The organism is Bradyrhizobium sp. WSM4874 (assembly GCF_055811835.1).
Genome location: NZ_JBVVPR010000052.1, coordinates 1 through 48,922, shown reverse-complemented (window position 1 = coordinate 48,922; position 48,922 = coordinate 1). Strand labels below are relative to the sequence as shown.

Annotated in this window: 51 protein-coding genes; 17 read left to right on the top strand and 34 right to left on the bottom strand. The window is 63.6% G+C overall.

The genetic code is table 11. The features are described from left to right. Positions 1-602: 602 nt before the first annotated feature. The 10 genes from AC0L3P_RS34220 to sdhC form a co-directional block, all read right to left on the bottom strand. On the bottom strand, positions 603-845 hold the full coding sequence (locus tag AC0L3P_RS34220; RefSeq protein WP_007604217.1) for a hypothetical protein: 243 nt from the start codon (positions 843-845) through the stop codon (positions 603-605). Beyond that, the gene (locus tag AC0L3P_RS34215; protein WP_473308664.1) at positions 845-1,330 is read right to left on the bottom strand and encodes a pyridoxamine 5'-phosphate oxidase family protein; all 486 of its coding nucleotides are present in this window, start codon (positions 1,328-1,330) and stop codon (positions 845-847) included. Before AC0L3P_RS34215 ends, AC0L3P_RS34220 begins: the two co-directional genes overlap by 1 nt. A 72-nt stretch (positions 1,331-1,402) precedes the next feature. Next, complete coding sequence (locus AC0L3P_RS34210) at positions 1,403-1,789, bottom strand: VOC family protein (RefSeq protein ID WP_354064770.1); 387 nt, start codon at positions 1,787-1,789, stop codon at positions 1,403-1,405. Between the two features lie 21 nt (positions 1,790-1,810). Beyond that, positions 1,811-2,635, bottom strand: coding sequence for an FkbM family methyltransferase (locus AC0L3P_RS34205; RefSeq protein WP_473308663.1), 825 nt, complete (start codon positions 2,633-2,635; stop codon positions 1,811-1,813). Positions 2,636-2,797: 162 nt separating this feature from the next. After that, the gene (locus AC0L3P_RS34200; RefSeq protein ID WP_473308662.1) at positions 2,798-4,753 is read right to left on the bottom strand and encodes an ABC transporter ATP-binding protein/permease; all 1,956 of its coding nucleotides are present in this window, start codon (positions 4,751-4,753) and stop codon (positions 2,798-2,800) included. A gap of 53 nt (positions 4,754-4,806) precedes the next feature. After that, positions 4,807-6,981, bottom strand: coding sequence for a hybrid sensor histidine kinase/response regulator (locus tag AC0L3P_RS34195; protein ID WP_473308661.1), 2,175 nt, complete (start codon positions 6,979-6,981; stop codon positions 4,807-4,809). A gap of 189 nt (positions 6,982-7,170) precedes the next feature. Further along, positions 7,171-7,953, bottom strand: coding sequence for a succinate dehydrogenase iron-sulfur subunit (locus AC0L3P_RS34190; protein ID WP_473308660.1), 783 nt, complete (start codon positions 7,951-7,953; stop codon positions 7,171-7,173). A 42-nt stretch (positions 7,954-7,995) separates the two neighbouring features. Beyond that, a complete protein-coding gene (sdhA, locus tag AC0L3P_RS34185; protein ID WP_275174735.1) occupies positions 7,996-9,831 on the bottom strand; it encodes a succinate dehydrogenase flavoprotein subunit in 1,836 nt (611 codons plus the stop codon). Positions 9,832-9,834: 3 nt separating this feature from the next. Next, positions 9,835-10,251: a succinate dehydrogenase, hydrophobic membrane anchor protein gene (sdhD, locus tag AC0L3P_RS34180; protein ID WP_275174734.1), complete on the bottom strand. Its 417-nt coding sequence runs from the start codon at positions 10,249-10,251 to the stop codon at positions 9,835-9,837. Next, a complete protein-coding gene (sdhC, locus tag AC0L3P_RS34175; RefSeq protein WP_275174733.1) occupies positions 10,248-10,646 on the bottom strand; it encodes a succinate dehydrogenase, cytochrome b556 subunit in 399 nt (132 codons plus the stop codon). The genes sdhD and sdhC overlap by 4 nt, the downstream gene beginning before the upstream one ends. 519 nt (positions 10,647-11,165) lie before the next feature. Between sdhC and AC0L3P_RS34170 the strand changes: the two genes are divergently transcribed. Further along, entirely contained in the window at positions 11,166-12,026 is an 861-nt protein-coding gene (locus AC0L3P_RS34170; RefSeq protein WP_473308659.1) for a sulfite exporter TauE/SafE family protein, read from the top strand. A 126-nt stretch (positions 12,027-12,152) separates the two neighbouring features. Here AC0L3P_RS34170 and AC0L3P_RS34165 read toward each other — a convergent pair whose 3' ends face one another. Next, positions 12,153-13,682: a malonate--CoA ligase gene (locus tag AC0L3P_RS34165; RefSeq protein WP_275174731.1), complete on the bottom strand. Its 1,530-nt coding sequence runs from the start codon at positions 13,680-13,682 to the stop codon at positions 12,153-12,155. Positions 13,683-13,808: 126 nt separating this feature from the next. Here AC0L3P_RS34165 and AC0L3P_RS34160 point away from each other — a divergent pair, with 126 nt between their 5' ends. The 4 genes from AC0L3P_RS34160 to AC0L3P_RS34145 all read left to right on the top strand — a co-directional run bounded on the left by AC0L3P_RS34160 (position 13,809) and on the right by AC0L3P_RS34145 (position 17,124). After that, the gene (locus AC0L3P_RS34160; protein ID WP_473308658.1) at positions 13,809-14,570 is read left to right on the top strand and encodes an SDR family oxidoreductase; all 762 of its coding nucleotides are present in this window, start codon (positions 13,809-13,811) and stop codon (positions 14,568-14,570) included. A 389-nt stretch (positions 14,571-14,959) separates the two neighbouring features. Then, positions 14,960-15,514 carry a fasciclin domain-containing protein gene (locus AC0L3P_RS34155; protein ID WP_275174729.1) on the top strand — a complete coding sequence of 185 codons (555 nt, stop codon included), beginning with the start codon at positions 14,960-14,962 and terminating at the stop codon, positions 15,512-15,514. 182 nt (positions 15,515-15,696) lie between these two features. After that, on the top strand, positions 15,697-16,326 hold the full coding sequence (locus tag AC0L3P_RS34150; RefSeq protein WP_473308657.1) for a cytochrome b/b6 domain-containing protein: 630 nt from the start codon (positions 15,697-15,699) through the stop codon (positions 16,324-16,326). 15 nt (positions 16,327-16,341) lie between these two features. After that, the gene (locus tag AC0L3P_RS34145; RefSeq protein WP_275174727.1) at positions 16,342-17,124 is read left to right on the top strand and encodes a molybdopterin-dependent oxidoreductase; all 783 of its coding nucleotides are present in this window, start codon (positions 16,342-16,344) and stop codon (positions 17,122-17,124) included. 165 nt (positions 17,125-17,289) lie between these two features. On the opposite strand, the gene AC0L3P_RS34140 is transcribed toward AC0L3P_RS34145, so the two are convergent. Further along, positions 17,290-18,477, bottom strand: a complete 1,188-nt coding sequence (locus AC0L3P_RS34140) for a YbfB/YjiJ family MFS transporter (RefSeq protein ID WP_473308656.1) — start codon at positions 18,475-18,477, stop codon at positions 17,290-17,292. 264 nt (positions 18,478-18,741) lie between these two features. Between AC0L3P_RS34140 and leuB the strand changes: the two genes are divergently transcribed. Further along, positions 18,742-19,854 carry a 3-isopropylmalate dehydrogenase gene (leuB, locus tag AC0L3P_RS34135; protein ID WP_473308655.1) on the top strand — a complete coding sequence of 371 codons (1,113 nt, stop codon included), beginning with the start codon at positions 18,742-18,744 and terminating at the stop codon, positions 19,852-19,854. Positions 19,855-20,000: 146 nt separating this feature from the next. Here leuB and AC0L3P_RS34130 read toward each other — a convergent pair whose 3' ends face one another. Then, positions 20,001-20,387 (bottom strand): hypothetical protein, encoded by a 387-nt coding sequence (locus tag AC0L3P_RS34130; protein ID WP_199198455.1) that lies wholly within the window; start codon positions 20,385-20,387, stop codon positions 20,001-20,003. Positions 20,388-20,543: 156 nt separating this feature from the next. Further along, positions 20,544-21,332 (bottom strand): hypothetical protein, encoded by a 789-nt coding sequence (locus AC0L3P_RS34125; RefSeq protein WP_473308654.1) that lies wholly within the window; start codon positions 21,330-21,332, stop codon positions 20,544-20,546. Between the two features lie 116 nt (positions 21,333-21,448). Here AC0L3P_RS34125 and AC0L3P_RS34120 point away from each other — a divergent pair, with 116 nt between their 5' ends. Then, a complete protein-coding gene (locus AC0L3P_RS34120) occupies positions 21,449-22,483 on the top strand; it encodes an aspartate-semialdehyde dehydrogenase (RefSeq protein WP_275174609.1) in 1,035 nt (344 codons plus the stop codon). Positions 22,484-22,609: 126 nt separating this feature from the next. Here the strand turns inward: AC0L3P_RS34120 and AC0L3P_RS34115 are convergent, their stop codons facing one another. Then, positions 22,610-23,254, bottom strand: a complete 645-nt coding sequence (locus tag AC0L3P_RS34115; protein WP_275174610.1) for a carbonic anhydrase — start codon at positions 23,252-23,254, stop codon at positions 22,610-22,612. A 110-nt stretch (positions 23,255-23,364) separates the two neighbouring features. Here AC0L3P_RS34115 and AC0L3P_RS34110 point away from each other — a divergent pair, with 110 nt between their 5' ends. Continuing rightward, positions 23,365-24,246, top strand: a complete 882-nt coding sequence (locus tag AC0L3P_RS34110; RefSeq protein WP_473308653.1) for an HpcH/HpaI aldolase/citrate lyase family protein — start codon at positions 23,365-23,367, stop codon at positions 24,244-24,246. Between the two features lie 54 nt (positions 24,247-24,300). Here AC0L3P_RS34110 and AC0L3P_RS34105 read toward each other — a convergent pair whose 3' ends face one another. Further along, a complete protein-coding gene (locus tag AC0L3P_RS34105; protein WP_473308652.1) occupies positions 24,301-25,272 on the bottom strand; it encodes a helix-turn-helix transcriptional regulator in 972 nt (323 codons plus the stop codon). A gap of 501 nt (positions 25,273-25,773) precedes the next feature. On the opposite strand from AC0L3P_RS34105, the gene AC0L3P_RS34100 reads away from it, so the two are divergent. Further along, positions 25,774-27,450, top strand: a complete 1,677-nt coding sequence (locus AC0L3P_RS34100) for a methyl-accepting chemotaxis protein (protein ID WP_473308651.1) — start codon at positions 25,774-25,776, stop codon at positions 27,448-27,450. A 182-nt stretch (positions 27,451-27,632) separates the two neighbouring features. Here the strand turns inward: AC0L3P_RS34100 and AC0L3P_RS34095 are convergent, their stop codons facing one another. Further along, positions 27,633-28,388, bottom strand: a complete 756-nt coding sequence (locus AC0L3P_RS34095) for an SDR family NAD(P)-dependent oxidoreductase (protein WP_473308650.1) — start codon at positions 28,386-28,388, stop codon at positions 27,633-27,635. A 191-nt stretch (positions 28,389-28,579) separates the two neighbouring features. Between AC0L3P_RS34095 and AC0L3P_RS34090 the strand changes: the two genes are divergently transcribed. Next, positions 28,580-29,473: an AraC family transcriptional regulator gene (locus tag AC0L3P_RS34090; RefSeq protein ID WP_473308649.1), complete on the top strand. Its 894-nt coding sequence runs from the start codon at positions 28,580-28,582 to the stop codon at positions 29,471-29,473. 11 nt (positions 29,474-29,484) lie between these two features. Beyond that, positions 29,485-30,258 carry an N-acyl homoserine lactonase family protein gene (locus tag AC0L3P_RS34085; protein ID WP_473308648.1) on the top strand — a complete coding sequence of 258 codons (774 nt, stop codon included), beginning with the start codon at positions 29,485-29,487 and terminating at the stop codon, positions 30,256-30,258. Positions 30,259-30,265: 7 nt separating this feature from the next. Here the strand turns inward: AC0L3P_RS34085 and AC0L3P_RS34080 are convergent, their stop codons facing one another. The 4 genes from AC0L3P_RS34080 to AC0L3P_RS34065 all read right to left on the bottom strand — a co-directional run bounded on the left by AC0L3P_RS34080 (position 30,266) and on the right by AC0L3P_RS34065 (position 32,959). Then, complete coding sequence (locus AC0L3P_RS34080; protein WP_473308647.1) at positions 30,266-30,685, bottom strand: hypothetical protein; 420 nt, start codon at positions 30,683-30,685, stop codon at positions 30,266-30,268. Between the two features lie 293 nt (positions 30,686-30,978). After that, positions 30,979-31,764, bottom strand: coding sequence for a glycosyltransferase family 32 protein (locus AC0L3P_RS34075; protein ID WP_473308646.1), 786 nt, complete (start codon positions 31,762-31,764; stop codon positions 30,979-30,981). An 81-nt stretch (positions 31,765-31,845) separates the two neighbouring features. Beyond that, the gene (gene leuD, locus AC0L3P_RS34070) at positions 31,846-32,451 is read right to left on the bottom strand and encodes a 3-isopropylmalate dehydratase small subunit (RefSeq protein WP_018459795.1); all 606 of its coding nucleotides are present in this window, start codon (positions 32,449-32,451) and stop codon (positions 31,846-31,848) included. Between the two features lie 106 nt (positions 32,452-32,557). Then, positions 32,558-32,959: a metallopeptidase family protein gene (locus tag AC0L3P_RS34065; RefSeq protein WP_473308645.1), complete on the bottom strand. Its 402-nt coding sequence runs from the start codon at positions 32,957-32,959 to the stop codon at positions 32,558-32,560. A 155-nt stretch (positions 32,960-33,114) separates the two neighbouring features. Between AC0L3P_RS34065 and AC0L3P_RS34060 the strand changes: the two genes are divergently transcribed. From AC0L3P_RS34060 to AC0L3P_RS34050, 3 genes are all read left to right on the top strand, one after another. After that, entirely contained in the window at positions 33,115-33,396 is a 282-nt protein-coding gene (locus AC0L3P_RS34060) for a hypothetical protein (protein ID WP_473308665.1), read from the top strand. Positions 33,397-33,437: 41 nt separating this feature from the next. Beyond that, positions 33,438-33,698 (top strand): hypothetical protein, encoded by a 261-nt coding sequence (locus AC0L3P_RS34055; RefSeq protein ID WP_473308644.1) that lies wholly within the window; start codon positions 33,438-33,440, stop codon positions 33,696-33,698. Between the two features lie 152 nt (positions 33,699-33,850). Next, on the top strand, positions 33,851-34,426 hold the full coding sequence (locus AC0L3P_RS34050) for a hypothetical protein (protein WP_473308643.1): 576 nt from the start codon (positions 33,851-33,853) through the stop codon (positions 34,424-34,426). A 54-nt stretch (positions 34,427-34,480) separates the two neighbouring features. Here AC0L3P_RS34050 and AC0L3P_RS34045 read toward each other — a convergent pair whose 3' ends face one another. The 11 genes from AC0L3P_RS34045 to ffh all read right to left on the bottom strand — a co-directional run bounded on the left by AC0L3P_RS34045 (position 34,481) and on the right by ffh (position 43,144). Then, a complete protein-coding gene (locus AC0L3P_RS34045) occupies positions 34,481-34,690 on the bottom strand; it encodes a hypothetical protein (RefSeq protein WP_473308642.1) in 210 nt (69 codons plus the stop codon). Between the two features lie 108 nt (positions 34,691-34,798). Then, positions 34,799-35,209 carry a hypothetical protein gene (locus AC0L3P_RS34040; protein ID WP_473308641.1) on the bottom strand — a complete coding sequence of 137 codons (411 nt, stop codon included), beginning with the start codon at positions 35,207-35,209 and terminating at the stop codon, positions 34,799-34,801. A gap of 49 nt (positions 35,210-35,258) precedes the next feature. Further along, complete coding sequence (locus AC0L3P_RS34035; protein ID WP_473308640.1) at positions 35,259-35,717, bottom strand: hypothetical protein; 459 nt, start codon at positions 35,715-35,717, stop codon at positions 35,259-35,261. Next, positions 35,698-36,396, bottom strand: a complete 699-nt coding sequence (locus AC0L3P_RS34030; RefSeq protein ID WP_473308639.1) for a hypothetical protein — start codon at positions 36,394-36,396, stop codon at positions 35,698-35,700. Before AC0L3P_RS34030 ends, AC0L3P_RS34035 begins: the two co-directional genes overlap by 20 nt. A gap of 72 nt (positions 36,397-36,468) precedes the next feature. After that, the gene (locus AC0L3P_RS34025) at positions 36,469-37,464 is read right to left on the bottom strand and encodes a peptidoglycan-binding domain-containing protein (RefSeq protein ID WP_473308638.1); all 996 of its coding nucleotides are present in this window, start codon (positions 37,462-37,464) and stop codon (positions 36,469-36,471) included. A gap of 35 nt (positions 37,465-37,499) precedes the next feature. Next, positions 37,500-38,906: a 3-isopropylmalate dehydratase large subunit gene (leuC, locus tag AC0L3P_RS34020; RefSeq protein ID WP_275174624.1), complete on the bottom strand. Its 1,407-nt coding sequence runs from the start codon at positions 38,904-38,906 to the stop codon at positions 37,500-37,502. Between the two features lie 325 nt (positions 38,907-39,231). Then, positions 39,232-39,618 carry a 50S ribosomal protein L19 gene (gene rplS / locus AC0L3P_RS34015; RefSeq protein ID WP_007604265.1) on the bottom strand — a complete coding sequence of 129 codons (387 nt, stop codon included), beginning with the start codon at positions 39,616-39,618 and terminating at the stop codon, positions 39,232-39,234. A gap of 110 nt (positions 39,619-39,728) precedes the next feature. Beyond that, positions 39,729-40,484, bottom strand: coding sequence for a tRNA (guanosine(37)-N1)-methyltransferase TrmD (gene trmD, locus AC0L3P_RS34010; RefSeq protein WP_354064714.1), 756 nt, complete (start codon positions 40,482-40,484; stop codon positions 39,729-39,731). 117 nt (positions 40,485-40,601) lie between these two features. Further along, positions 40,602-41,168: a ribosome maturation factor RimM gene (gene rimM, locus AC0L3P_RS34005; RefSeq protein ID WP_473308637.1), complete on the bottom strand. Its 567-nt coding sequence runs from the start codon at positions 41,166-41,168 to the stop codon at positions 40,602-40,604. A 9-nt stretch (positions 41,169-41,177) separates the two neighbouring features. After that, positions 41,178-41,510 carry a 30S ribosomal protein S16 gene (gene rpsP, locus AC0L3P_RS34000; protein ID WP_007598827.1) on the bottom strand — a complete coding sequence of 111 codons (333 nt, stop codon included), beginning with the start codon at positions 41,508-41,510 and terminating at the stop codon, positions 41,178-41,180. Between the two features lie 86 nt (positions 41,511-41,596). Further along, positions 41,597-43,144 (bottom strand): signal recognition particle protein, encoded by a 1,548-nt coding sequence (gene ffh / locus AC0L3P_RS33995; RefSeq protein WP_473308636.1) that lies wholly within the window; start codon positions 43,142-43,144, stop codon positions 41,597-41,599. Between the two features lie 444 nt (positions 43,145-43,588). Between ffh and AC0L3P_RS33990 the strand changes: the two genes are divergently transcribed. After that, a complete protein-coding gene (locus AC0L3P_RS33990; RefSeq protein ID WP_473308635.1) occupies positions 43,589-44,653 on the top strand; it encodes an MBL fold metallo-hydrolase in 1,065 nt (354 codons plus the stop codon). Positions 44,654-44,846: 193 nt separating this feature from the next. On the opposite strand, the gene AC0L3P_RS33985 is transcribed toward AC0L3P_RS33990, so the two are convergent. Both AC0L3P_RS33985 and AC0L3P_RS33980 read right to left on the bottom strand, forming a co-directional pair. Beyond that, positions 44,847-45,563 (bottom strand): SIMPL domain-containing protein, encoded by a 717-nt coding sequence (locus AC0L3P_RS33985; RefSeq protein ID WP_275174629.1) that lies wholly within the window; start codon positions 45,561-45,563, stop codon positions 44,847-44,849. Positions 45,564-45,568: 5 nt separating this feature from the next. Then, the gene (locus tag AC0L3P_RS33980) at positions 45,569-46,360 is read right to left on the bottom strand and encodes a GyrI-like domain-containing protein (RefSeq protein WP_473308634.1); all 792 of its coding nucleotides are present in this window, start codon (positions 46,358-46,360) and stop codon (positions 45,569-45,571) included. A gap of 221 nt (positions 46,361-46,581) precedes the next feature. Here AC0L3P_RS33980 and dapF point away from each other — a divergent pair, with 221 nt between their 5' ends. Together dapF and mtaB are read left to right on the top strand one after the other, a co-directional pair. Then, positions 46,582-47,457, top strand: coding sequence for a diaminopimelate epimerase (gene dapF / locus AC0L3P_RS33975; RefSeq protein ID WP_354209669.1), 876 nt, complete (start codon positions 46,582-46,584; stop codon positions 47,455-47,457). Then, a complete protein-coding gene (mtaB, locus tag AC0L3P_RS33970) occupies positions 47,457-48,710 on the top strand; it encodes a tRNA (N(6)-L-threonylcarbamoyladenosine(37)-C(2))-methylthiotransferase MtaB (RefSeq protein ID WP_473308633.1) in 1,254 nt (417 codons plus the stop codon). The genes dapF and mtaB overlap by 1 nt, the downstream gene beginning before the upstream one ends. Positions 48,711-48,922: the final 212 nt, after the last annotated feature.

Sequence of the window (48,922 nt, the reverse complement as noted above, 5' to 3'; positions counted from 1 at the left end):
CCCCCCCCCCCCCCCCCCCCCCCCCCCCCCCCCCCCCCCCCCCCCCCCCCCCCCCCCCCCCCCCCCCCGGCCCCCCCGCCCCCCCCCCCCCCCCCCCCCCCCGTCCCCCCCCCCCCCCCCCCCGGGGGCGGCGGTGCCGCTGGACGCGGCGGTGCGGCAGCCGGAGGGGGTGCCGCGGGCGGATGGGGCGGTGCAGCTGCGGGCGGCGGTGCGGCCGGGCGCGCGGGCGCCGCAGGCGGCGCGGCCGCTGGCGGTCCCTTCGGCGGCTGCTTCGGTTTTCCGTCAGGGCCGGTCTCTTGTGGCTGCGCCTGCGCGACGACGAGCGGCGGCGCGCTTTGCGCATGCGATGCGGAGCTTGCGAATTGCATCGCGGTCAGAGCCGTGGTGGCAAGCAGCACGAAACGAAGGTTGGTCATGATGGTGAACTTCCCCGGAAGGTTCTTTGACGAAGTGTTGGGATGAACAGCTACGCGTTAGGCCGGATTGTGGCGGGCGAAGCGGACGCGGCCCGATTTATTTCTGCACGCAAATCACCTCACTATGGTGACGTTCATTGCGCATTCAGACGCAGGTTGCAATTGCCTCGGATGTGATGCGTCGCCTCATGCGCGATCCCGCGGCGGACTTGCGTCCGTCGCGGGATTCGGCGTGAGCGGGCCGTTCGGTCCGCGTGATGGAATCTCTTCAGGCATGCGGCCCGGCAATTCGTCGGGCGGTGCTGGCGAGCCGGGCTCGCGCACCGGCGGCGCGATTTCAGGCTGCGGATTGCCCGGCGGAATCCCCGGCGGCGGCTCGGTCGGCGTGCCCGGCGTTGACGGCGGAATCTCGGGCGGCTCGATCGGCATTACATGGAGACCTTGCGGTTGTCGCCGAGATCGGGCCTCGTGTTCGTCACTGCCGCGGCCGCCATCTTCACATAGGAGATCACGGTGCCCGGCGAGTCCCAAAACTCGGCATCGTCAGGCGTGACCTTGAGGACGCGGATGTTGGGATCTTCCGCAGAATCCCACCACGCTTTGGCGGGCGTCGAGAACAGCTCCTTGATCTTCGCACGGTCGTTGGAGACGACGGCGGTGCCCGTCAGCGACACGTATTTCTGGCTGCCCGCATCCGCGAACGACAGGTTGATGGACGGATTGCGCGCGATCTCCTCGTCCTTGTGACGCCGCGCGTCGGTGAGGAAATAGATCGTGTCCGCGTTGCGATCGAGATAGGCGCTCATCGGCCGCGCCCGGAGCTTGTCGCCATCGCGCGTCACCAGCATCGCAAATCCGATCGACTGCATCAGATCCCATACGCGGTCGACGTCGCGGGCATTGTCGTTGGCCATGTCGTGCTCCTTCTTGCAAGGGACGACAACGGCTCGCGCGGAACGAGGTTCCGGCCGAAGGATGGAACTTATCTATTCCGGCGCGTGGCAAACCGCCTCGATGTTGTGGCCGTCAGGATCCAGCACGAAGGCGCCGTAATAGGTCGGATGATAATGCGCCCGGATGCCGGGCGGCCCGTTGTCGCGCCCGCCCGCCGCCATCGCCGCCTTGTAGAACGCGTCCACCGTGGCGCGGTCCTTTGCCAGGATCGCGACATGCACCGGCTTGTTCAGCGCGCCCTCGCCGCCGATCCAGAAATCCGGCTTGCCGTCGGCGCCGAAGCCGGCGGCCGGATCGTGTCCGGTCTGCTCCTGCGTGACCTCCATGATCAGGCTGTAGCCGAGCGGCGCCAATGCCTTGGCGTAGAACGCTTTGGCGCGCTCATAGTCGGAGACCGGGAAGCCCATATGGTCGATCATCGTAACCTCCGTCGTTCGTCGTCAGCGCGACAGGAACGTATTGCTCCGCGTCTTGCGCGCAACCACAAAGCCGCGCGCGACCATGTCAGCGATACAATCTTCCCGCCATTCCTTGTGTGACAAATGCTCGATCACCACCGCGCGCGGCCATAGCGATTGCGGCGCGTCGCGGAAGAAGCCGATCAGCACGCGATCCTCGAAGCCCTCGACGTCGATTTTGATCGAATCGACTCGCGTGACGCCGGCCTCGTCGAGAATGCGCGTCAACCGCAGCGAGGGCACTTTGATCGCCTCCGCGCTGGCTGTGCCGGTGACGACGTGCGTGGCGCCGAGATTGCCGCCGCCGCTCTCGATCATCAGCTCGCCGTCGCTGTCGCCGGCAGCTGCCTGCACCAGGCGCACCTGCGTCGCTTTCGATGCGGCCTGGTTGAACGAGAGCCGTCCAAACGTCATCGGATGCGGTTCGATGGCAACTACTTTCCCTGATGCTCCGACCTGTCGCGCCATCACCAGCGCAAAGGTGCCGACATTGGCGCCGACGTCGACGAACACGCCGCCCTCCGGAGTGTGCTGGCGCAGGAAGTCGAGCTCGTCGAGATTATAGTCGGGATTGAACAGCGCGCCGCGCTCGGTCGCGCTGCCCTGGTGATAGAAGCGAAACGATGCACCCTGGTATTGCACGTCGACGGGACCGCCGCGCAGCAGGTTCACCAGCCGCGACATCCATGGCCGGAACGCGCCGCGCTTCAGCCCCGATTGTGTCGCGAGGCGAATGATCGCGGCCTGCGCCGCGTTCGGCGCAAACGCGCCGAATGGCGCGGACGGAGGGGCATTGTCGGTCGTCAAGCGGGAGTCCTCATTGCAAGCGGCGCATGCATAGCCGGTTTTGCCGGGGACTCCAACGCTACGGGAGAAGAATGTAGCCCGGATGGAGCGCAGCGTAATCCGGGGGTCTTGCCGCGCGGACAGACTTTCCCGGATTGCGCTGCGCTCCATCCGGGCTACAGGTTACGCCGCCTTTTTCGGCGCCTTGCGCTGGCGCAGGAAGCGGCCGAGCAGCTTGCGCTTGCCCTTGCGCGGGATCAGGTCGATGTCGCTGACGAGTTTTGCGCCGCCCTTGCGGCGCTCCAGCACGATCTTGCGGCTGTGAAAGGCCTCCAGCTCGACACGATGCGCGACGCTGACGATGGTCGCTTTCGGCAGCTCGTCGGTGACCATCTTCATCATCTTGTCCTGGCTCTTCTCGTCGAGCGCCGAGGTCGCCTCGTCGAGCACGACGATATCAGGGTTGTGCAGCAAGAGCCGCGCGAAGGCGAGGCGCTGCTTCTCGCCACCGGACAGGGTCTGGTCCCACGGTGCTTCTTCCTCGATCTTCTCCTTGAGATGGTCGAGACCGACCTTGTGCAGGGCCTCACCGATCTCCTCCACGGTCCAGTCGTCTTCCGCGCCGGGATAGGCGACCGCACGGCGCAGGGAGCCGGAGGGCACGTAGGGTCGCTGAGGCAGCATGAACAGCCGCCGGTCGGGACGGAAATTGACGCTGCCGCCGCCCCATGGCCAGAGCCCGGCGATAGCGCGCACCAGCGTGCTCTTGCCGGTGCCGGATTCGCCGGCAACCAGCAGCCGCTCGCCAGGCTCAACCACCACCTCGGTCTCGCCGACCACGGCCGTGCCGTCGTCAAGCGTGACGGAGAGGTCCGTCAGCTCCAGCATGGCGTTGTTGCTGGTCTCGCCGCGCTTGATGCGGCCGAGGCCGTCACCCTGCTCGGCGCGCTCAAGGCCGTCGAGCGACATCATCAGCGAGGCGATGCGGCGCGCGCAGGCATTCCAGTCGGCGAGCCGCGGATAATTGTCGACCAGCCAGCCGAACGCGCTCTGCACGATGGTGAAGGCGGAAGCCGCCTGCATCACCTGCCCCAGCGTCATGCTGCCGTCGAGGAATTTTGGCGCGCAGAGCAGCAGCGGCACGACCGGCGCAACGAGGCTCGATCCCTGCGACACCAGCGTGGTGCGCATGTGCTGACCCGCCAGCCGCGCCCATTGCCGCAGTACATTAGTAAAATTACGGTCGATGCCGTCGCGCTCCTCCTCCTCGCCGCCGAGCAGTGCGATGCTCTCGCCGTTCTCGCGCACGCGCGTCAGCGTGTAGCGGAAATCGGCCTCGGCCTGGTTCTTGTCCTCGGAGACCTGCACGAATTGGCGGCCGATCACCAGGATCGAGCCCGATGCGATTCCCGCATAAAGCATCGCGGCGATCACCAGGAAGCCGGGAATGGTCACCGACGATCCCGCAAGCGTGACGGTGAGTGCCCCGCCGATGGTCCAGAGCACGACGATGAAGGTCGCGGCCGACAGCAGCGCGGACGTCACGCCGGCGAGAAAATCCACCGGCGAATCGGTCGCGACGCGCAGATCCTCCGCGATCCGGTATTCCGGATTCTTGTGGTCCCCGCTGACGAGATTGAGCTGGTAATAGCGGCCGTTGCCGAGCCAGCGCGTCAGCACGCTTGCCGTCAGCCACGCCCGCCAGCGCCGCTGGATGCCCATGCGCGCGAACACCTGCGCCACGCCGAGCACGATGCTGCCGATCGCGAGCGGGAAGAACACCGCGGTGAGATGGAAGACGGTGGACGCCTCGCGCTTCTCGATCGCGTCGAAAATCGCCCGATTCCAGACATTGATTCCGTATTGAAAGCCGACCGTCAGGACGATCAGCACGCCGAGGCCAATGGAATAAAGCCACGCCAGCCGGTCGCCGTTGCGGCCCCAGAAGCCGCGCGCGCTGATCCAGAAGCGGGTAAGGAGATAGTCCTTGCGGGCCTGCTCGGCCTCTTCGGGCGTTAGCTCCGGATCGGGCTCGACCAGCTCAGGCGGCGGCGGAGCCACTTCCTCGCCGGCCTCGCCGACGATTTCGACGATGGGCGGCTTCTTGCTCTTTTCGCGCTTTGCGGCCGGCTTTTGCATGACCGGATAACGCAAGAAAAATCAAAAGGTTCCCGCGGGTTCCCAGTGCCGGATCATTCGGCTGCGCCGTCGCGCACCCGGCGGAGCCGTGCGACCCGGTGCAGCACGCGCGACAGCTGATCGATCGCATAGGGCTTCTGCACGATCTCGAAATCGATCTTGCCGTCCTGGGACAGCGCCTCGCTGTAGCCGGTGGTCAGCACGACCGGCACGCCGATGCCGCGGTCGCGGACCGCCTGCGCGAGATCGAGCCCAGTCATATCAGGCATCACGATGTCCGAGAAAACGACATCGAAGCGATCGGAATCCATGACCAGCTCGGCGAGGGCGTCGGTTGCATTGTCGACCAGTGTGATGCTGTAGCCGAGCTCGGTGAGGCCGTCCGCTGCGAAATTGGCGAGCTCGATGTTGTCCTCGACCAGCAGCACTGACATGCCGCTACCGGCTATGGCCGGGGCCGTGTTCGGTGCCTGCCGTTGCGGCAGCAAATGCGGTGCCACGCGCGGCAGATAGAGCGAGAAGGTGCTGCCGTGGCCTACCTTGCTGGTGACCGTCACCTCGCCGCCGGACTGCCGCGCGAAGCCGAACACCTGCGACAGGCCGAGGCCGGTGCCCTGGCCGACCTGCTTGGTGGTGAAGAACGGCTCGAAGATGCGCTCGAGCCGCGCAGCCGGAATGCCGATGCCGGTGTCGCTGACGGCAATGCCGACGAAGCCGTATTTGCCGGAAAGGTCATGATGGCCTGAAGGGTCGGGGTTGCCCGAGACGGGAGCCCGCGTGTTCGCAATGGTCGCCGCGGCCTCGACCTCGAAAACGATCCTGCCCTTGCCGTGCATGGCATCGCGCGCATTGGTCGCCATGTTGATCAACGCCGTCTCGAACTGGCTCGCATCGGCATTGACGAGGCAGGGCTCGGCCGGCAGCCGCATCGCGATATCGATCGCGGGCCCGAGCAGCGTCGCGAGCATGTCGTGCAGCGACTGCAGCCGCGCGCCGACGTCGAACACTTCCGGCTTCAAGGTCTGGCGCCGCGCGAAGGCGAGCAGCTGCGAGGTCAGCTTGGCCGCGCGCCCGACCGCGTCCGCGATGGCGGTGATGTAGCGCTGGCGCCGCTCCTCGCTCAGTTGCGGCCGGTTCAGCAGGTCGACCGAGGCACGAATCACGGTCAGGAGATTGTTGAAGTCGTGCGCGACGCCGCCGGTGAGCTGCCCGAGCGCCTCCAGGCGCTGGCTGTGCTTGAGCGCCTCCTCGGCTTCGCGCCGCGCGGCGGCCTCGGCCTGAAGATGCTGGGTGCGCCGGAACGCGAACGCCAGCAGCAGAAACAGCAGCGCGGTGGCGGGAATGCCGAACACCAGATGCTGGCCCATGGTGGCGAACCAGCGCGCGCGGATCGCCGAGGTCTCCAAGCCCGCGCTGACATAGATCGGGTATTCGGCGATGCGTCGGTAGCCGATGCGGCGCTCGACCTCGTCCGATGGCCAGGCGATGGTGATGAGGCCATGCTCGGGCTGAGCTGCGATGCTCTGGCCGACCGGCCCGTTAGGATCGAGCCTGATGTCGCGATCGAGCCGCGGAAGATGCGCCAGCACCACGCCGTCGGTGCGTCCCATCGCGAGGAAGCTGCCGGGATCGGAGCCGATCCTGGCGTAAAAGTTCTCGAAATATTCCGGCAGGACGGAGGCCTGGATCACGCCGATGAAGCTGCCGTCATCGGAGCTGCGGCGACGGCTGACCCCGAAGAAGCGCGCACCCTGATAAGGCTGGCGCGGCGTCAGGGGAACACCGATGTAGCTGCCGATGGTCTGATCGACATGGGCCGCAAAGTAGTCACGGTCCGCAAAGCTCTGCGCCGGCGGCGGCGAGGCCAGGCTGTTGACCAGCGACTTTCCGTCCGCATCGAAGATCCATGCCGATTTCAGCTGCGGCAGCGAATCGGTCAGCTGCTTCAGGCGGCGGTGCAGGGCCGGTTCGCGCGAGCGGATGACATCGTCGGGCATGCCGCGCACCACCTCGTTGATCTCGGCGAGGCTGCGGTCGATGGTCTCGAACACCTTGAGCGCATGCTCATGCGCGACATCGAGGGTGCGCTCGATCTCGCGGTCGGCGATATCTTTTGTCGAGCTGTAGGAGATCGAGGAGGCGATTGCGAACAGCGCAATCGGCAGCGCCAGGGACGCAGCCATCATCCACTGCAGCAATCTCAGCGAATTGCGTTGTGCGCCCTGCACGGTCGCTCCGGTCCCACGCCGGAGAGCTTACTTGAATTTCGCGCCGGGAAGGAAGCGGCTTGTAGCTGGAACCAGAGGTTGCAATCCGCCGACTTGCCCGTGCAGGGGCGGAGGCAAAATCTACTCGAACAGGAGCCTGCCGTGGAATGCCCCGGCCGTGCCACCGGGGACTCGCAGCATGAATGACGCCTAGATCTGCCGCTCGACCATCTTGAGCTTGAGCTCGGCGATGGCTTCCGCCGGGTTGAGGCCCTTCGGGCAGGCCTTGGCGCAGTTCATGATGGTGTGGCAGCGGTAGAGGCGAAACGGGTCCTCGAGATTGTCGAGCCGCTCGCCGGTCGCTTCATCCCGCGAATCCGACACCCAGCGGTTGGCCTGGAGCAACGCGGCGGGACCGAGATAGCGCTCGCTGTTCCACCAATAGCTCGGGCACGAGGTCGAGCAGCAGGCGCAGAGGATGCACTCGTAGAGGCCGTCGAGTTTTTCGCGATCCTCGTGGCTCTGCTTCCATTCCTTCTGCGGCGTCGGCGAGGTCGTCTTCAGCCACGGCTCGACCGAAGCGTACTGCGCATAGAAATTGGTGAGATCGGGGATGAGGTCCTTTACGACAGGCTGATGCGGCAGCGGATTGATCTTCACCGCGCCGTCCTTCACGTCGTGCATCGAGCGGGTGCAGGCCAGCGTGTTCTGGCCGTCGATGTTCATCGCGCAGGAGCCGCAGACGCCTTCGCGGCAGGAGCGGCGGAAGGTCAGCGAAGGATCGATGTTGTTCTTGATCCAGATCAGGCCGTCCAGCACCATCGGCCCGCAATCTTGGGTGTCGACGTAATAGGTGTCGACGCTCGGCGTCTTGCCGTCGTCGGGATTCCAGCGGTAGACGCGGAATTCGCGAGTTTCAGTCGCGCCCGCGGGCTTCGGCCAGGTCTTGCCGCCGGTGATCTTTGAGTTCTTCGGAAGTGCGAATTCAACCATTTCGATAAAGCTTTCGCTGTTCGCTCAGGACACGCGCGCCGTTTAGTAAACGCGAGCTTTCGGCGGGATGTACTGGACGTCGTTGGTCATGGTGTAGTCGTGAACCGGGCGGTACTCGATCTTGACCTTGCCGGAATCTTCCAGCCAGGCCAGCGTGTGCTTCATCCAGTTCTTGTCGTCGCGGTCGGAGAAGTCCTCGCGGGCATGCGCGCCGCGGCTCTCGGTGCGGTTGGCGGCCGAGTTCATCGTCACCACCGCCTGTGCGATCAGATTGTCGAATTCGAGCGTCTCGATCAGGTCGGAATTCCACACCAGCGAGCGGTCGGACACGGCGATGTCGGTGATGCCGCTGTGGACCTTCTCGATCAGGTTCTGGCCTTCGCTCAGGATGTCGCCGGTGCGGAACACCGCGCAATTGTTCTGCATCACGTGCTGCATGCCTTCGCGCAGCTTGGCGGTCGGCGTGCCGCCGGATGCGTAGCGGTAGTGGTCGAGCCGGCCGAGCGCCAGATCGGACGAGTTCGCCGGCAACTCCGGCTGGCTGGCGTTCGGCGTGAGCTTCTCGGCGAGGCGCAGCGCCGCGGCGCGGCCGAACACGACGAGATCGATCAGCGAGTTGGAGCCGAGGCGGTTGGCGCCGTGCACGGAGACGCAAGCGGCTTCGCCGATCGCCATCAGACCGGGGATGATGGCGTTGTCGTCGCCGTCCTTCTTGGTCAGGACTTCGCCGTGATAGTTCGTCGGGATGCCGCCCATGTTGTAGTGCACGGTCGGCACGATCGGGATCGGCTCGCGCGTCACGTCGACATTGGCGAAGATCTTTGCGGATTCCGAGATGCCCGGCAGGCGCTCGGCCAGCACGGCGGGATCGAGATGGTCGAGATGAAGGAAGATGTGGTCCTTCTTCTTGCCGACGCCGCGCCCCTCCCGGATCTCGATGGTCATCGCGCGCGAGACGACGTCACGCGAGGCCAGATCCTTCGCGGACGGCGCATAGCGCTCCATGAAGCGCTCGCCCTCGGAGTTGACGAGATAGCCGCCCTCACCGCGCGCGCCTTCGGTGACGAGACAACCCGAGCCGTAGATGCCGGTCGGGTGAAACTGCACGAACTCCATGTCCTGCATCGGCAGGCCGGCACGCAGCACCATGCCGCCGCCATCGCCCGTGCAAGTGTGCGCCGAGGTGCAGGACGCATAGGCGCGGCCATAGCCGCCGGTCGCCAGGATAACGGTCTGGGCGCGGAAGCGGTGCAGCGTGCCGTCGTCGAGCTTGAGCGCGATGACGCCGCGGCAGGTGCCCTGGTCGTCCATGATCAGGTCGATGGCAAAGAACTCGATGAAGAACTCGGCCGCGTGGCGCAACGACTGGCCGTACATCGTGTGCAGCATGGCGTGGCCGGTGCGGTCGGCGGCCGCGCAGGTGCGCTGCGCCTGGCCCTTGCCGTAGTCCAGCGTCATGCCGCCGAACGGGCGCTGGTAGATCTTGCCGTCTTCGGTGCGCGAGAACGGCACGCCCCAATGCTCGAGCTCGTAGACAGCCTCGGGCGCGTTACGCACCATGTATTCGATCGCGTCCTGGTCGCCCAGCCAGTCCGACCCCTTCACGGTGTCGTACATGTGCCAGCGCCAATCGTCCTTGTGCATGTTGCCGAGGGACGCCGAGATGCCGCCCTGCGCCGCGACCGTGTGCGAGCGGGTCGGAAACACCTTCGTGATGCAGGCGGTCCGAAGACCGGCTTCGCTGCAGCCGACCACGGCGCGCAGGCCCGCGCCGCCGGCGCCGACCACGACGACGTCATAGGTGTGGTCTTCGATCGGATAGGCTTTGCCGTTGGTGGCGGGAGCGCCGTTGCCCTTGCCATTGGTGTCTGTGGCCATGGCTTACACTCCGGAGGAAAGTTTCAGGATCGCGTAGGTCGAGGCCAGCGCCACGGCGAACGAGAAAAAGTTGTTGAGCATGATCGAGATGAGCTTCAGCTTCTCGTTATGGATGTAGTCCTCGATCACGACCTGCATGCCGATCTTCATGTGCCAGGCGCTGGCGAAGATGAAGAGCAGCAGGATCACCGCGATCGGCAGCGAGCCGAGGATCTGTGCGGCGCCGGCCTGGTTGCGGCCGAGCAGCATCATCACGATCACGATCACCGGGATCATCAGCAGCGTCATGGCGACGCCGGTGATGCGCTGGCGCCAGAAATCGGACGTGCCCGAATGCGCCGCGCCGAGATTGCGGACGCGACCGAGCGGGGTGCGCATGGAGGAGCCCTTCGGAGAGCCGTGGGATTCGTCGAAACTCATCGTCCGCCTCCGATCGCGTAGGCGATGATCCAGACGAGGACCGTGAGCACGATGCCGCCGATCAACGCGCCCCAGGTCAACGCCTCGCGCTCATTGGCCTTGAAGCCGTAGCCGAGGTCCCAGACGAAATGCCGGATGCCGCTGAGCATGTGGTGCATCAGCGCCCAGGTGTAGCCGAATACGATCAGCCGGCCGATGATGCTGCCGGTGAAGGCCTGGACGTGGCCATAGGCGGCGGGGCCGGAGGCCGCCGCAATCAGCCACCAGGCCAGCAGCAGCGTCCCGGCGTAGAGGGCAATTCCGGTGGCGCGATGGACGATGGAGAGCGCCATCGTCAGGGTCCAACGGTAGGTCTGAATGTGCGGCGAAAGCGGTCGTTCGATCCGTGCGGTCATGGGCTTCAATTGCTTTACTGCGGCCCAGCATGGGGCGCGCGGGGATCGCGAAAGGTCGGCTCTATTTACGGAGTCGATTTCACCTGCGCAATCACCAAATCGCCATCAATCGAACCTGGGTTCAGCTCTAGGCCCTTGATGTAACAAGGCCAATCAGCGGCTTGGTATACCAGGGCGATGGCGCACCGACGAAAGAAAGAACTTAAATTCATCTTTTGTACGAGAGCCGAGACGCATTGAAATTACTATTGGAACGGCTCTAAGCCGCCGCGGGCCGGCCAGGGTTCGAACCAGTCGGTTCATGACGCTCGAACCGGCAGCGATAGTGGGCGAGCAATCGCCAATTTCCGCCAAGTGCACCGATTTTTCGCGAGACGGGCGGATATGCGCAGCCTGCATCCCACCCCAAAACGGCAACCCACCGGTCGACCCGACAAATCAGATCGCCTAGAGCATTGCGGCCAGCTGTCCGAGCGATGCATCGGAGGAGTTGCGAGCCATCGCCGGGGCAGGTCAGGGGTGATTGCAGGACTTGATATCAAGGAGATCGTCGAACTCGCGCTGCTGCTGATCGCAACGGGCGCGCTCTCCGGATTTTTAGCCGGCGTGTTCGGCATCGGCGGCGGCGCGATTCTGGTGCCGGTGTTCTACGAGTGCTTCCGCATCGCCGGTGTGCCGCTCGAGGTGCGGATGCCGCTCTGTATCGGCACTTCGCTCGCCGTCATCATTCCGACCTCGATCCGTTCGTTCCAGGCGCATTACAAGCGCGGCGCCGTGGATCTTGCGATCCTGCGGGTCTGGGGGCTGCCGATCCTGACCGGCGTCGTCGCCGGCAGCGTGGTCGCGCGCTACGCGCCGGAGCGGCTGTTCAAGATCGTGTTCGTCGCCGTCGCCTGGTCGGCCGCGGTGCGGCTGATCTTCGCGCGCGAGAGCTGGAAGCTCGGCGATGACTTGCCAAAGGGGCCGCTGATGCGATTCTACGGTTTCTGCGTCGGCATTCTGTCGACCTTGATGGGCATCGGTGGTGGCCTGTTTTCGAATCTGCTGATGACGTTCTATGGCCGTCCGATCCATCAAGCAGTGGCGACCTCGTCGGCGCTCGCGGTGCTGATCTCGATCCCCGGCGCGCTCGGCTACATCTACGCCGGCTGGCCTGCGGCGGCGCACTATCCAGGCGTTGCAGCCCTGCAAGTCCCGTTCGCGCTTGGCTACGTCTCGTTGATCGGCGCGGTCCTGGTAATGCCGATGAGCCTCGTGACCGCGCCGCTTGGCGTGAGAGCCGCGCACGCGATGTCGAAGCGGACGCTGGAAATGGCGTTCGGGTGTTATCTGTTTATCGTCGGCAGCCGGTTTGTGCTGAGTTTGTTAGGCGGGCAGTGAGCGCCCCAAACTCCGTCATTGCGAGCGAAGCGAAGCAATCCAGGAGTCCTTCCGCAGCGGCAGTCTGGATTGCTTCGTCGCAAGAGCTCCTCGCAATGACGACGGGAGTGCTGCGAACAACAGCCCCTACTTCTTCGCGTAGAGATCCTTGTACGTATCCCGCAGCACGTTTTTCTGCACCTTGCCCATGGTGTTGCGCGGCAGCTCGTCGACCACGAAGACGCGTTTGGGCATCTTGAACTTGGCCAGTCGGCCGTCGAGTGCCTTCAGCACCGCCGCCTCGGTCACATCCGCGCCCTTGTTGCAGACCAGCACGGCCGTGACGCCCTCGCCGAAATCGGCGTGGGGCACCCCGATCACGGCGGATTCGATCACGCCTGGCATGGCGTCGATCTCGGTCTCGATTTCTTTCGGGTAGACGTTGAAGCCGCCGGAGATGACGAGATCCTTGCCGCGGCCGAGAATGTGGACGTAGCCCTTGGCGTCGATCTTGCCGAGGTCGCCGGTGATGAAGAAGCCGTCGTCGCGGAATTCCGCCTTGGTCTTCTCCGGCATGCGCCAATAGCCTTTAAATACGTTCGGGCCCTTGACCTCGATCATGCCGATCTCGTCGCGCCGCAATTCCTTGGCGGTCTCAGGATCTGTGACACGCACGGAGACGCCGGGAAGGGGAAAGCCGACTGCGCCGGGCACGCGCTCGCCGTCATAGGGGTTCGAGGTGTTCATGTTGGTCTCGGTCATGCCGTAACGCTCGAGCACGGCATGCCCCGTCCGCGCCGACCATTCGCGATGGGTTTCGGCCAGCAGCGGTGCGGAGCCGGAAATGAACAGCCGCATGTGTTGCGTGGTCTCGCGCGACAGCGCGGCGTTCTGGAGCAGGCGGGTATAGAACGTCGGTACGCCCATCAGCACCGTGGCGCGCGCCATCAGCTTGATGATCAGATCCGGGTCGAGCTTCGGCAGGAAGATCATCGACGCCCGCGCAAACAGCGTCACGTTGGTCGCCACGAACAGGCCGTGGGTGTGGTAGATCGGCAGTGCGTGGATCAGCACGTCCTTGTCGGTGAAACGCCAGAAGCCGACCAGCGAGAGCGAGTTCGACGCCAGATTGTCGTGGGTCAGCATCGCGCCCTTGGAGCGGCCGGTGGTGCCCGACGTGTAGAGGATCGCGGCGAGATCGTCGTTTGCGCGCGACACCGTGGTGAATTTGCTGCTTGCGTTATCGGCGGCTTCCGTCAGCGAGCCCTTGCCGTCAGGTCCGAGCGTCTCGACTTTTGCTTTCACCTTGGCGGTGATCGGGGCAAGCCCTTCCGCCTTGGCGGGGTCGCAGACCACCAGCGAGGGCTCGGCGTCGCCGATGAAATAGTCGAGCTCGTTCAGCGTATAGGCGGTGTTGAGCGGCAGGTAGACCGCGCCGGCCCGCACCGTCGCCAGATACAGCACGATGTTGGCCACGGATTTCTCGACCTGAACCGCAACGCGGTCGCCGGGCTTCACGCCGCGCGCGACCAGCACATTGGCCATCTGTCCGGCCCGGGCGATCAGGTCGCCATAGCTGATGCGCTCGCCGTCATGCGTCTCGATCGCGAGGCGCTTCGGATCGTCGAGGCCGTCGAACAGGCGGGAAAACAAATTGGCGTTGGCAGCTTGGTTCATGCAAGATTTCCTCGACCGCAAGGATTGACCGCAAGGCTCATAAGCAAGGCTCGTCAGACAAGGCCGGTCAAAACCGAGGGCTGGATTAGCAAAAACCGCCCCGATGAAGCAACGGAGACAGTTTGCATGACCAAAAACGGGAAACGCGTGGCCTGGGTGACAGGCGGGGGCAGCGGGATCGGGGAGGCCGGCGCCGAGGCGCTGGCGGCCGACGGCTGGACGGTGGTGGTCTCCGGCCGGCGCAAGGACGCCCTGGATACCGTGGTCGCGAAGATCACCGGGGCGGGCGGGGCCGCCGAGGCCATCGCGCTGGACGTATCGGTCGCCGCCGCGGCCCAGAAGGCGGCCGATCAAATCGTCGCGAAGCACGGCCGGATCGACCTGCTGGTCAACAATGCCGGCATCAATGTCCCCAAGCGCAGCTGGAAGGACATGGAACTGGAGGGCTGGGACCAACTGGTCCAGGTCAATCTCAACGGAGTGCTCTATTGCATGCGCGCAGTGCTGCCGACGATGCGCAAGCAGCAGGACGGCTCCATCATCAACGTCTCATCCTGGGCCGGCCGCCACGTCTCGAAAATGCCGGGCCCGGCCTACACCACGACAAAGCATGCGGTTCTGGCGCTGACCCATTCCTTTAACATGGACGAGTGCGTCAACGGCCTGCGTGCCTGCTGCCTGATGCCGGGCGAGGTGGCGACCCCGATCCTGAAGCTGCGCCCGGTGGTGCCGAGCGAGGAGGAGCAGGCGAAGATGCTGCAATCCGAAGATCTCGGCCGCACCATCGCGTTCATCGCGAGCATGCCGGCGCGGGTGTGCATCAACGAGCTCTTGATCAGCCCGACGCATAATCGCGGATTCATTCAGACGCCGAACAACAGGGATTGATGTGTAGCGCGCTGCCGCAATCTCTCCTCGTCGTCCCGGGGCGCGACGAAGTCGCGAGCCCGGGACCCATAACCACAGGGAAAGTTTGCCGCGCTAGACGGTCATTCCGAGTCTTCGCCAAATGTCTCCCTGTGGCTATGGGTCCCGGATCGTCGCTTCGCTTGTCCGGGACGACAGCGGAGTGTGTGGTGCGCTCGCCTCACCCCACGAGCAAACCCGCACTTAGTTTCAAGCATCACAAAGAAGTTTAATCCGAAACCGCTTCGCAAACCCTCCCGTAATTCGAGCCAACGACGGCGCTGCTGCTTCACGCTCACAGGTCGCAGCCACCGTTGTTGCCCAACCAAACGCCGGCGACCGCCGGTCACCATCCAATCGGGAGACTCTCCATGTCGAAGCGCATTGCCTATCTTACCGCTGCAGCTTTCAGCGCGCTGGCCATCACCGCGACCGTCGTCGCGCCTGTTCGCGCCGAGGAAAAGACCGTCATGGTCGGCGGCGCCGCGATGTTCCCGTCCAAGAACATCGTCCAGAACGCGGTCAACTCGAAGGACCACACCACGCTGGTGGCGGCGGTGAAGGCGGCCGGCCTGGTGCCGACGCTGGAAGGCAAGGGCCCGTTCACGGTGTTCGCGCCGACGAACGCCGCGTTCGGCAAGCTGCCGGCCGGCACCGTCGACACCCTGGTCAAGCCTGAGAACAAGGCGACGCTGACCAAGATCCTCACCTATCATGTCGTGCCCGGCAAGCTCGAGGCTTCCGACCTCACTGACGGCAAGAAGATGAAGACCGCCGAAGGCGAGGAGCTGACGGTGAAGAAGATGGACGGCAAGGTCTGGATCGTCGATGCCAAGGGCGGTACCTCGATGGTCACCATCTCCAACGTCAACCAGTCGAACGGTGTGATCCATGTGGTCGACACCGTGCTGATGCCGGCGACGTAACACCGCGCCGTCCGGCTTCATCCCCGTGCCGGATGCGACGAAATGGCGAGCCGGGGGCACCCGGCTCGCTTTATTGTGACCACGATAGACCGCCGGTATGGATTCGATGCCGGGCAGGGCGTAACGAAAGCGGAAGCATCGGCGTATAATTGCCGTCAGACGATGTTCAGGACGGAACCATCATGTCGAGCCTTACTGTGACCGACGAGCAGGTCAGCGCCACCCCGACCAAGGTGATCCAGCCGGCCTGGGTCCGGGTCATGCACTGGATCAACGCCCTCGCCATGATCCTGATGATCCTGTCGGGTTGGCAGATCTACAACGCCTCGCCGCTGTTCGGTTTCAGCTTTCCGCGCGACTACACGCTCGGCGGCTGGCTCGGCGGCGGCCTGCTCTGGCACTTTGCGGCGATGTGGCTCTTGATGATCAACGGCCTCGCTTATCTCATCACCGGCTTTGCCACCGGCCGCTTCCGGAAAAAACTGGTGCCGATCACCCCGTCCGGCGTGCTCCAGGATGTCAGGGCGGCCCTGACCTTCAAGCTCGGCCATGCCGATCTCACCGTCTACAATTACGTCCAGCGCGTGCTTTATGCCGGCATCATCTTGGTCGGCGTCCTGATCGTGCTGTCGGGGCTGGGGATGTGGAAGCCGGTGCAATTGCACTGGCTCGTGAGCCTGTTCGGCGACTATCCAACCGCGCGCTACATCCATTTCTTCTGCATGGCCGCGATCTGCGCCTTCCTCGTCATTCACGTTTTGCTCGCGCTGCTGGTGCCGAAGAGCCTGCGTGCGATGATCATCGGCCGCTAGAGCGGAGCAAGAACCATGGCGAAGCGCTCATTCCTGATCCCCGGCGTCGACAAGCGGCTGCTGATCAAGGACTCCATCAAGACGATGCCCGACGTCAGCCGCCGCCGCTTCATCGCGGGCGGCGCCAGCTTGGGGGCCCTGACGCTGCTCACCGGCTGCGACGTGATCGACTCCTCCTCCGCCGAGGAGATGCTGAAGAGTGTCTCGAAGTTCAACGATGCCGTGCAGGATTTCATCTTCAATCCGGACGCGCTGGCGCCGACGTTTCCCGAGAGCGCGATCACAAAACCGTTTCCGTTCAACGCCTATTACGATCTCGACGACGCGCCCGAAGTCGACGGTGCCGACTGGAAGCTCGAAGTCCGCGGTCTCGTCGACAACAAGAAGTCGTGGACGCTTCCGGAATTGTACAAGCTGCCGCAGGTCACGCAGATCACGCGTCACATCTGCGTCGAGGGCTGGAGCGCGATCGGCAGCTGGACCGGCACGCCGATGCGCGACTTCCTCAAGCTGATCGGCGCCGACACCCGCGCCAAATACGTCTGGTTCCAGTGTGCCGATAAGGACGGCTACAACTCTCCGCTCGACATGCGCACTGCGCTGCATCCGCAGACCCAGATGACGTTCAAATACGCCGGCGAAATCCTGCCGCGCGCGTATGGGTTTCCAATGAAGATCCGCGTGCCGACCAAGCTCGGCTTCAAGAACCCGAAATACGTGGTGTCGATGGAAGTTACCAACGACTACAAGGGCGGCTATTGGGAAGACCAGGGGTACAATTCGTTCAGCGGGAGCTAGCTCCGCGAGTTAACCTGATCGTCGTCCCGGCGAAGGCCGGGACCCATAACCACAGGGAGAAGTTTGGCGAGGTTTCGTAGTGAAGCGTCCTCCCACTGTACTCTCGCCTGCACCCATCGATAGATCACGCGGTATGGGTCCCGGCCTTCGCCGGGACGACACCCGCTATATAGCCGGCCCCACTTTCCGCTGGCACAGCGCCGCGACCGCGCCCAGCGCCAGCAGCGCTGCCGACACATTCAGCGCGTAACTCAAGCTCCCCAGTGCGTCCGTGATCGCGCCGACCACGATCGGGCCGAGCGTCTGACCGACGCCGAACGAGATCGTCATCGCCGCGATCGCGGTCGGCCACACCTCGGGCGGATAGTTGAAGCGCACGAAGGCGGTGGTCGAACCGACCACGGCGAAGAAGGCGACGCCGAACACGACGGCCGACACCGCGAGCCATGCCGGGGAATGCCCGAGCATCGGCAGGGCGGCGCCGAGCGCGTTGGTGCCGAGGATGATGGCGGTCGCCAGTCCGCCGCGATCGAGCGCGAGCACGCGGCGCCAGGCCCACGGCGTGACGAAGGCGCTTAAGCCGATCAGGCTCCAGAACGCCGCCTGCGCCGCGGCTCCGCCGCCGCCGTCGCGCACATAGGCGATCATGAAGGTCATGTAGGCGATGTAGCCCGCGCCAAACAGGAAGTAGCCGGCGAGATAGATCAGCACCGGAAGAATCGCGAAAGCGCCGTGGCTGCCTTGCGAGAAACGCACTCCGCTCTCGATGCGGACCAGGAACAGCGGCACGGTCATGACGACCGACAGCAGGGTCATCGCCCACCACACCATCCACCACGAGCCCGGCCCGAAATATTGCAACGTGAACGGGGCGATCAGCCCCGAGGCGAGAATGCCGATGCCGGGCCCGGCATAGAACAGGCTGAGCAGGAAATTAGCCCGCTCCGGCCGCGACTGCGCGATGGATGCGGCCAGCGCGCCGCCGGCGACGAAGCCGGCTGCGGCGCCAACGCCCAGCACGAGACGCGCCAGGCTCAGCGCAACGAAATTCCCGGTCAGCGCGCAAGTCGCAAGCGCCGCGACGCAGGCCAGGGTTCCGCCGCGGATCGCGGCCGACCAGCCGACCCGTTCGATCAACCGGGATGCCACCAGGGCGCCGACGAGGTAGCCGACGGCGTTGATGGTGTTCATGAAACCGGCCGCCGAGTAGGACCAGCCGAGGTCTTCCCGCATGTCCGGCAGCACCAGGGCATAGGCAAAGCGGCCGATGCCGAGCCCAACCGTCGCAGCCAGCGACAGGGTCAGGATCAGCCGCGCGGGGTGGGCGGGCGGGGGGAAGTCAGGTGCGTGCAAGGGGATACTCCGGCATGCGCAGTGTGGCAGGCCCTGCCCGCCTTGCACAGAACCGAAGCGGCAATGGTGTCTTGCCAAGCACGCAACGCCGCTCTAGCACTCCGGCCGAAATTCACGAGATGCCGTCATGCCCGGCCTTGTGCCGGGCATCCACGTTCTTCGCGCCGTAAGCAGGGACGTGGATGGCCGGGACATAGGCGAGCGGAAGCGACGCCGTCCTTTGGCCGGCTATGCCGGCCATGACGAAACGGAGGAAGAACGACCATGGCGACCCACAAACTGCTGCTGCTTCCCGGCGACGGTATCGGCCCCGAGGTGATGGGCGAGGTGAAGCGGCTGATCGACTGGCTCAATTCGGCGGGAATCGCCAAGTTCGAGACCGACACCGGCCTCGTCGGCGGTTCGGCCTATGACGCGCACAAGGTGTCGATCTCGGAAGGCGACATGGTAAAGGCCAAGGACGCCGACGCGATCATCTTCGGCGCGGTCGGCGGCCCGAAATGGGACGCGGTGCCCTACGAGGTGCGCCCCGAAGCCGGCCTGCTCCGTCTGCGCAAGGACCTCGGTCTGTTCGCCAACCTCCGTCCTGCCGTGTGCTACCCGGCGCTGGCGGAGGCCTCGAGCCTGAAGCGCGAGGCGGTCGAGGGCCTCGACATCATGATCGTGCGCGAGCTCACCGGCGGCGTCTATTTCGGCGAGCCCAAGACCATCACAGATCTCGGCAACGGCCAGAAGCGCGCCATCGATACCCAGGTCTACGACACCTATGAAATCGAGCGCATCGGCCGCGTCGCCTTCGAGCTTGCGAAGAAGCGCAAGAACAAGGTGACGTCGATGGAGAAGCGCAACGTCATGAAATCGGGCGTGCTCTGGAACGAGGTCATGACCCAGGTCCACAAGCGCGAATATCCCGACGTCACGCTCGAGCATCAGCTCGCCGATTCCGGCGGCATGATGCTGGTGAAATGGCCGAAGCAGTTCGACGTCATCGTCACCGACAATCTGTTCGGCGACATGCTGTCCGACATCGCGGCGATGCTGACGGGATCGCTCGGCATGCTGCCCTCGGCCTCGCTCGGCGAGGTCGACGTCAAGAGCAAGAAGCGCAAGGCGCTGTACGAGCCCGTGCACGGTTCGGCGCCTGATATCGCAGGCCAGGGCCTCGCCAATCCGATCGCGATGATCTCGTCCTTCGGCATGGCGCTGCGTTACTCCTTCGACATGGGCGCGCTCGCCGACAAGGTCGACGCCGCAATCGCCGCCGTGCTGGCCAGCGGCCTGCGCACCGCCGACATCAAGTCGGAAGGCACCACTGCCGCCTCGACCACGCAGATGGGCGAAGCGATCCTGAAGGAACTGCAGAAGCTGCACGCCTAGAGTCGTAGCCCGGATGGAGCGAAGCGAAATCCGGGTTCTTGCCGCGTTGAAAATCCCGGATTGCGCTTCGCTCCATCCGGGCTACACGACAAACAAAAATGGCCGGGCTTGCGCCCGGCCATTTTGATTCGGTCGATATGTCCGCTTCAGTACAGCGGGAAATTCTGCGGATAGCCGCCGACATCCTGCGGCGTGCTCAGCGGCTGGCGATCGATCGGGCGGTTGAGATTTTCGCGCGCGAAGGTCGGATAGCCCACCGCCGGCGGGAAGGCGTAGTCGGAGAACTTGCGGTCGCCCGGATTGACCTCGGTGCCGCCGTCGAGCCAGGAGCGCTTGCTCACATAGATGCGGGTGCGGCCCTGCTGATAGGTCGCGTTGGGGCCGCTCGGACCGTAATAGGGACGGCCGTTGTCATAGCGCTGCTTCTTGGTATCGGCCGAGGCGGGTGTCGCGAAGGCTGAGGACATGGCAATCACGGCGCCGGCCGCAAGCCACATCGCCAGTTTGTTCGCGGCAGAGAAATTCGAGCTCATCACGTCCCCTTCAGGCGGCAAGCCGCCAATTAATTTCACCCTCATACTAACCCGGCCGGGGCGGCTGCAACTAGGTCTATTGGGTCACACCAGCGCTGAATAATCGTGCGCGCCGGCAAAAGTTGCATGGATACAGCCACTTGAGCTTGATGCCGGTCAAAGCGCGCCGCGCAATTGCGCATTGGCGGCGCCGAGCAGCCAGTCCGACGATCCCGGCGGTGCGCAGGGACGGCGCTTCAGCTCCGCATGGGCGAACAATTCGGCCAGCTTCGGCTCGTTGCCCGAGGTCAGCAGCGTCAGCCGGTTCAGCGTGCAGGCGATCGCCGCGCGCCGGGCGGGCAGGCTGTCGCCCTGGCAGGAGAATCCGGAGATCTGGAGCGCCGGCTCCTCGCTGCGCTTGAGATAGCCGAGGCAGGCCCGCGTGCCCTCCGCGGTGCCGATCGGCCGGAACAGGGCGACGGGGCCGAACTTCGTGTCGATCAGGCCGGCTTGCTCCAGCGGGTTCGCGGTGCCCAGGCCCATCCGGACGGCCAGGTCCATTGTTGCCGGACGCGCCACGTCGAATTCGCCGCCTTCCCGGTAAATCTCGAGCTCGGCCACGGCCTCGTCCGCCTTGCTCGCCCAGCGCATCACGTCCCTGCGGCCGCCTTCGGGGTGCCTGAGGATGGCGTAAGAGGCTGTTTTTTCTGACGAATCGAGCCGGCTGAGGGCGAAGGCCGGAGGCGACCGGTCGGCCACGCTCCAGCCCGGCTTCAGCGCCGGCTCGTCAACGCGCAAGTTTGGCAGCTGGCCGAGTGCCGCAAGGCCGAGGATGGCAAACAGCACCAAAGCCCCCACATAGGCGAACAGGCGTGCCAGCGTGCCGACGACCTCGTCGGCGAAGGCTGCAAGCGCCAGATGGATCTGGGTGGGGTTTGCGGCCGTGCTGGCCTCGGGCGACTGCATCCACGTCCCTAAGGCATGGTCCAACGTTGTCTTGAGGCCGGTTCTCGCATAGAAGCGCTGCTCTTCCTGTTTAAGCCTGAGCTTCAGGAAAGAGCTTTTTCGTCGGAGAGTGAACGATGGGTTACAAAGTCGCAGTCGTCGGCGCGACCGGCAATGTCGGACGGGAAATGCTCAACATTTTGGATGAGCGCAAATTCCCCGCGGACGAGGTGGTGGCCTTGGCGTCACGTCGCAGCATGGGCGTCGAAGTCTCCTACGGCGACCGCACGCTGAAGGTCAAAGCGCTCGAGCATTACGACTTCTCCGACGTCGACATCTGCCTGATGTCGGCCGGCGGCGAGGTGTCGAAGGAATGGTCGCCGAAGATCGGCGCCGCCGGCACGGTCGTGATCGACAATTCCTCGGCCTGGCGCATGGATCCGGACGTGCCGTTGATCGTGCCGGAAGTGAATGCGGACGCGACCGCCGGCTTCAAGAAGAAGAACATCATCGCCAACCCGAACTGCTCGACCGCGCAGCTCGTGGTCGCGCTCAAGCCGCTGCATGACAAGGCGACGATCAAGCGTGTCGTGGTCTCGACCTATCAATCGGTGTCGGGCGCCGGCAAGGATGCGATGGACGAATTGTTCTCGCAGACCAAGGCCGTCTACACCAACCAGGAGCTGGTCAATAACAAGTTTCCCGCGCGCATCGCCTTCAACGTCATTCCCCAGATCGACGTCTTCATGGAGGACGGCTACACCAAGGAAGAGTGGAAGATGATGGCGGAGACCAAGAAGATTCTTGATCCCAAGATCAAGCTCTCCGCGACCTGCGTGCGCGTGCCTGTCTTCGTCGGCCATTCCGAGGCCGTCAACATCGAGTTCGAGAATCCGATCAGCGTGGACGAAGCGCGCGACATCCTGCGCAAGGCGCCGGGCTGCCTCGTCATCGACAAGCATGAGCCTGGCGGCTACGCCACACCGTATGAAGCCGCCGGCGAGGACGCCACCTATATCAGCCGCATCCGCGAGGACGCGACGGTGGAGAACGGCCTCGTGCTGTGGTGCGTGTCGGACAATCTACGCAAGGGCGCCGCGCTCAACGCGATCCAGATCGCGGAAGTCCTGATCAACCGCAAGCTGATCAGCGCGAAGAAGAAGGCGGCGTAACTCCGCTGCCGTAGGATGGGCAAAGGCGCGAAGCGCCGTGCCCACCCTCTCTCCACGATCGCGATAGAAGTGGTGGGCACGCTACGCTTTGCCCACCCTACGAATTCAAGCCGAGTCGAGACAGGCCTACGCCACGCTTCGCGCGTTCCTGAATTCCTTCGCGTCCTTGTCCAGCACGAACAGCGATCCCTCCGCGACGCCGAAATAGGCGCCGTGGGTCTGCATCTGGCCGCTCTCGACCGCCTTCTGCACGAACGGGAAGGTCATCAGGTTTTCCAGGCTGCGGAACACCGCGGCCTTTTCGATGCGCTCGACGAATTGCGCCATGGTCTCGTGGTCGCGCTGCTCGACCACCTCGCCCGGCTTGATGAACATCTGCATCCATTTGCCGATGAAGTCGCCCGGCGTGAGCGGCTCGATCTTGTCGACAAAGGCGCGGATGCCGCCGCACTGCGCGTGCCCGAGCACCACGATGTGCTTCACCTTCAGCACCGTCACGGCATATTCCAGCGCCGCCGAGACGCCATGCGCGTTGCCGTCGGGTTGGTACACCGGCACCAGATTGGCGATGTTGCGGACCACGAAGAGTTCGCCCGGCCCGACGTCGAAGATCACTTCGGGCGAGACGCGGCTATCGCAGCAGCCGATCACCATCACTTCAGGGAACTGCCCCTTCACCGACAGCTCGCGGTAGCGGGTCTGCTCGGTCGGCAGCCGCTGGGTGGCGAAGGCCTTGTAGCCTTCCAGCAAATGCTCTGGGAATGTGGTCATGGCCTATGCCTAATCATATACCGCTGGGGCGAACAAGCCTTTCGAATAGGCAGGCCAGATGCTATCCGCTTCGGTCGGAAGTGAGACGAGGAAACGGAAGGAACGCTTGCATGACCCGCCCGCGCCGCAGCCATCTGTTCATGCCCGGCTCCAACCCCCGCGCGCTGGAAAAGGCGCGTAATCTCGCCGCCGACGGCCTGATCCTTGATCTGGAAGATTCCGTCGCGCCCGATGCCAAGGCCGTGGCGCGCGACGGCATCGCCGCCGCGATCGCCGCCAAAGGGTTCGGCAAGCGCGAGATCCTGATCCGGACCAACGGTCTCGACACGCCGTGGTGGGCCGACGATGTCGCGATGGCGGCGAAGGCCTCGCCGGACGGCATCCTGGTTCCAAAGGTTTCAAGCGTGGAGGACCTCGACACGATCGGTCGCCGCCTCGCCGAACTCGGCGCGGCGCCGACCGTGAAGGTCTGGGCCATGATCGAGACCGCACGCGCGGTGCTGCATGCCGAAGAGCTGGCGGCCGCGGGGCGCGATCCCGCGCGGCGCCTGTCAGGCTTCGTGTTCGGCCCGAACGACATCTCGCGCGAGACGCGCATCAAGATGCTGCCCGGCCGCGCCGCGATGATCCCGATGATCACCCATTGCATCCTGGCAACGCGCGCCCATGGCCTCGAAATCCTCGACGGCCCCTACAGCGACATCGCCAACTCCGACGGTTTCGCCACCGAATGCGCGCAAGGCCGCGATCTCGGTTTTGACGGCAAGACGCTGATCCATCCCGCGCAGATCGAAGCCTGCAACGCGATCTTCACCCCGCCCGAAGAGGAAGTCGCGCGCGCCCGAAAGATCATCGCCGCGTTCGAATTGCCGGAGAACGTCTCGCGCGGCGCGATCCGTCTCGACGGCGCCATGGTGGAGCGCCTGCACGCCGACATGGCGCGGCGCACGATCGAGATCGCGGATGCGATTGCGGCGATGGGCAAGGGTTGAGGTTCGCCGCTTGCGACAGCGCTTTGCTGCGAATTCAGGAGCTGCGTCGTCGCGTCACTGCCTTCGTCTCGCATTCTTTAAGGTTTCGGATGGCAGCTCACCGACCGCTCGCCGATATTCCGATGCAAAGCGCCCAAGATTCTGGAAGCCACATTTGAACGCGACGGCAACTACGCTGGTCTGCTCATCGGGATGGCGCAAGAGCTCCGTCGCCCGCTGCAGCCGGAAGCGCCGCGCGAACTGACCCGGTGATCCCCGCCCCGCCAGGGAGAATTCCCGATAAATCGTCCGCACGCTGACGTTGGCGATTGCGGCCATCTTCTCCAGATCGATTGGTTCGTCCCAATGAGCCTCGATGTAGGATTCGACGATGTCGATGACGGATCGGTTGGCGGCCGGTGCCGGGCCCTGAAACCGGTCAGTGAAATTGTGCCGGTGCGCCAGAAGGATTCGAACCATCAGCGCCCGCTCAAGTTCGCCGATGGCTATGGGGGAGTAATCCTGGCCGAACCTGTCCAACTCCTCCGCGAATCTAAAGACGTCCTGACGAACATGAGTCATCACCGACGGATCAGCTTCGCCCGGGGCGAAACGCAGCTCCGTGTCGCTATCATCGCCCAGGATTGTCTTGAGCAACCGCTCGAGTGCGCCGGCATCGATCCTCAGCACCAATTGGCGATAGCCCGGCGCAAACTCGAGATCCAGCCTGGCGTCTCCGGAGATGATCGGACTGAAGGCCTCAATCAGCTCTCTGCTCCCATTGGTCCTGAAGCTCGCAGCTCCCTGGATGGAGAAGAACTGGCGGAGAATCTGCGATTCTGGAAAGGAGAGCGACGCCGCACCGTCGTAGCCGCAGAACGCGAGGCCGATCGATTGCAAGCGAGCAAAATTGGCGTGGATACCGAACTCGCCGCCGTGCTTGTCGAAGCGGTCGGCGCCATATTCGGCGAACAGGCGGTCGCGCGCGAACTCGCTGTCGCGCGACTGAAGCAAAGGATACCGGTCGAGATAAGAGACGCCGCCCAAATCAGAATTCCTCCCCGCAGAGACTAGCGTATCGCCTCCCCGGCGCTGCCAATGCGAGACTGAATGAAAGGGCTGTCGGACGTGACTGGATCACTCGAGGAGGCATGAACGCGCTCATGTCGGCTGCGACCAATTGTCCGATCCCCATACGCATACCTGATCCTCGGGACCACGGACTCGTGATCGATCGTTGCCGGCCGCATTGCCGACTATCGAGAACGATCTTTAGGCCTTTCTTCGCAATTCAAAGCCGATGGCCTGTTCGGCGAGTCAGCAAAGGTCGGGAAGTTTCTGTCCGGCTAATCGCGTTGGCGGAATCCGGCCATTGTGTCTTCGATCGGACAAATACTCTGATAATTCGATTCGTATAGCTCGTTCATGTGCTGGGTCGCAGAGCCGACGAACGGTCGGTCCTCGTGAGATTCCGAGCGAGATCATGAATTCTGCGATCGCTTGCAAGCCCACGCGCTGCAAACGGGCCATCAATTTCGGAGCGATGAAATGTTCGGTCGTAAATCCCGTGTCGATGCACAAGCTCAGATTGAGGCAATCGGCCGGTCGCAAGCCATGATCGAATTCAATCTTGATGGGACGATCATCACGGCTAACAAGAATTTTCTCTACGCCCTCGGCTACTCCCTCGACGAGATCAAGGGAAAGAAGCATGCCATGTTCGTTCCCGCCGACCAGCGCGATAGCGCCGAGTACAAGGCGTTCTGGGCCGCATTGAACCATGGCGAGTATCAGGCGCGCGAGGTCAAGCGCATCGCGAAGGGCGGCCGCGAGGTCTGGATCGAAGCGTCCTACAATCCGGTGCTCGACGGCAACGGCAAGACGGTGAGGGTCGCCAAGATTGCGACCGACATCACCGGGAAGAAGATCCGCAGCATGGCGGACGCTTCCAAGATCGCCGGCATCAGCCGTGCGCAGGCCGTGATCGAGTTCACACTCGATGGCACCATTGTCACCGCGAACGAGAATTTCTGCAACGCGCTTGGCTATTCGCTCGCAGAGATCCAGGGCAAGCATCACAGCCTGTTCGTGCCCCAGAGCGAGCGCGACGGCGCGGCCTATCGCGAGTTCTGGGCCAAGCTCAACCGGGGCGAATACCAGGCTGGCGAGTTCAAGCGCATCGGCAAGGGCGGCCGCGAGGTCTGGATCCTCGCCTACTACAATCCATTGCTCGACGAGAATGGCAAGCCGTTCGGCGTCGTCAAGTTCGCCACCGACGTCACTGCCGAGAAGCTGAAGACCGCCGATCTCGCCGGTCAGATCGCGGCGATCGAGAAGGCGCAGGCGGTGATCGAGTTTAACATGGACGGCTCGATCATCACCGCGAATGCCAACTTCCTGAGCGCGCTCGGGTACTCGTTGGCCGAGATCAAGGGCAAGCATCACGGCATGTTTGTCGAGCCGTCGGAGCGCGATAGCAATGGCTATCGCGAGTTCTGGGCGGCGCTCAACCGCGGTCAGTACCAGGCGGCCGAATACAAGCGCATCGGCAAGGGCGGCAAAGAGGTCTACATCCAGGCCTCGTACAACCCGATCATGGATCTCAACGGCAAGCCGTTCAAGGTCGTGAAATATGCGACCGACGTCACGAAGCAGGTGCTGGTCCGCATGGGCAACGAGCGCGTCCGCGGTATGATGGAATCGGTCGCCGCCGGATCGGAGGAGCTGAACGCGTCGGTGCGGGAGATCTCCGAGGCCATGACCAAATCGCGCGAGACCGCGATGAGCGCGGTGGAGCAGGTCGCGTCCGCCGACGCCCAGGCGCAGCGCCTCACTGAAGCGGCGCTGGCGATGAGCGGGATCGTCGAGCTCATCAACAACATCACCGGGCAGATCAACCTCCTGGCACTTAACGCGACCATCGAATCCGCCCGCGCCGGCGAAGCCGGTCGCGGCTTCGCGGTGGTCGCCTCGGAAGTCAAGAGCCTCGCCAACCAGGCCAAGCAGGCGACCGACAAGATCGGTGCCGAGATCGGCAGCCTCAACGGCATCTCCGGCGACGTCGTCACCGCCTTGGCTTCGATCAAAACGGCTATCAACAACGTCAGCGAATATGTGACGTCGACGGCCGCGGCAATCGAAGAGCAAAGCACGGTGACGAACGAGATGTCGACCAGCATGCAGCGCGCGGCAGCGGAAGCCGCCGCGATGGCCGCTGGTGCATGATCTTCGCGCAGACCGCGTTGACGGTCTGCTACGGGATTTGCAAGGCCGGCATGGTCGGCACGATCGAGCGAGTCCAATGTCGACGCATCGGCGCAGTAGCCGTGCGGGAATCAAAAGGCGATGCTGCGGGCCGCAGCGGCGCGCCGGGGACGCGCCCGCTTCTTAGCCCAATCGCGCCTCGCTTAGATCGTCTGGCCGCCGGACACCTCGATCCGCTGCGCCGTGACCCAACGATTGTCGGGACCGAGCAGGCTCGCGACCATCGGTCCGATATCGTCGGGCAAACCGACGCGGCCCAGTGCGGTCATCTGCGCAAATTGGTTGTTCAAATCCGGCATGTCCCGAACCGCGCCGCCGAGAAAATCGGTTTCGATCGCGCCCGGCGCAACGACGTTGGCCGTGATGCCGCGTCCACCAAATTCCTTGGCCATGTAGACGGTCAGAACCTCGATGGCGCCCTTCGCAGCCGCGTAGGCGGAAAATCCCGGAAACGAGACGCGCGTCAGCCCGCTGGAGAAGTTGATGATCCGGCCCTGGTCGGCGAGCAAGGGTAGCAAGGCCTGCGTCAGGAAGAATGGTCCTTTGACGTGCGTGGCGAACAGGGCGTCGAATTGTTGCTCCGTCGTCTCTGCGATTGCAGCCATCTCGCCCTGGCCGGCATTGTTGACGAGGTGATCGAATCTCTCGGCGCGCCAATGCTCCGCCAACGCGGATCGAACTTTTGTGACGAACGCGGGAAAGCTCGACACGGCAGTGACGTCAAGCTCCAGCGCGACGGCCTTGCGCCCCAGCGATTCAATCTCGGCGACGACCTCGCGTGCTGCGGCGGCCCCGCTGCGATAGGTCAAGATCACATCGCCGCCGTGACGTGCGACGGCGATGGCGGTGTTGCGGCCAAGGCCGCGGCTGGCGCCGGTGACGAGAGAAATGGTGGGCATCGGAAATTCCTCGAAGCGTTGCGGTGATCTCCGTTTGCCTACGATCGACCCCCCGGTGTTGCCGGATCCTCGGAGTGTCTTGCCCAACAGTCCGGGATCCGGCGACGGCGGACTTGCCCAAAACTCCTGATTTTCTGCCTGAACGGCCGGTGCCGATTGCTTGGGCGCCGGGCTCGGCCTAAAATTGGCGCGTGACCGAAACGCTGCTCCAGATCGCCAGTCGTTATTCCGCGGCTCACGCCGACGACAAGGGCATCGCCTCCACGCCCTTCGCCGGCGTCTCGATCATCCGCGAGGCCGCGCCGAGTGCGCTCCTGTACGCAATCTCCAGGCCTCTGGTCGCACTGGTCTTGCAAGGCGCCAAACGTGTGGCGACCGGCCGGACGTCCTTCGACTTCGGTGCAGGCGATTCCTTGTTGATTGCGAGTGATGTGCCGACGGTCAGCCAGATCACGCGCGCGACGGCGGCCACGCCCTATCTTTCGCTCGTCGTCGAGCTCGACCCCACAATCATCGAGGGGCTGGTGGTCGAGATGGGTTCGCTCCCGTTCATTCCGTCCCGGCCGCTGCGGGTCGAGCCGACAGAGCAGGAACTCGCGGACGCAGCGCTCCGGCTGCTGCGCCTGATCGACCGTCCCTCGGCCTTGCCGATCTTGCGCGGCCAGCTGATGCGAGAGCTGCATTATTGGCTGTTGGCCGGCCGCCACGGTGGAGCCATCAGGGCGCTCGGAATTGCCGATAGCCATGCACAGCGGATCGGCCGCGCGGTTGCGCTCATTCGTGCCGGCTATGCCAAGCCGTTGCGCGTCGATCGATTGGCCAAGGCCGCGGCGATGAGCCCGTCGGCATTTCACGCGCACTTCCGGAGCGTCACTTCGCTGACCCCGCTACAGTTTCAGAAACAGCTTCGCCTGATCGAAGCCCGCCGCGCGATGCTGGCCGACGGTGCGCAGATCGCGACCGCGGCTCATCAGGTCGGCTACGAAAGCATCACGCAGTTCACGCGAGAATATTCCCGGCTGTTCGGCATGCCGCCTGGACGCGACATGCGCGAGGCGAAGCGGCGGATTGAATCGGCGGCTTGATGAGTTCCCCAATGGCGACGGTTGACAGACTCTACATCCTCGACGGCGGCATTGCGCAGGTCTCGGACGGTTCGATCTATTCTCCCGGCATCAATGTCGGCGTCCCCATGACGTTGAGCTGCAATGCCTATCTCGTCAGTCATCGTGCCGAATGGCTGATCTGGGATACGGGAATCGAGGATGCGCTATCGAAGCATCCGGAAGGACGCATCATCGCGCATGGCATACGCGGCGTCGTGCGTCGTCCCATCGCGGACCAATTGGACGAAATCGGGGTGCGGCCCCGCGACATCAGCACGATCCTGCTTTCGCACGCGCATTTCGATCATATCGGAAACGTCAATCTGTTCGAGAATGCAAGATGGATCGCGCAGCGGGCTGAATTCGAGGCCATGTTCGGACCGGACCCTGAAGAATTCGGCTATTCGCTACAGCACTACAAATCGTTGAAGGAGCGGCCTTACGAGATCGTCGATGGTGACCACGACGTATTCGGCGACGGCGCTGTGCGCATGATCTTCACGCCGGGCCATACTCTCGGGCATTGCTCGCTGATGGTGAGGCTACCGCGGCGCGGCGCCGTGCTGCTGAGCGGCGACGTCGCGCACAATCGCGAGAACCTCCGGCACATGCGCGTGCCGTCCTTCAATGCCGACCCGCAGGCAACGGTCGCGTCCATGGCCAAAGTGGTCGAGCTGCTTCGCTCCGAGAATGCCGAGATCTGGATCAATCACGATGCGGCTGAGAGCGACGAGCTGCCTCACGCGCCAGACTGGATCGTGTAAGCGCGCGTCACCGCGGCACGATCGCGGCACGATCGAGCGATTCCAGCGTCGAGGCATTGGCGCAGAAGCCGTGGTAGTTCTCCACGGCGGTGCCGTCGGCCAGCTCGCGATCGCACTGGCCCTTGTGGCTGCAAAGTGCGCACACCCGCTCCATGTCGCGCAGCAGCAGCGGATGCGCGCGGCCGAGCCCTTCGGCGCTGATGCCGAGCTGCTCGAGCATCTTCGGCAGCTCGTCGGCGGAGTGCTTGCCGTGACGGACCAGCTCCTCCAGATCGTCAGGCGCGATCCGCAAGTCTTGCGCGATCCGGTCGAAATCGGCCCGGTCGAGCTGCCGGATCTCGTTCAGCTCGCGGCGATGCTTCAGCCAGCTTGCAAAGGACTCGATGAGGTCCTGGACAATGGGATAAGGCCTGGTTGCGGTGCTCATGCGAAGCTCCATTCGAACGGCGGAATTGGAGCAAGACTAGGCACAATGGTGCAGGTGCGCGTTGCGCTGGATCAAATTGGAATCCTGTGTCCCGGATGCGCTGCAGCGTGTGGGCGACGGGTGCAACGTGATCGCCTGTCAGGCGCAAATCCTTCCACATCGTCATGGCCGGGCTTGACCCGGCCATCCACGCCTTACCGGGTAGCGCGAAGAACGTGGATGCCCGGGACAAGTCCGGGCATGACGACCTTTTACGAAGTTTCTATGCGGTTTCCCCAGGGCACAGGGGAGAGTTACCCAAACCGCTCCGCCGCCCACGCATACAGGCTGCCCGGGATCGGCTTCTCGCCGCCGCGGCCCTTGGGCGAGATGTGCAGGCCGATGATGTCGCGGTCGGTGACGAGGCCGAGATAGCTCGAGGGATCGAAGAACAGCTTTGGCTCGGCATGCACGGCGTAGAACGATTGCTTCGGCAGTGCGTTTTGCAGCTCGCCGGTCCGGCGCGCGAGCGCGGTGAGTGCCGCCGGCCCGAAGATCGCGACGCGGATGTCGGAGAGGCGGTTCGAGCCGCCGCGCAGGCGGCGCATCGCAAACGTGACGCGATGGCGCAACGACAGCCAGTTCGGCGTCAGCTCCTCCTGCTCCATCAGCTCTTCGAAGGCGGCAACGATGCCGTGTTCGGGCGGAAGGTAAATCACGGAGTTGCCGAGCTGGCGCGGCCGCTCCCACGCGAAGTAGGACTTTGCCGGATCGATCTCGACCGGCCTGAGCAGCAGCACGTCTGCATCGAGCCAGAGGCCGAGGCCCTTCGCCATCAGCTTCATGCGGAAGAAGTCGCTGAACTGAAGCGTGGTCCAGTCGCGCCAGCTGCCGTCCGGCTGCGGCGGTCGCAATCGTTCGGAGAACGCATGCGGCAGGATCGCCTCGGCATCCGCATTCGCGATGCCTGCGGGCAGGCCGGGAATGGTGTCGAAGCTGTAGACCGTGACCTTGTGGCCGGCAGCCAGCTGCGAGCGCAGACAGGTCCGGCGCAGGGCATCCATTGGGCCGTGCCAGAAGGTGACGATGTCAGGCAACATGGGCGCAAGCTATAGAGGACAACGCTGGCAAAGAAAAAGCCCCGGCGCTGTCAGCACCGGGGCTCGAAACTCAGATCAACCTCAGGCCCAGGCGCGTTCGCGCTTGAGCTTGTCCTCATAGGTGTCGATCGAGGCCTTCTTCTCCATCGTCAGGCCGATGTCGTCGAGGCCGTTGATCAGGCAGTGCTTGCGGAACGGGTCGATCTCGAACTTGACCTTGCCGCCGTCGGGACCGCGGATCTCCTGGTTCGGCAGGTCGATCGTCAGCGTCGCGTTGGCGCCGCGCTCGGCGTCGTCGAACAGCTTGTCGAGGTCTTCCTGGGCAACGCGGATCGGCAGAATGCCGTTCTTGAAGCAGTTGTTGTAGAAGATGTCGCCGAACGAGGTCGAGATCACGCAGCGGATGCCGAAGTCGAGCAGCGCCCAGGGCGCGTGCTCGCGGCTCGAGCCGCAGCCGAAATTGTCGCCAGCGACCAGCACCTTCGCATTGCGATAGGCGGGTTGGTTCAGCACGAAATCCGGATTCTCGCTGCCGTCGTCCTTGTAGCGCTGCTCGGAGAAGAGCCCCTTGCCAAGGCCGGTGCGCTTGATGGTTTTGAGGTACTGCTTCGGAATGATCATGTCGGTGTCGACATTGATGATCTTCAGCGGCGCCGCGACGCCTTCCAGCGTGGTGAACTTGTCCATGGTTGCGCTTTCCCGGGATGGTCTAGGGAACCGGTATTTATCGCGATCGGGGCCGAAATCCTAGGCCGAATTCGGCAGATCTCGTCTGTCTAACGGGCCTCTCTGCTCAACCCGGCTCTTGAGCCTCGATCGCGGCCATATCGTCGTCCGAGAGGCCGAAATGATGGCCGATCTCGTGGATCAGGACGTGGCGGACGATATGGCCGAGGCTTTCGTCGTGCTCGGCCCAGTAATCCAGGATCGACCGGCGGTAGAGCCAGACCATGTTGGGCAGCCGCGCCACGTCGGCAAAACTCTGCTGCGGCAGGCCGACGCCCTGGAACAGGCCGAGCAGGTCGAACTCGCTCTCGCATGCCATCTCGTCCAGGACCTCCTCGGTGGGGAAGTCGTCGACGCGGATGATCACGCCCTCGCATAGCCTACGAAACTCCGCCGGCAGGCGTTCGAACACTTCGTGCGCCATCGCTTCCATCTCGGCCAGCGAGGGCGCTTTCAATTCCGTCCACATGGGCCTCTCATAGCGTGGGTTTCGCAGCGATGCATCCGGCTTTATAAGCGCGGCGAGGTTGACGGGCGCCGTCAAAACGGGGAGCGTAGGGGCTCGAAGTGGACGTTCAAATGGGCGGAAAAATGCGAGCGAAAACAGCGCTGACGCTACTGTGCATGGGGTTGTTTTCGCAGTTTTGCGTTGGCGCGGCGGCCCAGACCGCGGCTCCCGGGATCAGGCTGGCCCAAGCGGCCTCGCGAGACGATCTGCCGCCGCCGCGCAAGCGGCCCCCGGCGCGCCTGCGCGTCACGCCCTATTACAGTCCGGACGGCGTCTATCCCCGCTACAACCCCGGTCCCGATGCGGTCCGCGAGTGCAACGCCACCTATGTGCAGGAGTATCGCCCCAGCGGCACGGTGATCGTGCCGCATATGAGCTGCTACTGGCGCCGGGGCTGATACGAGCGCGATGCCGTCGCGCGCCTGAGGCGGAGGTCGTCATGACGAGATGGTTCACATTGGCGGTTGCCGTCGGGCTTGCCGCAGGCCTGCCTCACGCGTCCGCTGCGCACAGGGTGACGAAGCTGCCCGATGCGTCGGCCGGGCGCGCGGTGTTCGACGGGCGCCGACATGTGCGGTCCGACGTCGTGCGATACGCTCCGCGTCCTGATCCGCATTACTACGCCCGGCCTGTCTACTACCGCCCTTATCCTTACGGCGTGCCCGCACCGTTCGTGCTGGGCTTCGGGCCCTGGTGGTGACATCGCGACACGACACCGGGCTCCTCGTTCATTCATGAGGCATTCACGTCGCTGTCCCTAATTTAATCTTGGGAGCGACCGCCAATGAACAGGGATGACGCGCGCCGGGAGCGAGCGTCGCAACTCCGCTGTCCAGATTCAGGGAGAAGTCCATGCTGAGAATATTGGGTCTCAGGGCAAGCCCGATGCGCTTGCTCGGGATTGCGGCCGCCGCGACGCTGATGCTGTCGGCCGGGACCACGCGTCCTGCTGAAGCCATGACTCCAATCAATCCGACGGCGTTGCCGGCGGCAAAGGCCGCAAGCGACGACATGATCCCGGTTCGCCACGGTGGCGGCGGCGGACACGGCGGCGGCGGTCATGGCGGCGGCTTCCATGGCGGCGGCGGCTTCCATGGTGGAGGCGGACATATCGGTGGCTTCCGCGGCGGTGGTTTCCACGGTGGTGGTTTCCACGGCGGCGGCTTCCGCGGTGGTGGCTTCCGCGCCGCGCCCGCCTTTCATGGCGGCGGTTATCGCTACGGCGGAATTCACCGTTACGGCGGCTATCACCGCTATGGCGGCTATCGCCCCGCCTATTACGGCCATCGCCATTTCCACCGGCGCTACTATGGCGGCTACTATCCCTATTACAGCCATCCGCGCCGCTGCCGGGTCATCTGGACCTATTACGGCCCGCGCCGCGTCTGCCGCTGGCATCGCTGGCACCATCCGTATCGCTATTGGTAAGCACGATCGAAATGAAAAGGGCGCCTCGACGGCGCCCTTTGTTCATCCGGTGGCTTAAAGCCAATCCTTCAGTTTCCACGTCGCCGACGTCCAGCGTGTGAGGTTCTCCAGCTTCCACTGCTTGAACATCGCCGGCGGCCAGCGGCTGAGCTTTGATGTCTCCTCGACCTCGGGCCTGGCCACCATCCGCAGCGGTGCCGCGCGCCGCCGATGCTGGGGCGTCGCCGCGCTGATCAGATCGACATATTCAGGCTTGCTGGCCATGAGCTCGTGTCCTCGCGAAGGGGCTTCGCGAAAGCCAGTCTGACGCTTGCTGGCTAACGGGCCGTTTCCATGATTGATCGAGATTGAGAAGTTGGATGGGGTGGACCTCTAGTTTGGCGGATTGGACAGCAGCCAAGTCCTTTTCGACGCAGACCAGCCAAGCCAGTACGTACCGCCGCCTTCTAGCGATACACGTTGGTTCTGAGTTCCGTCATGGTAGACTACGATGATGGCACCATCACAAGTCGAGCATGAAACCTCTGTTGTTCCTTGAACGTCAATTGATTGAGACAGCCACGCAGATCGCCCATCCCAATAAGAAAAACTTAGCCTCTGATCCCCCTTGTTCACGATACGAATGTTGTTTTTTGGCAGCGGCGATTTTTGCACGGGAAGCATTTGAAAGTCCTGCGGAGGACCGATTGGCTGGCGCGGGACAACCCGTTCGTCGGCGGTTGCCGCTATGCTTATCGTCAGACCGATGACCAGAAATATCCAACCAAATCTATCGCGCGACATTGGCGATCTCACCTGTATCCGAATTAGAAATTCGTCTAATTAGACCAACTCATTGCTTCTCTTCGGAAGCCCCGCCAGAGATCTGAGGTTGCGCAAAGCGCCCGAGCATATAGCCAACGATTGTTCCAAAGAGTCCAAATGCTGGTGCAATCTGTTCGTTGTTGTATCCCACGGTAATAAGCATCATCGTTCCGGTGATAACCGTGATAATGATAATTGGACGGGCGATTTCTTCCGGACGAGCGTTCGTCGATCGACGAAGCCCAAATAGAAGTGCGTAGATTACAGCCAAACCAAATACGCAAATAAGGCAAGTTAGCCAGAACTCGTATGGCGTCTTACTCGTGAAGAAGCTTGTGAGATTTGCGCCGACGCTTGGATTTCTTATTTCAGGCGGCGGTGGAAGTGTTTGGGCAAGAGTATTCTGAGTCCCAACAAGGATATCGCCTACAAAAGCCAAGAAGAACAATTGTGCTAACGCGAAATTCCTATACCAAGCCCCGAACATATCTGGCTCCTATCGCGGATGCTTCCGAAAATGTCTTCCTGTCTTGTGCAGCGAAATAACCACTATCCATCGCAGCTCCGCGCAAGCCCGGAGTTCCATGATACTTTGGATCCATTCGGTCATAAGCGCCTTGGTAGACGAACACACGCTGCATAATCGTCAGCGATTCAGGCGTAACGTTTCTCTTTCGAGCTAAATAGTATCCGGCCAGGAAATCGGCGTGGAGCTCGGCAAGCATGCCGTTGGCTTGATCCTTCATAAGTGCCTTTATCAAATCGGCGCTGGCAAGTTGGAAAACGTGCGCGCACTCGTGAGCGAGAACGCCAGCGACTGCAATGCCTCCATTTGCACTACTCGGATCTGCGAGATTCCTAACAAAATCGATGCCGATCCAGACGGTGCCCTGAGTGCCCCGAACAACCGTTTCTGCCGTTGTAAAAGCATTATGTGCTTGTACAAATTGAAATCCGGGATTTATGCCGGGGATCACCTGTTCGATTGCTTTCAGCTCTTCAATCAGAGCTATATCAAACCGATCGTCGCCCGACTTCGATCGTTTGGTCTGATGTCGATTGATAAACTCGTCATTGCTACAGCCGCACGAAAGAACTTTGGAATCATTCAGGGCCGCAACTCTTTGAGGCCAAACGCTCGCAGCGGTGAGGCCTGCCGCGATCAAAGTGCGTCTCGAGCAAGTTGCGACCATGCTTCCTCAACCGAAATGAACCAGACAATATTCACTACTCAATGACTATGGCTTGAAAGCAAAGATGCTAATTGGGCAATCCCCTAGGCCATTAAAGCAACTTTTGTCCAAGGTAGCCGGTTTACTATTCGGTGTGACAATCGGAGCGATGATCTCCGGGGGCTTGCGATAACCGTAGTCGAACTTCTTATAATCCTTCAGGATTGTAGCGTTTTCGCCCCCTATTGCGAGAGAAGAAACATCCCTTGTTTCATCGTTGTTAGATCTGAAGCTGGAGAGCATCGCGGGAGCTATGGATTGATAAGTCGAAGGACGCTTGCCATCCATCCAAATTGAGAAGCCGCGTATCTCGTCCGATTGACCGGAAACTCGTACCAAGTTTGCGCGAACATAAATCGCTGCATCCTTTTCGAACGCTGCGATCACAAACCAATTGTCGTCCACGAACCTTTGATATGCGATTGTTCTGTTGTTTATTTTGAGTAACTTTTCATATAGGTCGCGAAGCGAAACATCCTTTAATCGCAGAGTGTCGACGGCGATTCCGTTTTTTTTACTTGACCAGCTGCTACCCCAATCCTTTGCGGCTCGGGTCGAGACCAATCCTGTTGGTATTCCGACCGAAACTCCAGCAGCTGCATCCGTGAACTGCTCGAACTTGACTGCATCGCGGTTTTTGAAGCCCTCCTTGACAAGCGCGACTAGCTCTTCATCGTTCAAGTTACCGGTCGCGGGATGGCCGATTCTTGTCTGAAATTTCTTGATGGCCTTAGTCGTCTCATCGCCGTTCTTACCGTCAATCAGGCCTTCGTAGTCTGTAGTCCAGATTAAAGCCTCTTGCTGGATGCGTATTCCCTGCGCGTTTGGCGCGTCGGCGACTGCCGGGTCAATTGCAAGATTCAAAAATGCCAACGCGGCCGAAAACGGCAGCAGAAATATGCGCGGCGTACGACGTCCCATAAGCCCCTCCATCGCCTGTGCAACTTTGGAGCTTAGTTCTAAAAATATGCCACCGCAAGCTAGTACAAGAGGATGTTGCATGAGGCGGCGCCCTGCAAGGGCGTCGCCTCTTGGACTCACCGCCACTCCCTGATGTCGACGAAGTGACCCGCGATCGCCGCGGCTGCCGCCATCGCCGGCGATACCAGATGGGTGCGGCCCTTGAAGCCCTGGCGGCCCTCGAAGTTGCGGTTCGAGGTCGAGGCGCAGCGCTCTTCCGGAGCCAGCTTGTCGGGGTTCATCGCGAGGCACATCGAGCAACCGGGCTCGCGCCATTCGAAGCCGGCCTTGATGAAGATCTTGTCCAGACCTTCAGCCTCGGCCTGCTCCTTCACGAGGCCGGAGCCCGGCACGACCATGGCGTTGACGCCGCCTGCGACCTGCTTGCCTTCCGCGATCTTGGCGGCGGCGCGTAAGTCCTCGATACGGCCGTTGGTGCAGGAGCCGATGAAGATGCGGTCGAGCTTGATGTCGGTGATCTTCGTCCCCGCGGTCAGGCCCATATATTTCAGCGCGCGGTGCTTCGACAGGCGCTTGGCCTCGTCGGCGATCTTGTCGGGATCGGGCACGCTGCCGGTGACCGAGATCACGTCTTCGGGGCTCGTCCCCCAGGTCACGATCGGCGGCAGCTTCGCTGCATCGAGCCGCAGCTCGTGGTCGAAATGCGCGCCCTCATCCGAGCGCAATTTCTCCCAGTAACGCATCGCGGCATCCCAGTCGGCGCCCTTCGGCGCCTTCGGACGATCGCGCAGGAAGTCGAACGCCTTCTGGTCCGGCGCGACCAGGCCGGCGCGAGCGCCACCTTCGATCGACATGTTGCAGACCGTCATGCGGCCTTCCATCGACAGTGCGCGGATCGCATCGCCGGCGTATTCGAGCACGTAGCCGGTGCCGCCCGCGGTGCCGATCTCGCCGATGATCGCGAGGATGATGTCCTTGCCGGTCACGCCGTCGGGCAATTTGCCGTCGACGGTGACGCGCATGTTCTTCGCCTTCTTCTGGATCAGCGTCTGCGTCGCCAGCACATGTTCGACTTCCGACGTGCCGATGCCGTGCGCGAGCGCGCCGAATGCACCGTGCGTCGAGGTGTGGCTGTCACCGCAGACGATGGTGGTGCCGGGCAGCGTAAATCCCTGCTCGGGTCCGATGACGTGGACGACGCCCTGACGCTTGTCGAACTCGTCGTAATATTCGATGCCGAATTCCTTGGCGTTGTCGGCCAGTGCCTTGATCTGCTCGATGCTTTCAGGGTCGGGGTTCGGCTTGGTGCGGTCCGTGGTCGGCACGTTGTGATCGACGACGGCCAGCGTCTTCTCCGGAGCGTGGACCTTGCGCCCGGTGGCGCGCAGGCCTTCGAACGCCTGCGGTGAAGTGACCTCATGCACCAGATGGCGATCGATATAGAGCAGGCAGGTGCCGTCCTCGGCTTCGTGCACCAGATGGTCGTTCCAGATCTTGTCGTACAATGTGGTCGGCTTGGACATGAGCGTCAGCTCCAGGAATGTTGTGTAGAGCGGGTTGCGCGGCTGGCGCGCGGGGCAACAAAATCGTCAGCGCAGCTTTTAGGCTGCGCGCGTAAGCTCTGACGTTGCCGAGGTCGCGAAGCGTCCGAAGAACCGGCCGGGCAGCCGCGAGCGATCGTCGATGACGACGCGCTTGACGGGCGAGAGGCTGGTCAAATCTGGAAACATTCCAAGAATATATAGCAGGCCGAATTGGAATCGCGAGGGCTTTGACGCGCACGGCTGACGCAACAAAAAAGCGCGGGGTTTTGCCCCGCGCTCTCGATAACTCGCCTGTAAGCGGAGCTTACTCGTTGACGGCAGCAGCCGGGCGGTCCTGCTTCTTCTCGACGATGCGGGCCGACTTGCCGCGAAGATTGCGGAGATAATAGAGCTTGGCGCGACGCACCTTGCCGCGGCGCACCACCTTGATCGAGTCGATCATCGGCGACATCACCGGGAACACGCGCTCCACGCCTTCGCCGTACGAAATCTTGCGCACCGTGAAGCTCTCGTTGAGGCCGCCGCCGGAACGGCCGATGCAGACGCCTTCATAGGCCTGCACGCGGGTGCGGTCGCCTTCGACGACCTTCACGTTGACGATCACGGTATCGCCGGGGCCGAACTCCGGGATCTCCTTGCTGGCGGAGAGCTTGTCGAATTGCTCTTTTTCGAGCTGTTGGATCAGGTTCATGGGTAAATCTCCATCGGCGCGCCCAGCCTTGGAAAACGGGGGCTGCGCGAAATTCGTTTATCCAGCCATTGCGGATGTGGCCGCTGCTATAAGGCAAGCCGGAGCGTTTGTCACCCGTCTGTCTTGTTTTTTGGCGTTTTTTGGCGTCCGGCCCGAATCGGGGCTTTGCTCGGAATTTGGGCCCACATATCCGGTCGCCGGGCCGCCGTCAGGGCCTCGGATTCAGCCCGCCGCCAGCTGGCGACCTTGGCATGGTCACCGGAGGTCAGAATCTCCGGAATGGGTGCCCCCTCGAACAGCTGCGGCCGGGTGTATTGAGGGTATTCGAGCAGGCCGTCGGAGAAGCTTTCCTCGGTTCCCGAGGCTTCCTTGCCCATCACGCCCGGCAGCAGCCGAACACAGGCGTCGATCAGGGCCAGGGCCGCGATTTCACCGCCGGAGAGCACGTAATCCCCGATCGAGACCTCCTCCAGGCCCCGCCCGTCGATCACGCGCTGGTCCACTCCCTCGAACCGTCCGCAGACGATCAGGGGACCCGGGCCCTTGGCCAGGTCCGTGACCCGGGCCTGGGTCAATGGCCGACCCCTCGGGCTCATCAGCAGTTTCGGCCGGTCCGGGCCGATCCCGGCGGCATCGATGGCAGCCGCCAGAACATCGGCCCGAAGCACCATGCCCGGTCCGCCGCCGGCCGGGGTGTCATCGACACTGCGATGGCGGTCGGTGGCCGAGGACCGGATGTCCCGCGCCTCCAGCTCCCAGAGCCCGCCAGCCAGCGCCCGGCCGGCCAGGCTCACGCCCAGCGGCCCCGGAAACATCTCCGGGAACAGCGTCAGCACCGTCGCGCACCAGGGTGAGGGATTGGTCATCGGATCTCAGTTATTGTCGTCCCGGACAAGCGGAGCGCAGATCCGGGACCCATAACCACCGCATTTCGTTTTGCGACGGCTGGAGCGATCAGCTTAGCTAAAAATTCTGGCCTGTGGTTATGGGTCCCGGCCCCCCGTGCGCAAGTTGCGCACTAGGCCGGGACGACCCAGGGAGGGATCCTCACCTTCGATCTCCTGCGGCAGCGCGATCACGACGCGGCCGCCGGCGATGTCGACCTCCGGCACCACCGCGTCCGTGAACGGCAGCAGCATCGTGGTGCCCTTGGGCGGCGCGATCTCGATGATGTCGCCGGCGCCGAAATTGTGGATCGCGAGCACGCGGCCGAGCGCATCGCCCGCCGTGGTGACGGCGGCGAGCCCGATCAGATCGGTGTGGTAATATTCGCCCTCGTCCGTCGCGGGCAGCTTTTCGCGCGCGACGTAAAGCTCGATGCCGTTGAGGCGCTCGGCCTCATCGCGGGTCGTGACGCCCTTGAACGTCGCAACCAGATGATCCTTGGCCGCGCGCGCCGTTGCGACCTCGAACCGGCGCTTGCCGTCCTTGGACGAGAGCAGACCGTAAGTCCGCACGGCAAATGGATCTTCGGTAAAGGTCCACAGCTTGACAGCGCCGCGCACGCCATGCGCGGCGCCGATCCGCGCGACGCAGACCAGCGCCGGCATGATCTGGCCTTAACCCTTCGCGGCGGCTTCGGCCTGCGCCTTGCGCTCCTTGCGCGGCACGGCCTTCTCCGGATTGTTGCGCACTTCGCGCTTCTTGACGCCGGCTGCGTCGAGGAAGCGGGACACGCGGTCGGACGGCTGCGCGCCCTTGGCGAGCCAGGCCTTCACCTTGTCCATGTCGAGCTTCAGACGGGTCTCGTTATCCTTCGGCAGCAGCGGGTTGAAATAACCGAGACGCTCGATGAAGCGGCCATCGCGGGGAAAGCGCGAATCGGCGACGACGACGTGATAGACGGGACGCTTCTTGGTGCCGGCGCGGGCGAGACGGATAACGACGGACATCTAAGTTCTCCTTCAAAGTACGTTTTGTTCGGTTGATTGGTATTCCGCGTTGCGCGAGACCGTTGCGATCTCCCGCGACGAATTCCTCATTTCTTCTTGCCCGGGAAACCGCCGAGGCCCGGCAGCATCGGCTTGCCGCTCAGCCCGGTCAGGCCCGGAACGTTAGGCAGACCCTGGCGCAGCCCGGCAGGTAAATCCTTCGGCAGGCTGGGCAGACCTTGTCCGCCGCCACCCTGCATCTTCTCCTGCAGCGCCTTCATCTCTTCCGCCGAAGGCGGCTTCATGCCGCCGCCAAAGCCCATCGCCTGCGCGATGCCGGCGAGCGGACCGCGCTTGCCGGAGCCCATGGCCTTCATCATATCGGCCATGTTCCGGTGCATCTTGAGCAGCTTGTTGACCTGCTCGACGCTTTGGCCGGAACCCGCGGCGATGCGCTTCTTGCGGCTGGCCTTGAGCAAATCGGGATGACGGCGCTCGTCGCGCGTCATGGAATCGATCACCGCGACCTGGCGCTTCAAGATCTTGTCGTCGATGCCGGCGGCCGCGATCTGGTTCTTCATCTTGGCGATGCCGGGCATCATGCCCATCAGCCCGCTGATGCCGCCCATATTGGCCATCTGCAATAGCTGCTCGCGCATGTCGTTGAGATCGAACTGACCCTTGCGCATCCGCTCGGCGGTGCGCGCTGCCTTTTCGGCATCGATGTTGGCGGCAGCGCGCTCGACCAGCGACACCACGTCGCCCATGCCGAGGATGCGGCCGGCGATACGGTCGGGATGGAAATCCTCCAGCGCATCGGTCTTTTCACCGGTACCGAGCAGCTTGATCGGCTTGCCGGTGACCGCGCGCATCGACAGCGCGGCGCCGCCGCGGCCGTCGCCGTCGACTCGCGTGAGCACGATGCCGGTGAGGCCGACGCGCTCGTCGAACGCGCGGGCGAGGTTGACGGCGTCCTGGCCGGTGAGGCTGTCTGCCACCAGCAGCACTTCATGCGGATTGGCGGCGGCTTTGATCGCCGCTGCTTCCGCCATCATCTCTTCGTCGAGCGTGGTGCGGCCGGCGGTGTCGAGCAGCACGACGTCGTAGCCGCCGAGCTTGCCGGCCTCCAGCGCGCGCTTCGCGATCTGTGCCGGCTGCTGGCCGGCGACGATCGGCAGCGTCGGAATGTCGAGGTCGCGGCCCAGGACGGCCAGCTGCTCCATCGCCGCGGGACGGTAGATGTCGAGCGAGGCCATCAGCACCTTGCGCTTGTCGCGCTGGACCATGCGACGGGCGAGCTTTGCGGTGGTGGTGGTCTTGCCGGAGCCTTGCAGGCCGACCATCATGATCGGCACCGGCGGCACGGAATTGATATCGATGGTCTGGCTTTCGGCGCCGAGCGTGTTGATCAGCTCGTCATGGACGATCTTGACCACCATCTGGCCTGGCGTCACCGACTTGACGACGGTGGCGCCGATCGCCTGCTCGCGGACCCGCTCGGTGAAGCTGCGCACTACTTCGAGCGCGACGTCGGCTTCCAGCAGCGCGCGGCGCACCTCGCGCATCGCGGCGTCGACGTCCTTTTCGGTCAGCGCACCGCGCCCCGTCAGACGATCGAGAATGCCGCCAAGCCGTTCCGACAGATTGTCGAACAATGCCGTTGTCCCTTGTCCTGCCTACGCAGGGTTGCCGTATTCACCGTCGTCATGCCCCGGCTTGACCGGGGGCATCCAGTACGCCGCGGCGCGTCGGCTCAAGCCGAGCTGCCTCTGGAATACTGGATCCCCCGCCTTCGCGGGATGACACCTTCGCGAAGCGATCTTCCAAACACCTTTACGCCCGAGGGCGCACAGCGCTGTCGGGCGTTGGCCTCTGGCCTCCGGGGCCAGTGGGCGGGTCGAAAAGAAAGCCTTTCCGAGAAAGTGGCCGGGTTAAACGCCGCTCCCGCCCGAAAGTCAAGGAAGGTTAGGGTGGCCGGGGCCGCTTTGGAAGGCAAAGCCTTGAAAAGATGAACTTTCCGGCGGCGGGTTCCTTTTCCGCAGGCCCCGCCCATATAGCGGTGATGTCCTGCCCCTTCGACCATCCCTGAAGCCAGATCCGTGCCGATCACCCGCCGCCGCCTTTTCGGACTGCTCGTCGGTGCCAGCGCATTGGTCGGCGTACCCTCCCTTTGGATGTCCCGCATGAAAACCTATGACGGCCCGGTCTCCGACCATTTCGACGGCCTGAACTTCTTCGATCCGGACGGCGCGCCGCCGAAATCGCTTCGTGAGGTCCTGCGCTGGCAATTCGGCGGCAAGCGGCAGCGCGCGACCTGGCCGGACTGGGCGCCGAGCCCTCATGCCGACACCCCGCCGGACCGCGTTGATGGCGACAAGGTGCGGCTCTCCTTCGTCGGCCACGCCAGCTGGCTGATCCAGACCGGCGGCCTCAACATCCTCGTCGATCCCGTCTGGTCGTTGCGGGTCTCGCCCGTCAGCTTCGCCGGGCCGAAGCGGCACAACGACCCCGGCATTGCCTTCGATCGTTTGCCGAAGATCGATATCGTGCTGGTCTCGCACGGCCATTACGATCATCTCGACATGGCGACGTTATCGCGGCTCGCCAAGAATTTTGCCCCGCGTGTGGTGACCCCGCTCGGCAACGACGTCACGATGCGCAGTACCGATGCGACGATCAAGGTGGAAGCGTTCGACTGGCACGATCGCGTCGAGCTCGGCGGCGGCATCGCCGTGACGCTGGTGCCGACCCGGCACTGGTCGGCGCGCGGCATGTTTGATCGCAACAAGGCGCTTTGGGCGAGTTTCGTGCTGGAGACGCCTGCGGGGAAAATCTACGTCGTCTGCGATTCCGGCTATGGCGATGGCGGGCATTTTCGCCGCGTCGCCGAGAAGCACGGGCCGTTACGCCTGGCGATCCTCCCGATCGGCGCTTACGAGCCACGCTGGTTCATGCGCGACCAGCACATGAACCCGGAAGACGCGGTGAAGGCGCTGGCGGATTGCGGCGCGCAGGAAGCACTCGGGCATCACCACGGCACGTTTCAGCTGACCGATGAAGCGATCGACGCGCCAGCGCAGGCGCTGGTCGGGGCGCTCGATGCCGCGAAGGTTCCGCAGGAGCGGTTCGTGGCAATGAAGCCTGGGCAGGTGGTGGAGATCTGACGCCTCCGTGCGATTTATCTCCGCTGTCGTCCCGGACAAGCGGAGCGCAGATCCGGGACCCATAGCCGCAGGGAGAAGTTTGGCGAAGATTCTGAGTTACCTGTGTCGCGTCACAACCACTCCCTGTGGTTATGGGTCCCGGCCTGCGCCGGGACGACACCGTTGTGGTGGCCGGCAGTGTGCCTCGTACGGCCTAGGGCCCCGCCTTGATCGCCCAGCTCACATTCACCGTTACCGCCAGCGTTTCCTCGCCCGGCGCGACCGCGGCCTGCGGTGCGGCCATGGGAGCTGCGGCCATGCGTCCCTTGAACAGCGGCATCGGGGCGCCGCCTTCGGACACGCTGAGCGGCGCGCCGAGCGTGACGCCGGTGGCCTTGGCGTAGATCTCCGCTTTGCGGCGGGCGTCTGCGACAGCCTTCTCGCGGGCATCGTCGAGCAGTTTCGAGGCCTGCGTCACCTCGAAGGAGATGTTGCCGATATCGTTGGCGCCGGCGCCGACCAGCGTGTCGATGATAGCGGCGACCTTGGTCACGTCGCGGATCTTCACGGTGACGCGGTTAGAGGCGCGGAAGCCGACCACGGGCGAGGCGCCGGTGGATTTGTTCTGGCCGTATTGCGGCTGCAGCGACAGCCGCGAGGTCTGGTAATCCTTCTCGTCAATGCCTGCGCCCTTCAGCGCCAGCAGCACCTTGCCCATCGCGGCGTTGTTGGCGTCGGAAGCTTCCTTGGCAGACTTCGCGTCGTTGGCGACGCCGGCGTCGATCTGCGCGAGATCAGGCGCGGCGGAGATCGTGGCTTCGCCGCTCACCGAAATCGCCGACGGAAAATCGTCGGCGAGCGCAGGCGTTGCCAGCAGCGCGGCGGCAAAGGACGTAACAAGGGAGGTCAAAAGGATGGCAGGCTTTTTCATCGGTCTCACTTCAGCGGCACGAAAACATTGATCACGAGCTTGTCCTCGGCCGTCTTCAGGGGATCGGTGAGGTATTCCTCGATGAAGGTGTCCTTGGCTTCCAGCTTCTTGTCGTCGAGGTGATTGGTGATCGCCTCGTAGGTGTTGTCCATGTTGTCGTAGGAGCCGCGATGGACGAATTTCAGCGCCTTGCCCTCGGGCGATTTGCCGACGCTCATGTCCTTGGGCAGGTTCTTCGGGTCCTGCTCGACCGGGATCTCGGCAAGGAAGGTGAAGCCGGTATCGTCGGTCGAGGTGTAGACGATCATCGCATTGCCGGCGGGCTTGATGCCCTGCTTGTCCAGAAGCGTGTTCAGCGCCTTGAAGGCGTCGATCAGCGTGTCGAAGGCCGAGTCCCAATTGGCAGTGCCCTTGACCATCACGACCTTCTTGGGCTCGAGCGTGGTCTCCTGGCCGAAGGGATCGGCGGTCTGCACGGGAGCCGGCGTCGCGGCCGCAGCGGGCGGCGGGGCGGCGGGGCTGGGTGAGGCACTGGCAGCGGGCGATGGCGAGGTTGCAGGGGACGTGGCAGGGGACGTTGCGGGGCTTGGTGAGGCGCTTGCCGCCGGCGAGGGCGTAGCCACGGGTGCGGGTGAGGCACTTGCCGCGGGGGCGGGCGAAGCAGACGGGGCCGGCGAGGGGCTCGCCGATGCGGCCGGCGCCGGGCTCGGCGTTTGGGCCAGCGTGGCGGACAGACTAAACGACAAGGCCGCTGCCGGGATCAGCGCGGCCAAAGCGAGACGACGAAACCTGAACATTTTTATTCTCCCCAATAGCTTATCCGCCAAGGCCTTACGTCCCCGAAGCCTCAACCCCGGCCGCATGTCCCGGATCGCGCGAATTTCGCCGTTCTAACACGCGAGCGCCGAATTCGTCCCATGACAGATGCGTCATGGCAGCGTCCTGGCTCTTGTCGGCAAATCACTGGCCAAGAGGGCCAAGGATCGCCATATAAGGCAGGCGAAATTCGGGAATTTTCATGAGCGCGCTGGCCAACCACGCATTTGCCAAGATGAACGGCATCGGCAACGAAATCGTCGTTGTCGACATGCGCGATTCCACCTCAAAGGTCACCCCGGACGATGCCCGTGCGGTGGCATCGGCGCGAGGCGGCGTGCCCTACGACCAGCTCATGGTGCTGCAGAAGCCGCGCTTCGACGGCACCGAAGCGTTCATCAGCATCTACAACAGTGACGGCTCCGAGGCAGGCGCCTGCGGCAACGGCATGCGCTGCGTCGTGCGCCGCATCTTCGAGAAGACCGGCCAGACCAATGCGACGTTCGAGACGGCCGCGGGCCTGCTCAATGCCTGGCAGGGTCCGGCGCCGGATCTTTATACGGTGGACATGGGCGCGCCAAAATTCGCCTGGCAAGACATTCCGCTCGACCAGGAATTCCGCGACACCCGCTACATCGAATTGCAGATCGGCCCGATCGACAATCCGATCCTGCATTCGCCCTCGGTGGTCAGCATGGGCAATCCGCATGCGATCTTCTGGGTCGACGACGTCAATGCCTACGACCTCGAGCGTTTCGGTCCGCTGCTGGAAAATCACCCGATCTTCCCGGAGCGCGCCAACATCACGCTCGCCCATATCGTCGATCCCCAGCACATCACGATCCGCACTTGGGAGCGCGGCGCCGGCCTGACCAGGGCCTGCGGCTCGGCCGCATGTGCCACGGCGGTTGCGGCGGCGCGGCTGAAGCGCGCCGAGCGCAATGTCGAGATCACGCTGCCTGGCGGCAAGCTCGGGATCGAATGGCGCGAGCGCGACGATCACGTGCTGATGACGGGCACGGCAACCTTCGAATATGAAGGCAGTTTCGATCCGGCGCTGTTCGCGCCGGTCGGGTGATGAGCGTCGATATCGTCACCTTCGGCTGCCGCCTCAATGCCTTCGAGGCCGAGGTGATCCGCCGCGAGGCCGAGGGCGCGGGGCTCTCCGACACCATCGTCATCAACAGCTGCGCCGTCACCAACGAGGCGGTGGCGCAGGCGAGGCAGTCGATCCGCAAATTGAAGCGCGAGCGGCCGGGAGCGCGCATCGTCGTCACCGGTTGCGCCGCCCAGACGCAAAGCGGCATGTTCGCCGGGATGGCCGAGGTCGATCGCGTCGTCGGCAATGACGACAAGATGCGGTCGTCCGCATGGCGCGAGGCGCGTGCGGCGTTCGATCTCGGTGCCAACGAAAAAATCGCCGTCAGCGACATCATGGCGGTGAAGGAGATGGCGCCGCATCTCATCGACGGCTTTGCGAGCGGCCTGCCGCGGGTGTTCGTGCAGGTGCAGAACGGCTGCGACCATCGCTGCACCTTCTGCATCATCCCGTTCGGCCGCGGCAATTCGCGCTCGGTGCCGATGGGCGCGGTGGTCAATCAGGTGCGGGCATTGGTCGAGCGCGGCCATGCCGAGATCGTGCTGACCGGCGTCGACCTCACCAGCTACGGCTCGGACCTGCCGGGCGCGCCGAAGCTCGGCATGCTGACGAAGCAGATCTTGCGGCATGTGCCGGAGTTGAAGCGCCTGCGCATCTCATCGATCGATTCGATCGAGGCAGACAGCGATCTCTTGGATGCCATCGCCGAGGATTCGCGGCTGATGCCGCATCTGCACCTGTCGCTGCAGTCCGGCGACGACATGATCTTGAAGCGCATGAAGCGGCGGCATACGCGTGGCGACGCAATCGCGTTCTGCGACCAGGTCCGTCGCCTGCGCCCGGATATCGCGCTGGGGGCCGACATCATTGCGGGCTTTCCGACCGAGACCGAGGAGATGTTCTCGCGTTCGCTCGATCTGGTCGGGGAATGCGGCCTGACGTTCCTCCACGTCTTCCCCTATTCGCCGCGCCCCGGCACGCCGGCCGCGCGAATGCCGCAGGTGGCGGGCGGTGCAATCAAGGAACGGGCGAAGCGGCTACGTGCGGCCGGTGAGGCTGCGCTTCTGCGGCGGCTGCAAGCCGAGATCGGCGCCACGCGTGAGGTGCTGATCGAGAGCGAGGAGCAGGGGCGGACGGAGCATTATCTGCCGGTGGCGATTGCGGGCGAGCGTATGGGGAGTGTGGTGCCGGTCAGGATCGTCGGCAATGATGGCGAGCGACTGACGACATAGTCGCTTGCGGTGAGTCGCGACGCGCTGCATCTCCAATGTCGTCCCGGCGAAGGCCGGGACCCATACCGCGTGATCTATCGATTGCGGGTCGTGGAGTACCGAGCCACTAATCTTCGCCAAACCTCTCTCGGTGTTTATGGGTCCCGGCCTTCGCCGGGACGACATTGGAATGTGGTGCGCAGCAAGCGCCTACAACGCCCGCACCTGCCAGA

Bases quoted from the DNA above. Each gene is read 5' to 3' on its own strand.
- AC0L3P_RS34220 (WP_007604217.1), bottom strand. From the start codon at position 845: ATGCCGATCGAGCCGCCCGAGATTCCGCCGTCAACGCCGGGCACGCCG.
- AC0L3P_RS34215 (WP_473308664.1), bottom strand. From the start codon at position 1,330: ATGGCCAACGACAATGCCCGCGACGTCGACCGCGTATGGGATCTGATG.
- AC0L3P_RS34210 (WP_354064770.1), bottom strand. From the start codon at position 1,789: ATGATCGACCATATGGGCTTCCCGGTCTCCGACTATGAGCGCGCCAAA.
- AC0L3P_RS34200 (WP_473308662.1), bottom strand. From the start codon at position 4,753: ATGCAAAAGCCGGCCGCAAAGCGCGAAAAGAGCAAGAAGCCGCCCATC.
- AC0L3P_RS34190 (WP_473308660.1), bottom strand. From the start codon at position 7,953: ATGGTTGAATTCGCACTTCCGAAGAACTCAAAGATCACCGGCGGCAAG.
- sdhA (WP_275174735.1), bottom strand. From the start codon at position 9,831: ATGGCCACAGACACCAATGGCAAGGGCAACGGCGCTCCCGCCACCAAC.
- sdhD (WP_275174734.1), bottom strand. From the start codon at position 10,251: ATGAGTTTCGACGAATCCCACGGCTCTCCGAAGGGCTCCTCCATGCGC.
- sdhC (WP_275174733.1), bottom strand. From the start codon at position 10,646: ATGACCGCACGGATCGAACGACCGCTTTCGCCGCACATTCAGACCTAC.
- AC0L3P_RS34165 (WP_275174731.1), bottom strand. From the start codon at position 13,682: ATGAACCAAGCTGCCAACGCCAATTTGTTTTCCCGCCTGTTCGACGGC.
- AC0L3P_RS34160 (WP_473308658.1), top strand. From the start codon at position 13,809: ATGACCAAAAACGGGAAACGCGTGGCCTGGGTGACAGGCGGGGGCAGC.
- AC0L3P_RS34155 (WP_275174729.1), top strand. From the start codon at position 14,960: ATGTCGAAGCGCATTGCCTATCTTACCGCTGCAGCTTTCAGCGCGCTG.
- AC0L3P_RS34150 (WP_473308657.1), top strand. From the start codon at position 15,697: ATGTCGAGCCTTACTGTGACCGACGAGCAGGTCAGCGCCACCCCGACC.
- AC0L3P_RS34145 (WP_275174727.1), top strand. From the start codon at position 16,342: ATGGCGAAGCGCTCATTCCTGATCCCCGGCGTCGACAAGCGGCTGCTG.
- leuB (WP_473308655.1), top strand. From the start codon at position 18,742: ATGGCGACCCACAAACTGCTGCTGCTTCCCGGCGACGGTATCGGCCCC.
- AC0L3P_RS34130 (WP_199198455.1), bottom strand. From the start codon at position 20,387: ATGAGCTCGAATTTCTCTGCCGCGAACAAACTGGCGATGTGGCTTGCG.
- AC0L3P_RS34125 (WP_473308654.1), bottom strand. From the start codon at position 21,332: ATGCAGTCGCCCGAGGCCAGCACGGCCGCAAACCCCACCCAGATCCAT.
- AC0L3P_RS34120 (WP_275174609.1), top strand. From the start codon at position 21,449: ATGGGTTACAAAGTCGCAGTCGTCGGCGCGACCGGCAATGTCGGACGG.
- AC0L3P_RS34115 (WP_275174610.1), bottom strand. From the start codon at position 23,254: ATGACCACATTCCCAGAGCATTTGCTGGAAGGCTACAAGGCCTTCGCC.
- AC0L3P_RS34110 (WP_473308653.1), top strand. From the start codon at position 23,365: ATGACCCGCCCGCGCCGCAGCCATCTGTTCATGCCCGGCTCCAACCCC.
- AC0L3P_RS34100 (WP_473308651.1), top strand. From the start codon at position 25,774: ATGTTCGGTCGTAAATCCCGTGTCGATGCACAAGCTCAGATTGAGGCA.
- AC0L3P_RS34095 (WP_473308650.1), bottom strand. From the start codon at position 28,388: ATGCCCACCATTTCTCTCGTCACCGGCGCCAGCCGCGGCCTTGGCCGC.
- AC0L3P_RS34085 (WP_473308648.1), top strand. From the start codon at position 29,485: ATGGCGACGGTTGACAGACTCTACATCCTCGACGGCGGCATTGCGCAG.
- AC0L3P_RS34080 (WP_473308647.1), bottom strand. From the start codon at position 30,685: ATGAGCACCGCAACCAGGCCTTATCCCATTGTCCAGGACCTCATCGAG.
- AC0L3P_RS34075 (WP_473308646.1), bottom strand. From the start codon at position 31,764: ATGTTGCCTGACATCGTCACCTTCTGGCACGGCCCAATGGATGCCCTG.
- leuD (WP_018459795.1), bottom strand. From the start codon at position 32,451: ATGGACAAGTTCACCACGCTGGAAGGCGTCGCGGCGCCGCTGAAGATC.
- AC0L3P_RS34065 (WP_473308645.1), bottom strand. From the start codon at position 32,959: ATGTGGACGGAATTGAAAGCGCCCTCGCTGGCCGAGATGGAAGCGATG.
- AC0L3P_RS34060 (WP_473308665.1), top strand. From the start codon at position 33,115: ATGGGGTTGTTTTCGCAGTTTTGCGTTGGCGCGGCGGCCCAGACCGCG.
- AC0L3P_RS34055 (WP_473308644.1), top strand. From the start codon at position 33,438: ATGACGAGATGGTTCACATTGGCGGTTGCCGTCGGGCTTGCCGCAGGC.
- AC0L3P_RS34050 (WP_473308643.1), top strand. From the start codon at position 33,851: ATGCTGAGAATATTGGGTCTCAGGGCAAGCCCGATGCGCTTGCTCGGG.
- AC0L3P_RS34045 (WP_473308642.1), bottom strand. From the start codon at position 34,690: ATGGCCAGCAAGCCTGAATATGTCGATCTGATCAGCGCGGCGACGCCC.
- AC0L3P_RS34040 (WP_473308641.1), bottom strand. From the start codon at position 35,209: ATGTCGCGCGATAGATTTGGTTGGATATTTCTGGTCATCGGTCTGACG.
- AC0L3P_RS34035 (WP_473308640.1), bottom strand. From the start codon at position 35,717: ATGTTCGGGGCTTGGTATAGGAATTTCGCGTTAGCACAATTGTTCTTC.
- AC0L3P_RS34025 (WP_473308638.1), bottom strand. From the start codon at position 37,464: ATGCAACATCCTCTTGTACTAGCTTGCGGTGGCATATTTTTAGAACTA.
- leuC (WP_275174624.1), bottom strand. From the start codon at position 38,906: ATGTCCAAGCCGACCACATTGTACGACAAGATCTGGAACGACCATCTG.
- rplS (WP_007604265.1), bottom strand. From the start codon at position 39,618: ATGAACCTGATCCAACAGCTCGAAAAAGAGCAATTCGACAAGCTCTCC.
- trmD (WP_354064714.1), bottom strand. From the start codon at position 40,484: ATGACCAATCCCTCACCCTGGTGCGCGACGGTGCTGACGCTGTTCCCG.
- rimM (WP_473308637.1), bottom strand. From the start codon at position 41,168: ATGCCGGCGCTGGTCTGCGTCGCGCGGATCGGCGCCGCGCATGGCGTG.
- rpsP (WP_007598827.1), bottom strand. From the start codon at position 41,510: ATGTCCGTCGTTATCCGTCTCGCCCGCGCCGGCACCAAGAAGCGTCCC.
- AC0L3P_RS33985 (WP_275174629.1), bottom strand. From the start codon at position 45,563: ATGAAAAAGCCTGCCATCCTTTTGACCTCCCTTGTTACGTCCTTTGCC.
- AC0L3P_RS33980 (WP_473308634.1), bottom strand. From the start codon at position 46,360: ATGTTCAGGTTTCGTCGTCTCGCTTTGGCCGCGCTGATCCCGGCAGCG.
- dapF (WP_354209669.1), top strand. From the start codon at position 46,582: ATGAGCGCGCTGGCCAACCACGCATTTGCCAAGATGAACGGCATCGGC.
- mtaB (WP_473308633.1), top strand. From the start codon at position 47,457: ATGAGCGTCGATATCGTCACCTTCGGCTGCCGCCTCAATGCCTTCGAG.